The organism is Altericroceibacterium xinjiangense (assembly GCF_003958635.1).
GTDB classification, from domain to species: Bacteria; Pseudomonadota; Alphaproteobacteria; order Sphingomonadales; family Sphingomonadaceae; genus Altericroceibacterium_A; species Altericroceibacterium_A xinjiangense.
Map to the genome: position 1 here is coordinate 1 of NZ_RSEK01000002.1, position 55,189 is coordinate 55,189.

Annotated in this window: 57 protein-coding genes and 2 tRNA genes (1 of these 59 cut by a window edge); 32 read left to right on the plus strand and 27 right to left on the minus strand. The window is 64.4% G+C overall.

Annotated features, from left to right (window positions below; translation table 11 throughout):
* Positions 1–184 precede the first annotated feature (184 nt).
* Entirely contained in the window at positions 185–541 is a 357-nt protein-coding gene (locus ELY13_RS02145) for a hypothetical protein (protein ID WP_126172258.1), read from the minus strand.
* 291 nt (positions 542–832) lie between these two features.
* Here ELY13_RS02145 and ELY13_RS02155 point away from each other — a divergent pair, with 291 nt between their 5' ends.
* The 7 genes from ELY13_RS02155 (at position 833) to ELY13_RS02185 (ending at position 5,325) form a co-directional block, all read left to right on the plus strand.
* Positions 833–1,456: a S24 family peptidase gene (locus tag ELY13_RS02155; protein WP_126172260.1), complete on the plus strand. Its 624-nt coding sequence runs from the start codon at positions 833–835 to the stop codon at positions 1,454–1,456.
* Between the two features lie 48 nt (positions 1,457–1,504).
* On the plus strand, positions 1,505–2,182 hold the full coding sequence (locus tag ELY13_RS02160) for an MBL fold metallo-hydrolase (RefSeq protein WP_277600619.1): 678 nt from the start codon (positions 1,505–1,507) through the stop codon (positions 2,180–2,182).
* A gap of 143 nt (positions 2,183–2,325) precedes the next feature.
* Positions 2,326–2,505: a 50S ribosomal protein L32 gene (rpmF, locus tag ELY13_RS02165; protein ID WP_126172261.1), complete on the plus strand. Its 180-nt coding sequence runs from the start codon at positions 2,326–2,328 to the stop codon at positions 2,503–2,505.
* A 28-nt stretch (positions 2,506–2,533) separates the two neighbouring features.
* Entirely contained in the window at positions 2,534–3,583 is a 1,050-nt protein-coding gene (gene plsX, locus ELY13_RS02170; RefSeq protein ID WP_126172262.1) for a phosphate acyltransferase PlsX, read from the plus strand.
* Positions 3,580–4,545 carry a beta-ketoacyl-ACP synthase III gene (locus ELY13_RS02175; protein WP_126172263.1) on the plus strand — a complete coding sequence of 322 codons (966 nt, stop codon included), beginning with the start codon at positions 3,580–3,582 and terminating at the stop codon, positions 4,543–4,545. The genes plsX and ELY13_RS02175 overlap by 4 nt, the downstream gene beginning before the upstream one ends.
* A gap of 94 nt (positions 4,546–4,639) precedes the next feature.
* Positions 4,640–4,939, plus strand: coding sequence for an integration host factor subunit alpha (locus ELY13_RS02180; protein ID WP_126172564.1), 300 nt, complete (start codon positions 4,640–4,642; stop codon positions 4,937–4,939).
* A complete protein-coding gene (locus ELY13_RS02185) occupies positions 4,936–5,325 on the plus strand; it encodes a MerR family transcriptional regulator (RefSeq protein WP_126172264.1) in 390 nt (129 codons plus the stop codon). Before ELY13_RS02180 ends, ELY13_RS02185 begins: the two co-directional genes overlap by 4 nt.
* A gap of 75 nt (positions 5,326–5,400) precedes the next feature.
* On the opposite strand, the gene ELY13_RS02190 is transcribed toward ELY13_RS02185, so the two are convergent.
* Positions 5,401–5,928 carry a SixA phosphatase family protein gene (locus tag ELY13_RS02190; RefSeq protein WP_126172265.1) on the minus strand — a complete coding sequence of 176 codons (528 nt, stop codon included), beginning with the start codon at positions 5,926–5,928 and terminating at the stop codon, positions 5,401–5,403.
* Between the two features lie 9 nt (positions 5,929–5,937).
* Positions 5,938–8,634, minus strand: a complete 2,697-nt coding sequence (locus ELY13_RS02195; protein WP_126172266.1) for an ATP-dependent DNA helicase — start codon at positions 8,632–8,634, stop codon at positions 5,938–5,940.
* A gap of 118 nt (positions 8,635–8,752) precedes the next feature.
* On the opposite strand from ELY13_RS02195, the gene ELY13_RS02200 reads away from it, so the two are divergent.
* Positions 8,753–9,193 carry a hypothetical protein gene (locus ELY13_RS02200; protein ID WP_126172267.1) on the plus strand — a complete coding sequence of 147 codons (441 nt, stop codon included), beginning with the start codon at positions 8,753–8,755 and terminating at the stop codon, positions 9,191–9,193.
* Positions 9,194–9,236: 43 nt separating this feature from the next.
* On the opposite strand, the gene ELY13_RS02205 is transcribed toward ELY13_RS02200, so the two are convergent.
* Together ELY13_RS02205 and ELY13_RS02210 are read right to left on the minus strand one after the other, a co-directional pair.
* Positions 9,237–10,763 carry a tannase/feruloyl esterase family alpha/beta hydrolase gene (locus ELY13_RS02205; protein WP_126172268.1) on the minus strand — a complete coding sequence of 509 codons (1,527 nt, stop codon included), beginning with the start codon at positions 10,761–10,763 and terminating at the stop codon, positions 9,237–9,239.
* A gap of 109 nt (positions 10,764–10,872) precedes the next feature.
* Positions 10,873–11,769 (minus strand): mechanosensitive ion channel family protein, encoded by an 897-nt coding sequence (locus ELY13_RS02210; protein ID WP_338142318.1) that lies wholly within the window; start codon positions 11,767–11,769, stop codon positions 10,873–10,875.
* A gap of 104 nt (positions 11,770–11,873) precedes the next feature.
* On the opposite strand from ELY13_RS02210, the gene ELY13_RS02215 reads away from it, so the two are divergent.
* Positions 11,874–13,475 carry a lysine--tRNA ligase gene (locus ELY13_RS02215; protein ID WP_126172269.1) on the plus strand — a complete coding sequence of 534 codons (1,602 nt, stop codon included), beginning with the start codon at positions 11,874–11,876 and terminating at the stop codon, positions 13,473–13,475.
* A 40-nt stretch (positions 13,476–13,515) separates the two neighbouring features.
* Here ELY13_RS02215 and ELY13_RS02220 read toward each other — a convergent pair whose 3' ends face one another.
* A complete protein-coding gene (locus ELY13_RS02220; RefSeq protein ID WP_126172270.1) occupies positions 13,516–14,205 on the minus strand; it encodes a prolyl hydroxylase family protein in 690 nt (229 codons plus the stop codon).
* An 89-nt stretch (positions 14,206–14,294) separates the two neighbouring features.
* Positions 14,295–15,146, minus strand: a complete 852-nt coding sequence (locus tag ELY13_RS14930; RefSeq protein ID WP_164549681.1) for an RcnB family protein — start codon at positions 15,144–15,146, stop codon at positions 14,295–14,297.
* 236 nt (positions 15,147–15,382) lie between these two features.
* Here ELY13_RS14930 and ELY13_RS02235 point away from each other — a divergent pair, with 236 nt between their 5' ends.
* Positions 15,383–15,661, plus strand: a complete 279-nt coding sequence (locus ELY13_RS02235) for an acylphosphatase (RefSeq protein WP_206435960.1) — start codon at positions 15,383–15,385, stop codon at positions 15,659–15,661.
* On the opposite strand, the gene ettA is transcribed toward ELY13_RS02235, so the two are convergent.
* Positions 15,658–17,337, minus strand: a complete 1,680-nt coding sequence (ettA, locus tag ELY13_RS02240) for an energy-dependent translational throttle protein EttA (protein WP_126172274.1) — start codon at positions 17,335–17,337, stop codon at positions 15,658–15,660. The two genes, ELY13_RS02235 and ettA, sit on opposite strands and share 4 nt — an antisense overlap.
* 143 nt (positions 17,338–17,480) lie before the next feature.
* Between ettA and ELY13_RS02245 the strand changes: the two genes are divergently transcribed.
* Positions 17,481–18,866: a M28 family peptidase gene (locus ELY13_RS02245; protein ID WP_126172275.1), complete on the plus strand. Its 1,386-nt coding sequence runs from the start codon at positions 17,481–17,483 to the stop codon at positions 18,864–18,866.
* Between the two features lie 186 nt (positions 18,867–19,052).
* On the plus strand, positions 19,053–19,976 hold the full coding sequence (locus tag ELY13_RS02250) for a L,D-transpeptidase family protein (protein ID WP_241233506.1): 924 nt from the start codon (positions 19,053–19,055) through the stop codon (positions 19,974–19,976).
* A gap of 111 nt (positions 19,977–20,087) precedes the next feature.
* Here the strand turns inward: ELY13_RS02250 and ELY13_RS02255 are convergent, their stop codons facing one another.
* Positions 20,088–20,693 carry an outer membrane protein gene (locus tag ELY13_RS02255; protein WP_126172276.1) on the minus strand — a complete coding sequence of 202 codons (606 nt, stop codon included), beginning with the start codon at positions 20,691–20,693 and terminating at the stop codon, positions 20,088–20,090.
* A 148-nt stretch (positions 20,694–20,841) separates the two neighbouring features.
* On the opposite strand from ELY13_RS02255, the gene ELY13_RS02260 reads away from it, so the two are divergent.
* Positions 20,842–22,818: a TonB-dependent receptor plug domain-containing protein gene (locus ELY13_RS02260; RefSeq protein WP_241233507.1), complete on the plus strand. Its 1,977-nt coding sequence runs from the start codon at positions 20,842–20,844 to the stop codon at positions 22,816–22,818.
* A gap of 157 nt (positions 22,819–22,975) precedes the next feature.
* Here ELY13_RS02260 and ELY13_RS02265 read toward each other — a convergent pair whose 3' ends face one another.
* The 6 genes from ELY13_RS02265 to ELY13_RS02290 form a co-directional block, all read right to left on the minus strand.
* Complete coding sequence (locus tag ELY13_RS02265) at positions 22,976–23,446, minus strand: YaiI/YqxD family protein (RefSeq protein ID WP_126172277.1); 471 nt, start codon at positions 23,444–23,446, stop codon at positions 22,976–22,978.
* Between the two features lie 105 nt (positions 23,447–23,551).
* Positions 23,552–24,292, minus strand: coding sequence for an HPP family protein (locus ELY13_RS02270; RefSeq protein ID WP_164549683.1), 741 nt, complete (start codon positions 24,290–24,292; stop codon positions 23,552–23,554).
* Positions 24,293–24,329: 37 nt separating this feature from the next.
* Complete coding sequence (locus ELY13_RS02275; RefSeq protein ID WP_126172279.1) at positions 24,330–24,698, minus strand: TehB family protein; 369 nt, start codon at positions 24,696–24,698, stop codon at positions 24,330–24,332.
* Between the two features lie 18 nt (positions 24,699–24,716).
* On the minus strand, positions 24,717–25,124 hold the full coding sequence (locus ELY13_RS02280; RefSeq protein ID WP_126172280.1) for a group III truncated hemoglobin: 408 nt from the start codon (positions 25,122–25,124) through the stop codon (positions 24,717–24,719).
* Between the two features lies 1 nt (position 25,125).
* Entirely contained in the window at positions 25,126–25,488 is a 363-nt protein-coding gene (locus tag ELY13_RS02285; protein ID WP_126172281.1) for a response regulator, read from the minus strand.
* A 53-nt stretch (positions 25,489–25,541) separates the two neighbouring features.
* On the minus strand, positions 25,542–26,231 hold the full coding sequence (locus tag ELY13_RS02290; protein WP_126172282.1) for an alternative oxidase: 690 nt from the start codon (positions 26,229–26,231) through the stop codon (positions 25,542–25,544).
* 161 nt (positions 26,232–26,392) lie between these two features.
* Here ELY13_RS02290 and ELY13_RS02295 point away from each other — a divergent pair, with 161 nt between their 5' ends.
* The 3 genes from ELY13_RS02295 to hmpA all read left to right on the plus strand — a co-directional run bounded on the left by ELY13_RS02295 (position 26,393) and on the right by hmpA (position 29,875).
* On the plus strand, positions 26,393–27,904 hold the full coding sequence (locus ELY13_RS02295; protein WP_126172283.1) for a PAS domain S-box protein: 1,512 nt from the start codon (positions 26,393–26,395) through the stop codon (positions 27,902–27,904).
* The gene (fixJ, locus tag ELY13_RS02300; protein ID WP_126172284.1) at positions 27,894–28,517 is read left to right on the plus strand and encodes a response regulator FixJ; all 624 of its coding nucleotides are present in this window, start codon (positions 27,894–27,896) and stop codon (positions 28,515–28,517) included. Before ELY13_RS02295 ends, fixJ begins: the two co-directional genes overlap by 11 nt.
* 146 nt (positions 28,518–28,663) lie before the next feature.
* Complete coding sequence (gene hmpA, locus ELY13_RS02305; protein ID WP_126172285.1) at positions 28,664–29,875, plus strand: NO-inducible flavohemoprotein; 1,212 nt, start codon at positions 28,664–28,666, stop codon at positions 29,873–29,875.
* A 95-nt stretch (positions 29,876–29,970) separates the two neighbouring features.
* Here hmpA and ELY13_RS02310 read toward each other — a convergent pair.
* Together ELY13_RS02310 and ELY13_RS02315 are read right to left on the minus strand one after the other, a co-directional pair.
* A tRNA-Pro gene (locus ELY13_RS02310) sits at positions 29,971–30,047 on the minus strand.
* Between the two features lie 17 nt (positions 30,048–30,064).
* A tRNA-Ile gene (locus tag ELY13_RS02315) sits at positions 30,065–30,140 on the minus strand.
* Positions 30,141–30,277: 137 nt separating this feature from the next.
* Here ELY13_RS02315 and ELY13_RS02320 point away from each other — a divergent pair.
* Positions 30,278–30,796, plus strand: coding sequence for an Lrp/AsnC family transcriptional regulator (locus ELY13_RS02320; protein WP_126172286.1), 519 nt, complete (start codon positions 30,278–30,280; stop codon positions 30,794–30,796).
* 10 nt (positions 30,797–30,806) lie between these two features.
* Positions 30,807–31,415 carry a class I SAM-dependent methyltransferase gene (locus ELY13_RS02325; protein ID WP_126172287.1) on the plus strand — a complete coding sequence of 203 codons (609 nt, stop codon included), beginning with the start codon at positions 30,807–30,809 and terminating at the stop codon, positions 31,413–31,415.
* Between the two features lie 82 nt (positions 31,416–31,497).
* Here the strand turns inward: ELY13_RS02325 and accC are convergent, their stop codons facing one another.
* The 3 genes from accC to aroQ form a co-directional block, all read right to left on the minus strand.
* Positions 31,498–32,847 (minus strand): acetyl-CoA carboxylase biotin carboxylase subunit, encoded by a 1,350-nt coding sequence (gene accC / locus ELY13_RS02330; protein WP_126172288.1) that lies wholly within the window; start codon positions 32,845–32,847, stop codon positions 31,498–31,500.
* A gap of 4 nt (positions 32,848–32,851) precedes the next feature.
* Complete coding sequence (accB, locus tag ELY13_RS02335; RefSeq protein WP_241233508.1) at positions 32,852–33,343, minus strand: acetyl-CoA carboxylase biotin carboxyl carrier protein; 492 nt, start codon at positions 33,341–33,343, stop codon at positions 32,852–32,854.
* Positions 33,344–33,418: 75 nt separating this feature from the next.
* On the minus strand, positions 33,419–33,859 hold the full coding sequence (gene aroQ / locus ELY13_RS02340; protein WP_126172289.1) for a type II 3-dehydroquinate dehydratase: 441 nt from the start codon (positions 33,857–33,859) through the stop codon (positions 33,419–33,421).
* A 270-nt stretch (positions 33,860–34,129) separates the two neighbouring features.
* On the opposite strand from aroQ, the gene ELY13_RS02345 reads away from it, so the two are divergent.
* Positions 34,130–34,882 carry a class I SAM-dependent methyltransferase gene (locus tag ELY13_RS02345; protein ID WP_126172290.1) on the plus strand — a complete coding sequence of 251 codons (753 nt, stop codon included), beginning with the start codon at positions 34,130–34,132 and terminating at the stop codon, positions 34,880–34,882.
* 26 nt (positions 34,883–34,908) lie between these two features.
* Here the strand turns inward: ELY13_RS02345 and ELY13_RS02350 are convergent, their stop codons facing one another.
* Together ELY13_RS02350 and ELY13_RS02355 are read right to left on the minus strand one after the other, a co-directional pair.
* Entirely contained in the window at positions 34,909–35,322 is a 414-nt protein-coding gene (locus ELY13_RS02350; protein WP_126172291.1) for a holin family protein, read from the minus strand.
* A gap of 68 nt (positions 35,323–35,390) precedes the next feature.
* Positions 35,391–35,939, minus strand: coding sequence for a mismatch-specific DNA-glycosylase (locus ELY13_RS02355; RefSeq protein ID WP_206435961.1), 549 nt, complete (start codon positions 35,937–35,939; stop codon positions 35,391–35,393).
* A 121-nt stretch (positions 35,940–36,060) separates the two neighbouring features.
* Between ELY13_RS02355 and ELY13_RS02360 the strand changes: the two genes are divergently transcribed.
* Entirely contained in the window at positions 36,061–36,564 is a 504-nt protein-coding gene (locus ELY13_RS02360; protein WP_126172292.1) for a metallophosphoesterase family protein, read from the plus strand.
* 2 nt (positions 36,565–36,566) lie between these two features.
* Here ELY13_RS02360 and ELY13_RS02365 read toward each other — a convergent pair whose 3' ends face one another.
* Genes ELY13_RS02365 through ELY13_RS02375 form a run of 3 tightly spaced genes read right to left on the minus strand, consistent with a single transcriptional unit; the run spans position 36,567 to position 38,334 of the window.
* Positions 36,567–37,166, minus strand: coding sequence for a hypothetical protein (locus tag ELY13_RS02365; RefSeq protein ID WP_206435962.1), 600 nt, complete (start codon positions 37,164–37,166; stop codon positions 36,567–36,569).
* On the minus strand, positions 37,163–37,855 hold the full coding sequence (locus ELY13_RS02370; protein WP_126172293.1) for a HupE/UreJ family protein: 693 nt from the start codon (positions 37,853–37,855) through the stop codon (positions 37,163–37,165). Before ELY13_RS02370 ends, ELY13_RS02365 begins: the two co-directional genes overlap by 4 nt.
* Positions 37,852–38,334 (minus strand): hypothetical protein, encoded by a 483-nt coding sequence (locus ELY13_RS02375; RefSeq protein ID WP_126172294.1) that lies wholly within the window; start codon positions 38,332–38,334, stop codon positions 37,852–37,854. Before ELY13_RS02375 ends, ELY13_RS02370 begins: the two co-directional genes overlap by 4 nt.
* 166 nt (positions 38,335–38,500) lie before the next feature.
* On the opposite strand from ELY13_RS02375, the gene tatA reads away from it, so the two are divergent.
* The gene (gene tatA / locus ELY13_RS02380; protein ID WP_126172295.1) at positions 38,501–38,722 is read left to right on the plus strand and encodes a twin-arginine translocase TatA/TatE family subunit; all 222 of its coding nucleotides are present in this window, start codon (positions 38,501–38,503) and stop codon (positions 38,720–38,722) included.
* Between the two features lie 20 nt (positions 38,723–38,742).
* On the opposite strand, the gene gnd is transcribed toward tatA, so the two are convergent.
* Positions 38,743–39,735, minus strand: a complete 993-nt coding sequence (gene gnd, locus ELY13_RS02385) for a phosphogluconate dehydrogenase (NAD(+)-dependent, decarboxylating) (protein ID WP_126172296.1) — start codon at positions 39,733–39,735, stop codon at positions 38,743–38,745.
* A 240-nt stretch (positions 39,736–39,975) separates the two neighbouring features.
* Positions 39,976–42,402, minus strand: a complete 2,427-nt coding sequence (locus ELY13_RS02390; protein WP_126172297.1) for a TonB-dependent receptor — start codon at positions 42,400–42,402, stop codon at positions 39,976–39,978.
* 456 nt (positions 42,403–42,858) lie between these two features.
* Between ELY13_RS02390 and pstS the strand changes: the two genes are divergently transcribed.
* The 11 genes from pstS to ELY13_RS02445 all read left to right on the plus strand — a co-directional run.
* The gene (gene pstS, locus ELY13_RS02395) at positions 42,859–43,899 is read left to right on the plus strand and encodes a phosphate ABC transporter substrate-binding protein PstS (protein WP_126172298.1); all 1,041 of its coding nucleotides are present in this window, start codon (positions 42,859–42,861) and stop codon (positions 43,897–43,899) included.
* Between the two features lie 10 nt (positions 43,900–43,909).
* Positions 43,910–44,914: a phosphate ABC transporter permease subunit PstC gene (gene pstC / locus ELY13_RS02400; protein WP_206435963.1), complete on the plus strand. Its 1,005-nt coding sequence runs from the start codon at positions 43,910–43,912 to the stop codon at positions 44,912–44,914.
* Entirely contained in the window at positions 44,911–45,753 is an 843-nt protein-coding gene (pstA, locus tag ELY13_RS02405; RefSeq protein ID WP_126172300.1) for a phosphate ABC transporter permease PstA, read from the plus strand. Before pstC ends, pstA begins: the two co-directional genes overlap by 4 nt.
* Complete coding sequence (pstB, locus tag ELY13_RS02410) at positions 45,750–46,568, plus strand: phosphate ABC transporter ATP-binding protein PstB (protein ID WP_126172301.1); 819 nt, start codon at positions 45,750–45,752, stop codon at positions 46,566–46,568. Before pstA ends, pstB begins: the two co-directional genes overlap by 4 nt.
* 12 nt (positions 46,569–46,580) lie before the next feature.
* The gene (gene phoU, locus ELY13_RS02415) at positions 46,581–47,282 is read left to right on the plus strand and encodes a phosphate signaling complex protein PhoU (protein ID WP_126172302.1); all 702 of its coding nucleotides are present in this window, start codon (positions 46,581–46,583) and stop codon (positions 47,280–47,282) included.
* 103 nt (positions 47,283–47,385) lie between these two features.
* Complete coding sequence (locus ELY13_RS02420) at positions 47,386–48,564, plus strand: efflux RND transporter periplasmic adaptor subunit (RefSeq protein ID WP_126172303.1); 1,179 nt, start codon at positions 47,386–47,388, stop codon at positions 48,562–48,564.
* Between the two features lies 1 nt (position 48,565).
* A complete protein-coding gene (locus ELY13_RS02425) occupies positions 48,566–51,766 on the plus strand; it encodes an efflux RND transporter permease subunit (RefSeq protein ID WP_126172304.1) in 3,201 nt (1,066 codons plus the stop codon).
* Complete coding sequence (locus tag ELY13_RS02430; protein WP_126172305.1) at positions 51,763–53,196, plus strand: efflux transporter outer membrane subunit; 1,434 nt, start codon at positions 51,763–51,765, stop codon at positions 53,194–53,196. Before ELY13_RS02425 ends, ELY13_RS02430 begins: the two co-directional genes overlap by 4 nt.
* A 69-nt stretch (positions 53,197–53,265) precedes the next feature.
* On the plus strand, positions 53,266–53,781 hold the full coding sequence (locus ELY13_RS02435) for a 2Fe-2S iron-sulfur cluster-binding protein (protein ID WP_126172306.1): 516 nt from the start codon (positions 53,266–53,268) through the stop codon (positions 53,779–53,781).
* Positions 53,778–54,761: an FAD binding domain-containing protein gene (locus tag ELY13_RS02440; protein WP_126172307.1), complete on the plus strand. Its 984-nt coding sequence runs from the start codon at positions 53,778–53,780 to the stop codon at positions 54,759–54,761. Before ELY13_RS02435 ends, ELY13_RS02440 begins: the two co-directional genes overlap by 4 nt.
* 11 nt (positions 54,762–54,772) lie before the next feature.
* Positions 54,773–55,189, plus strand: partial view of a xanthine dehydrogenase family protein molybdopterin-binding subunit gene (locus ELY13_RS02445; protein ID WP_126172571.1) — the start only. The gene runs 1,770 nt beyond the window's last position; only the first 417 of its 2,187 coding nucleotides appear in the window; the start codon lies at positions 54,773–54,775; its stop codon lies off the right edge, out of view.

The following is a 55,189-nucleotide window of genomic DNA, read 5'->3' on the forward strand; positions in this document are numbered from 1 at the left end:
ACAGCGCCTCCTTGCGCCGCCTGTGAATCAAATCTGCGCTGCTTTGGGAATCCCTTTAATGGGTCCTGAGCCTAGTCTACGAATGTCCCGATCCCACGATAAGTTGGAAATTCTTTTGTTATTATCATTAGCCGCAGAAGAGCGATCCCTGTACCCTGTTGCAGCTTGATTGCCTGGTCAGATCTTATTCTTCTTCGACCAGGAGCAGTTCGATCGTAACTTCCATCCTGAGCGGCTCTACCCGGTGGTCGACAGCAACCACAGTGGCGTCGGCTACCAGATGCTTGCGCAGATCGAACTCATGTTCGGGAAGCAGCGTGACGAACACTTCTCCCGCTTCCACGGCTTCGGCCCCTTCGAACAGCAGCGTGAATTCATGCCGGCTGCCTGCGAAGGTGATGCTGGCCCAACTGCGTTCGGTATGCTGCGTGATCCGGCCCCTGCCGCCGGCCAGCGCCAGCAACGTTGAGCGGATGCGTTCCGACGGGCCGCGGAGGCGTGCACGCAGAGGGACGGGGCGAAGTGCGGGATCAATATGCATGGGTTTCCTCCCGGTACTTGTTCATGAAATATTCCACCCGTTCTTCTGTAGGAGTACGTGGTGTCCTGCCGTTACGCAGGTCGAGTACAAACCGCGGATCGCCCGTCGCGAGACGGCCGAATTTGGTCGCCGGCATCCCTGTCCGGCGAAGGAAGACTTCGATTTTTCGGATCAGCATAACCCCCCATCACTCGTGCTAGGCGATACTACGGATTGCGCACGAAATCCTACTTGTCTAGGAAAAATGCAGCATAGTAGGGCTATGTATATGAAAACACAGGAAAAATACTCATGGAGGCGCGTGAACGCTTCGCCGAGCTGGTTCGGGAAAGCGGCGCCAGCCTAGCAGCCCTCTCTAGAAAAATAGGGAGGAATCCCAGTTACTTGCATCAGTACGTAACCAAAGGCAGCCCCCGGCGACTCGAGGAACGCGATCGTCGCGTTCTGGCGGGAATCTTCGGGGTGCCGGAATCAGCGCTCGGGGGGCCTAAGGAAAATAACGTAGCCGAGGAGGAATGGTTCCAGGTGCCTCGCTTCCAATTGGAGGCTTCGGCGGGATTTGGTGCCTTGGGGGGGGAGGAGGAGCCGTTTGATGTCATGCGGTTTTCCCGCAAATGGCTGCGTGAGCAGGGCCTGCAGCCGGAAATGCTCTCGGCGATTCGGGTTGTGGGTGATTCGATGGATCCGCTGCTGAGAGACGGGGATGAAATCCTGGTCGATCAACGCCCAAATCCGTTTCGTGACGGGATTCATGTGCTGCGTGTAGGGGATTTCCTACAGGTAAAACGCGTACAGGCGGCAGCGCCTGGCAAGCTGATGCTGATCAGCGCCAACCCGGCCTATGAACCGGTAGAGGTCTCCCTCACCGACGTGAACATGATCGGCCGCGTCGTTTGGAAGGGCGGCCGCGTCTAGGATATCCCTGTCGTTGCGTTCGCGCGGCCGGTAACCCACATGCAGACGATGACCGAGCCTGCACAGGCGCCGCTGCGCGCCGCAATTCTTCCTGTCACTCCCCTGCAGCAGAACTGCTCGCTCCTCTGGTGCACCCGGACGATGCGCGGGGCCCTGATCGACCCGGGGGGTGACTTGCCTCGGCTCAAGGATGCGGTAGCCCGCGCAGGCGTGACGCTGGAAAAGATCCTCATCACGCACGGTCACATCGATCACTGCGGCCAGGCCGGAATACTCGCGAGCGAGCTTGGCTTGCCGATCGAGGGGCCGCACGAGGCAGACCGTTTCTGGATCGCCCGACTGGCCGATGATGGCCGCGACTACGGAATTGCCGGTCAGCCGTTCGAGCCGGACCGCTGGCTGGCGGACGGAGACACGGTCACGGTGGGGGAGCTGCAATTGGACGTGTTCCATTGCCCCGGACACACCCCCGGCCACATCGTCTTTTTTCACCGGGAGGCACGGTTTGCCTTCGTGGGGGATGTCCTGTTCGCCGGCTCGGTCGGACGAACCGATTTTCCGCTCGGCAACCATCAGGACTTGCTTGATTCGATCACCGGCAAACTCTGGCCGCTGGGTGATGACGTCACGTTCGTGCCAGGTCATGGGCAGCCGAGCACCTTCGGGCGCGAGCGGCAAACGAACATGTTCGTCAGCGATGCGGCGCTGGCTCGCCGCGCTGACTAGCTACGCTTGCAAGCGTGTGAAAAATCGCTATAGGCCGCGCCTTCACCGCATGGCCGCCCGTGCCGCAGCTGCGCTTGCGCGTAGGGTTGGGCTGGCTTAGGGCGGCTATCGAATAGTCGGAATTTCAAGGAACAGGTGCCGCAATGGCTGTCCCCAAAAGAAAAGTATCGCCCAGCCGTCGTGGGATGCGTCGTTCGCACGATGCACTCAAGCCCGCAGCCTATCATGAATGCTCCAACTGTGGGGAGCTGAAGCGCCCCCACAACCTGTGCACGCAGTGCGGGCACTACAACGGCCGCGAGATCGTCTCGGTCGGGCTGTAAGCCCGGTCCTGAGAGGGAATAGCTTCGCATGAACCTGCCGCGTATCGCTGTCGATGCGATGGGCGGCGACGAAGGCGTCCGGGTGATGATCTCGGGCGCCGCGCTCGCGCGTCGGCAGCACGATCGGTTCAAGTTCCTGCTGGTCGGCGATCAGGCCCGTATCGAGCGCGCGCTCGATGCTCATCCCAACATGCGCGAAGCGTCCGAAATCCTTCATTGCGAGGATGTCGTGGGCGGCGATGAAAAGCCGACCCAAGCGCTGCGGCGCGCCAAAAGCACTTCGATGGGCCTGGCGATCAACGCCGTGAAGCGCGGCGATGCCGGCGCTGCGGTGAGCGCCGGCAACACCGGGGCGCTGATGGCGATGAGCAAGCTCGCGCTCCGCACGATGCCCGGGATTGACCGACCCGCCCTTGCTGCGCTGATGCCGACGCTGGGGGAAAACGACGTGGTGGTGCTCGATCTCGGCGCCAACACGGAATGCGACGCGCGCAACCTGGTCCAGTTCGCGATCATGGGAGCAGCTTACGCCCGCATCGTCACGGGCCGCGATCTCCCCCGCGTGCGCTTGCTCAACATCGGTACCGAAGAAACCAAGGGAACCGATCAGCTCCAGCTCGCCGCGCAGAATCTTCGCCAGGCTACGGGCCTTTCCCTGCGGTTCGAAGGGTATGTGGAAGCCGACAAGATCAACCGCGGCGACGTCGACGTGGTCGTCACCGACGGGTTTTCCGGCAACATTGCCCTCAAAGCGATCGAAGGTGCGGCCCGGTTCGTCACCGATCTGCTGAAGGACGCGTTCCGCAGCTCAACCCGTTCAAAGATCGGGTTCCTGATCTCGCGACCGGCAACCGAACTGCTCCGCCATCACCTGGACCCGAACAATCACAACGGGGCCGTCTTCCTCGGACTGAATGGAGTGATCGTGAAATCTCATGGCAGCGCGAATGCCGCCGGGGTCGCGAACGCCGTGGCAGTCGCTGCCCGGCTGCTTGAGGAGGATCTGACAGACCGGATTGCCGCGGGTCTCGGGCATCTCGGGGAAGACCGGCTGCGGGAACGCGGAGGCAAGGCATGATTCGCGCGGTCGTCAAAGGTTCGGGCTCGGCGCTGCCGCGGCGTGCGGTCAGCAATGAAGAGCTGGCGCAGCAAGTCGACACCAGCGATGAATGGATCCGGGAACGGACCGGGATTTCCAATCGCTACATCGCCGGTGACGGGGAAACGACCAGCACCCTGGCGACTGCAGCTGCGCGTGCGGCTCTTGAAGCCGCGGGACTCGACGCAAGCGAAATCGAGCTGATCATCGTCGCCACCGCGACGCCCGACCGGACGTTTCCCTCCACCGCTACTCTTGTGCAGCGCGAACTTGGCGTTGCCGGCTGTGCCGCGTTCGACGTCGGGGCTGTCTGTTCCGGGTTCCTTTACGCCATTGGCACGGCGGATGCGATGATCCGCTCCGGCATGGCGCGAAGCGCGCTGGTTATCGGAGCTGAAACATTCAGCCGCATTCTCGACTGGGAAGATCGGGCTACCTGCGTCTTGTTCGGCGACGGAGCGGGCGCACTGGTGCTGAAGGCTGAGGATGTAGCCGAGGATGGGCCTGGTATTCTTTCCACTAAGCTGCACGCCGATGGAGCGCACAACGACCTGCTTTATGTCGACGGCGGACCTTCTACCACCGGGACGGTAGGCAAGCTGCGGATGAAGGGACGGGAAGTGTTCCGCCACGCCGTCGTGAACCTTGCGGAAGTGCTGGAGGAAGTGCTGGGCGCGACCGGCTATGCCGCGTCCGATCTCGACTGGGTAGTGCCGCATCAGGCGAATGCCCGAATCCTGGAGGCAACCGCAAGGAAGCTCGGTCTTGCGCGGGAAAAGGTCATCGTCACCGTCGATCGTCACGCCAACACCTCCGCGGCGTCCGTTCCGCTCGCTTTCGACGTGGCGGTGCGGGATGGGCGCATCAAACCGGGCGATCTGGTAATGCTGGAAGCGATGGGCGGCGGATTCACCTGGGGCGCCAGCTTGCTGCGAATGTGAAAAGCCTGTGTAAAGGCACTTCGCTTCATTGCATTAGTCTATCATAAGTTTATAATTCGACGGCCGAGCTTTTGGGGGCAAGCATATGGACATGATGCGATCGATTGGCACGTTGACCCGCGCCGATCTGGCCGAGACCATCAATCGCAAGATGGGTTTTTCGCGCACGGAGAGCCTTGCCTTGGTCGAGACGATTCTCGAACGGATGTGCCACGCCCTTTCCGAAGGGGAGAACGTGAAGATCTCCGGCTTCGGCAGCTTCGTGCTGCGCGACAAGAAAGAGCGTATTGGCCGCAATCCGAAAACCGGCATCGAAGTCCCGATCACTCCCCGACGGGTGATGACGTTCCGTGCCAGCCAGAAGCTCAAGGACAGAATCGCCCAAACCGGATGAGCGCGCCCGATCCGCTGCAGCTGGACGACGGCAAGGAAGCCGATGCGCTGCGTACGATCGGTGAAGTTGCCGCGGCCCTGAACATCCGCCAGCACGTGCTGCGCTACTGGGAGCAGCAGTTTCCGATGCTGCAGCCGATGAAGCGCAGCGGCGGCCGCCGATACTATCGGCCGGAGGACGTGCGGCTCATCTGGACGATCGATCGCCTGGTTAATCAGCAGGGATACACGCTGAAAGGCGCCCGTCAGGCCATCGAGAGCGGGATGACGGAGGAAAATCCCGGCACGCCGGAAGCTGTGAGCGCGCCTGCTGCCGCGAATTCCGCTGAGATTCTTCCGCAGCTTCGCGCCATTCGGGAAAGGCTTGCCGCTGCACTCGACAGTTGAGGGTGAAGTGTCGGTTTAGCCGCGCTAGCCGCGCTGCCTCAGCTGACCGGTGATACCCCTTGCAGCGGAAGCGCTCTAGTCGCCGCTGAGCGGTCCCAATTCAGGACTGAGATCGCGCGGGCGGGCAATGTGGACCAGGCGGCCGCAGCCCGGGGTGCAATCGATCCAGCGCGTAATATCCAGTTCCAGCACGGCGAAAGTGGCGGTGGGGTACTTCTCCGCGACGGTGTCAAACAGCGCCCCCTCGCGTTCTTCGCCGACCAGGCTGAAGATCAGGTCCTGCAGGCCCGGATTATGTCCCGCGACCAGCAGGGAATCGGAAGAGCCGGGTGCGGCCCTGACGATGTCGAGCAGCGTCTCCTCGTCTGCCAGATAGGCCCGCGGCTCCCACTGCGCCGCGGTTTTGAGATGGGCCAGCTCGAGCGTGCGGCGCACCCGCTCCGCAGGGCTGGCGACGAGGGTGTCCCAGGACACGCCATGTTCGCGAATATGGCGCCCCATCAGCGCTGCACCGCGCTTGCCTCGGTCGTTCAATCCACGATCGAAGTCACGCAAGGTGGTCCAGTCCGATTTCGCATGGCGGAGAAGGCCGAGCAGCTTCATGATGATGGTTCAGTCTTCAGCCGTGACAGGAAAAGCGAGCCCGGCCGCGACGCGGTCCAGCGCCTCGTCAAGCGTGCAGCGGATTACCGGTGTTCCCTTGGGAAACGCGCTCAGCAGGCGCGAGGGGAAAGCGGAAGACAGGACGACGAAGTGCCCCCTGTCCTGCTTGCTGCGGATCAGACGCCCGAAAGCCTGGGCCAGCTTGGCCCGGATGATCCGGTCGTCGTAGGCCTTGCCGCCAGCTGCCCGGCGCGCGCGGTGGAGGATCGAAGGCTTGGGCCATGGCACTTGCTCCAGCACGACGCAGCGCAGGGACTCGCCCGGAACATCCACTCCATCGCGTAAGGCATCGGTGCCGAGCAGCGAAGCGCGCGGGTCGTCACGGAAAATATCGACGAGCGTTCCGGTGTCGATCGGATCGACATGCTGGGCGTAAAGCGGCAGCCCGAGGCGGGCGAGCCGGTCGGCTACTCGTCCGTAGACTGCCCGAAGGCGGCGGATCGCGGTGAACAAGCCCAACACTCCGCCACCACTCGCCTCGATGAGCCGGGCATAGGCACCGGCAAGCGCGGCAAGATCGCCTTTGCGGATGTCGGTGACGATCAGAACTTCGGCATTGCTGGCGTAATCGAACGGACTTTGCGCGGCTGAAAGACGCGGAGAAATCTCAAGGTGCTTCGCGCCCGAACGGGCGATTGCGCTGTCCCAGTCTTCTCCGTCACGCAAGGTCGCGCTGGTGAGCATTACTCCGTGGGACGGTTCCAGCACCGTCTGCGCAAAGGGCTTCATCGGATCGAGAAACCGGCGGTGAATACCGACGTCGAACTCCCGCGCGTCGGACCGTTCGACCGAGAGCCAGTCGACGAAGTCGGGATCGGCCGGACCGCCAAGACGGCCCAGCAGGGCCTCCCACGCGGCAATCGTGTCGGCCCTCCAGGCGAGCGAGTGCCGCGCGCCTTCCACTCGTGCCCGACCTTGGGCGTCCAGCCAGTCGGGCGCGTCGGCCGCCAGGGCTTCCAGCCGGATGCCCAACTTGATCAGCGGCTGACGGATCGCAGCAAGAGCGGCCTGCGCGCATCCGGCCAGTTCCACAAAGTTGCCTTCAAGCTGCGCGGCTTCCGTTTCGATCCCATAGCCGGCCTCCTGTCCCCCGCTTTCGTCACGAACGTAGGTGAGGGTGCGGACGGCGCCGAGCAGGTCTTCGATCGGTCCCGAAGGCCGTCCGTCCGCCAGCCGCTGAAGCCACCCTTCCGACGGCAGCGCCTCTGATGCGTCCCGTACCTGCTCGATCGCCTTGCCGGCATCCTCGTCATACGAGGCGATGTCCGCCAAACGCGCGGACAAGCCCCGCCGACGCCCGCGCGATCCGCGTTCCGGACCGATCAGCCAGCGGCGCAGCTCAATGGCTTCCTGCCCGGTCAGGGCGACGGCAAACGTCGAATCCGCGGCATCGAACACGTGATGCCCTTCATCGAAGATGACGCGGGTCGGGCGCTGGGCATGATCGCGCCCGCGCGCCGCGTTGATCATCACCAGAGCATGATTGGCGATCACCAGATCGGCTTGGGCGGACGCGCGGGAGGCATGTTCAATGAAGCATTTGCGGTAATGCGGGCAGCCAGCATAGACGCATTCGCCGCGCTGGTCGGTCAGGGAGCGGATCGCGCGGTTGCGGAACAGCGTGCCGAGCCAGCCGGGCAAATCGCCCCCGATCATGTCCCCGTCCTGCGTGTAGGCAGCCCAGCGAGCCACCAGATGGGCCAGTACGCCCGCCCGTCCGCTGAAACCGCCCTGCAGCGCGTCTTCCAGGTTGAGCAGGCAGAGGTAGTTTTCGCGTCCCTTGCGCACGACCACCGGCGGGGTGCCGTCGGGCCGCACCGCAGGCCAGGCGCGGGTGCTTTCCGCCCTCAGCTGCCGCTGCAGGTTCTTGGTGAAAGTTGAAACCCAGACGGTGCCGCCCGACTTTTCCGCCCAGAGCGAAGCGGGTGCAAGATAACCCAGAGTCTTGCCGACACCGGTGCCCGCTTGCGCCAGCAGCATGTTCGGCGCCTGGCGCTGGCGAGGCGCAAAGGTGTGAGCCGCTTCCCGGGCATAGTCCTGCTGTCCGTCGCGCCGTTCGGCCCCGGTGCCGGTCAGCCGGTCGAGCCGTTCGGCCACGTCGCTGTCGTTCAGGGAAACCTGCGCAGGCTGCGGGCGTTCGGCCGTCTCCTCCCATTCCGGCAGGCGGGTGAACAGCCAGCGCTCGGCGCGTTCCGGCTTGCGTACATGTGTGCCCAGCAGATTGGCCCAAGGCCAGCGGAGCCGGGTAAGCGACTGCAGGGTCGACCACGCGCCTTCCCCCTCCGCCCAATCTTCGCGTTCGCAGCGGTGCAGCAGGACGCCGGCCGCACGCTGGAGCAGGGCGGGTATTTCGTCTTCGCTTACCGGCTCATCCAGCCCAAGCGCATGGGCGAGGCCTTTGGCAGTCGGAACGACGAACCGCGCCGGGTGAACGAACGCGAATAACTCCAGCAGGTCGAGCCCCGATAGATCCGGGTAGCCGAGCCGGGTGGCCACCAGGGGCGCGTTGAGCAGCAGCATCGGCGTATCGGCCGCTTCGGTAACCGCTTCTCCCTTCGAGACGGCACGAGTGACGCCTTGGGCGCTCCGCAGCCATGCGCCGGCGTGGCTGGCGTGAAGGGCCGGCAGGGGAAGGGGATCGGTCACGGTCGGAAAGTGGGGAATAGAAACCCGAAAGTAAACGCCGGTCCAGCCGCCCGGAAGGGTTTTGGAACGTTTTGGTTAACTAGGGGGTATTACTTACTTACAAAAGATGGAGGATGCCATGCAAATCAAGACCCTTATTGCCGCCAGCTTCGCCGCCAGCCTTGCCGCTTGCGCTGCGACGCCCGGCTATGACGCAGCCCCGGGAATGGCCGGAAGCAACTACGTTGTCGCAGAAACCGGAAATGCCGTGCCGGCAACCGCAATCGCGCCCTACAGCAACTGGGCAAACGAGTTGCGGGGCCGCACGGTACGCATTGATGCGCAAGGCGGTGTCACCAATCTCGTGAACTTCGCGCCCGATGGGACAATGCGGATTCAGGTCGTCCCCGGGCAGCCGCCCGTGCAGGGTTACTGGGGTTTGCGGAACAACATGCTCTGCGTGAACTTCGCTCCGCGCGGGGAGGAATGCTGGCCTTACCAGGGTGCCATGGTCGCGAACCAGCCGGTGCGGGTTACCAGCAACCGCGGTCAGGACCTCGTCGTGACGATGGTTCAGTAACCCTACCTCTGCATACCTCCGGAACGGGGCTTGAAGCGCTGCTTCAGGCCCCGTTTTGGTTTGCGACGCAGGTCCAGTTCTGCGGATCGTTCTGATCGCCGCTACCCCTGTACCGGGCGACTTGCGGATACCGGCAGACCAGCCGCTTCATGGCTGAATCGGCCTTGGTCGCAATCAGCACATCGGGTGCCTGCCCCGTTTCGATCCAGCGGTCGACGGCGTCGATCGTATCGACCATGTCGGCTCCTGGTCCACCGCGGCAGTGCTCGACCCCCGGCAGCATGAAGGTCCGCAAGCTCTGATCCGCTCGCGTGCCGACCGCGCGGGCAACCTTGTTCGCGTAGTCGATCGTGCCGACCGGGCTTGGCCCCGGGTCGTTCTCCCCGTGCCACAGGATCAGCTTGCCGCCGCGCCCGAAGAAGGCGGATAGGTCGGGACTGACCGCCTCATAGGCTCTGGCGAATTCGCTCGAGCGGATTCTCGGCACGTCCGTGTCGGGATTGAGCCGGGAAAAGTCGAAGGTCGGCTGCCCTAGGATCAAGGGAGTAAGGCTGGTCAGACCGCCGCCGCCGGTCGCGTCCTGCCCCGTGCCTTCCGTTCCGATGAACAGGGGCCAGCCCAGTTCGCCGCCCATGCTCAGCGGGAACATTGCCCATTCCCCGTCAGGAGTGCGAATGCCGCGGTAGAGCGTCTCGAGCGCGTTCACTTGCGCGGATGAGAGACACTGGCCGCTCTGCCCCGGACGGCACTGCAGTTCCGCCGGTTTCCAGTTGCAGGTGCGCGGGTTGGGGATCACGTCGTCGGTCACGCCGTCCTGCGCGTCGCAGGCTTTCAGCACCGCATCGTTGACCAGCTGAAGCTGGGCCTTGCTGAAACCTGCGCCAGGCTGGGCGAAGGTGTTGTTGCGCAACACGGCGCTGGTCTGCACCTGAAGGCTGTAGACCGGTGCGGCCGAGATGATCGCTTCGTAGTCGCCCGGGAAACGCTGCGCCTCCATCAGCGCCATCCGGCCACCGGTGGAGCAGCCCTGGAAATAGGACCGATCCTGCGGCCGGCCGTAATACGCCCGGGCCAACTGCTTGCCCGCCACGGTCATCTCGTGGATCGCGCGGTACTGGAAGTCGGTGACCGCCTCAGGGTTCGACGTCCAGGAAAGATCCCACACGCTCGTCCCGGAATGGCCCGCGTCCGTCTGGAGCGTGGCATAGCCTTTCTTCAGCCCTTCGGCCGCGCCCATCAAGGTGACGTTGCCGGCCCAACCGCCGCCGCCGATGCCCAGCAGCTTGCCGTTCCAGTTCGCTGGAAGGCGGTACACCACCCCGATGTTGGATCCTGCTGCGGGGGAAAGCGTGCCGGTCACCTCGCAATAAGCGGGAAGCGCGGCGTTGGCATCGGCCGCCACCCACCGTCCTTGCGCCTCGCGCGCCCCGAACAGGGTGCCCGATACCGCTGAGCAGCGGTCCATCTCACCCAAGGCAGCGATGGAGGCAGGCTGGGTGCCCTGCATCGAACACGCGGTTGCCAGCAGCGGCAGTGCGGCCACGGCGAGTGCGGCCTTCTTGTGGATCATCGGTTTTCCCCCTCCGGTCTCTTCTTGGCTTCCATCCTGCCACAGGGAAACGGGATCGCAAGCGCAGAAAACGCCCGTGAGGGGGCGGGCCGGGATGTCGGCCGTGCAATCAGGCGGCTTCGTTTTCCGGCTTCTGCAGCGGGACGGCCTGCTTGAACGTGTGGGTCACGTAAGGGAACGGAATCTCGATGCCTGCATCGTCGAGCGCCTGCTTGATTGCGAACACGACCTGGCTTTTCGTCTCCCGCAAATCGCGCGGTCGGGAGTCCGTCCACCAGCGGACGAGGAAATCGATCGAGCTGGAGTTGAACTCCTGTGCGTAAATTTCGACGGGATTTTCGTGATGGATGATGTCGAGGCTGTGCATCGCCTGCTGGATAGCCGCCTTGGCCTTGGCCAGATCGGTATCGTAGGCGACGCCGACCACAAGTTCATCCCGGCGAATACGTTCGTCGGTGAAGATCTTGACCGGGTTCTTGAACAGCATCGAATTCGGCAGGATCGTCAGTTCGTTGGAGAGCTGGCGGATATGGGTTTCGCGCAAGGTGATCTTTTCCACCTTGCCCAGGATGCCTTCGCATTCGACCACGTCGCCGATCCGCATCTTCTCCCGGATCATGATCAGCACGCCGGCCAAGAAGTTTTCAAAGATGTCCTGAAACGCGAATCCGATGGCCAGCGCGCCGACGCCGAGCCCGGCGATCAGGCTGGCCGGGGTCAGGCCGGGGATCACGATGGCGGCCGCAATCATCAGGCCTGTAATCCAGATGCCGAGCTTGACGAGCGTCTCGACCAGCTGGCGCAGGTCCTCCCGGATTTGCGTCCGCCTGACGATCCGGTCGGCGACATTGACGGTGAACCGCACCGCGACCCATGTCACCAGGATCACGAACAACGCGATCACCAGGCTGGGCAGGCGGAGAATGAGGCTGAGCCACATGCCCTCGATCTGTGTGCGGATCGCCTCGATGTAGGTCACTGTCATCCCCGTCGTGGTTGGAGCCAATGGCGGTCGCCTGCCGCGCAGCCGCTTGCCCGGCAATCGCGCCGCAGGCAAGGCGCAGAGGCTTTCCGCTTGCACGGCAGGCGGCTTTTCGCAAAAGCGCCTGCATGTTTGACAATGCGCTGATCGAAGCCGCCCGTGTGTCCAAGGCCTGGCCGCTGCAGGAGGCGCAGAAACTGGTCAAACGCTATCCCGGCGGTAAGCCGAGCGATGAGGCGATGGTGTTCGAAACCGGCTACGGCCCGTCGGGCCTGCCGCACATCGGTACCTTCCAGGAAGTCCTGCGCACCACGCTGGTGCGCCGTGCCTACGAAGTGCTGACGGACGGCGCGCCGACCCGGTTGATCGCGTTCAGCGACGACATGGACGGTCTGCGCAAGGTGCCGGACAACGTTCCGCAGCCTGAAATGCTGGCGGACAATCTCGGAAAGCCGCTCAGCCGAATTCCCGATCCTTTCGGCAAGTTCGAAAGCTTCGCCGCGCACAACAACCAGATGCTGCGGGACTTCCTTGACCGGTTCGGCTTCGATTATGAATTTGTCGCCGCGTCCGATCGCTACAATTCCGGCGCGTTCGATGCGGCGCTGGCGAACGTGCTGCGCCATTATGACGCGATCATGGACGTGATGCTTCCCACCCTGCGGGAGGAACGCCGCAAGACCTACTCGCCCGTCCTGCCGATCAGCCCCACGTCCGGCGTGGTGCTGCAGGTGCCGATCGAAATCGTCGATGCCGACGCGGGTCTGATCCGGTTCGAGGATCAGGGGGAGACGGTCGAACAGACGATCTTCGGCGGTCAGGCGAAGCTGCAGTGGAAGGTCGACTGGGCCATGCGCTGGGTCGCGCTGGGCGTCGACTACGAAATGGCGGGCAAGGACCTGACCGACAGCCTTACGCAATCGGGCCGGATCGCGAAGATCCTCGGCGGGCGAAAGCCCGAAGGAATGATCTACGAATTGTTCCTGGACGAAAAGGGGGAGAAGATCTCCAAGTCCAAGGGCAACGGCCTGACGATCGAGGAATGGCTACGCTACGGGACGGAGGAAAGCCTCGGCTTCTACCTCTTCCGCGATCCGAAGAGCGCCAAGAGCCTGCACGTCGGCGTCATCCCGCGCGCAGTGGACGAATACTGGCAGTTCCGCGCGAAGATCCCCGATCAGCCGGTCGAACAGCGGCTGGGCAACCCCGTCTGGCACTTGCTGCGCACCAATGGCTATCATGGCGGGGAAGGGGACACGCTGCCGGTGACCTACGGCTTGCTGCTGAACCTTGTCGGCGTGCTCGGCAGCCATGCGACCGAGGAGCAGGTGTGGAGCTATCTTGGCAACTACACCGATAATCTTGAGCCTGCGAACAAGGAGCGGTTGCAGGTCCTGATCGACAGCGCGCTGGCATACAACCACGATTTCATCGCCCCAACGCTGCAGCGCCGCGCTCCGCAAGCCCACGAAGCGGCAGCGCTGCGCGCGCTCGACGCAGAACTGGCGAAAGTGCCGGCGGACGCTGCGGCCGAGGATTTGCAGACCCTGGTCTACGAAATCGGCAAGCAGGACCAGTTCGGCTTCGCGTCGCTGCGCGATTGGTTCAAGGCGCTTTACGAGACGCTGCTCGGCAGCGAACAAGGACCGCGGATGGGCAGCTTCATCGCGCTCTACGGCGTGGAGGCGACCCGGACGCTCATCGCGGAAGCACTCGACTGCGCGGATTGATCAGGGCCGGGTGATCAGGCCGGGTGATCAGGCTGGGTAATCAGGGGCGGCCCCAGGGGCGCGTGCGGTACCACTTCGTGATGATGTACTTCACGCCCTTCTTCACGGGTGTACCGGCGTGCATTGTCCATTCGTTGGGCACCCCGCTTTCGTCCGCGTTGTTCCACAGCAGCAGTGCGCCGGGCTTCGGCTCGACCGACAAGCCGATCTTGGTGAAGTCGGTCGACCCGCCTTCCTCCACATCGTTGAGGAAAGCCATCGCGGTGTAGGAGCGCTGCCCGCCGTGCGTGCACTGAACCGGCCAGTAGTCGCCCTTCGGATCGAACCAGTCGTAATGCGCCTTGAACTGCTGCCCCGGCAGATAGCGCTGGCCCTGGATCGTTTCGCCCAGGGCCGAATCCAGCCCCAGCAGATCATCGATCCGCCGCTGGATCTTCCTTACGAACGGATCATGCGGATCGACATCGCCGGAATACGACGTGCGATATTCCGATTCGTACCCGAGGTCGAACGTCGCGGACGGCCTTGCCACCCGGTCCACCATCTGGATCACGCGGCGGCATTCCTCTGGCGACAGGAAATCCCCCACGGCATAGATTTCGGCCTTGTCGGTCGGGATCGTGTACACTGCCGGATTGGCGGCGAGCCGCTTGCGCACCTGATCCCCGACGCGGCGAAGGGCGTCGCGGTCCGGAACGGCATCGGCAGGAGGGGTAAGTGTCTGCGGCATGGCACCGTCTTTTCCACCGCTCGGCCCGAGACGCAAGAGCCTCCGACCCGGTGGGACGGAGGCTCTGTCTGGCGGCTGAAGCGACTATCTTACCAGAAGAAGTTGCGGATCGCGTCCACCACCTGGCCATTGTAGACGTCAACCAGCAGCGCGTCGTCGTAGTAGCGGACCCAGCGATACGGCCCGTAGGCATCCGGCAGACGATAACGCCACGGGTCGTTGATCCAGTACCGGTCCGAATAGAACAGCGAGTCCAGATGACCGCCGACGCCGAAGGGGCGATAGTAGTAGTTCTGATAGGGCGCGTAATAGGTGCCGATGCTGAAGGTCACCCGGTTGCGCGCGCGATACCGCTGCCAATCGTAGCGGTTGTTGTTGCGCCAGCGGCGGTCCCACTGCCGGTAATCCCGGCGGGCCTGGTCGTAGCGATCGCCCCGGCCGTCGTTGCGCCAGTCGCGGTATCCATCGCGGTCGCCGCGGTCATTCCGCCAGTCGCGGCTTCCGTCGCGATCCCGGCGATAGTCGTTCCGGGCATCGCGAGAGCCCCGGCGGTCGTCGTCGCGCCAGTTGGGGTCGTTCTGCGCGCGGTTGCGCTCCGTGCTCCAGCTCTGGCCGGTTCGATCGGAGTTCCGCCAATCCCGCTGCTGGCCGCGATCGGCCTGGCGGTAACGCGGCGCTTCGGCGGCACGGGCATCGCGCCCCTGCGCCTGCCGTGCTTCCGCGCGGGCGTCGTTGCGCGTCTGCCTGGGCTGGGAGCGCTGCTGACGGTGATCGATCACGCGGGCTGGTTTGCTGGCCTGCTGGTCATCCCTGGCAGCTTCGCGGACCGAACTGCCCCAACCGCGCTGGGGCTCCGCGGCTTGCGCGGGAAGGGCAATTGCGGCCAGCGCCACGGTCAGCGCGGCAAATCCGCCGCTCTTCATCAGTTCTCCGAATCGCATCGGAACGTCTCCATCGAACATGCCGCCCCGAGATGTTACGGCATCATGTAAGCTGGATAAGCCATCACCGCTGTCCGTTAACTGAACCGGGCACATACCTGAACGTTCATGTTCATCGGGGAGTTTGTGAACAGAAACGCTGCGGCCGTGGGGCGAAACCGGGGAGCGGCCATCACGCTCCCTCTCCGCATCGCCGAACGATTTCCCGGATAGCGCTCAACATGGGAATGAAGCACATGATCGCCCGCCATTTGCGAATTCACGGCCGCGTGCAGGGGGTGTTCTACCGCGCGTGGGCCATGAGGGCCGCGCGTGAAATCAGCGTATCAGGTTGGGTCCGCAACCGAAAGGACGGCACCGTGGAGGCGTTCGTGCAGGGCGACGCAGCCGCCGTGGGGCGCTTCGTCGAACAGGCGAGGGAAGGCTCACCCGCCGCGCAGGTAAGCCACATCGAGACCAGCCCGGCCGAACCGGAGGCCGGTCTCGAAGGATTCACCAAGAAGCCAACCGTTTAGCGGGTCAGCTTCTTGTATGCGAGGGCGGTCGGCCGGTCCGCGGCGTCACCCAGGCGGCGGCGCTTGTCTTCCTCGTAAGCCTCGAAGTTGCCTTCGAACCATTCGACGTGGCTGTTGCCCTCGAACGCGAGGATGTGCGTCGCCAGACGGTCGAGGAAGAAGCGATCGTGGCTGATGACCACGGCGCAGCCGGCGAAGTTCTCGATCGCGTCTTCCAGCGCGCCCAGCGTCTCGACGTCGAGGTCGTTGGTCGGTTCGTCCAGCAGCAGCACGTTGCCGCCCGTCTTGAGCATCTTGGCCATGTGCACGCGGTTACGCTCACCGCCGGAAAGCTTGCCGACGTTCTTCTGCTGGTCCTGGCCCTTGAAGTTGAACGCGCCGACGTAGGCGCGCGTGCTCATGTCGTGGCCGTTGACCTTCATGTAATCAAGCCCGTCGGAGACTTCCTCCCAGACGTTCTTCTTCGGGTCGAGGTGGTCGCGACTCTGGTCGACAAAACCGAGGCGAACCGTTCCGCCGATCTCGATCGTGCCGCTGTCCGGCTGTTCCTGCCCGGTGATGAGCTTGAACAGCGTGGACTTGCCCGCGCCGTTCGGTCCGATCACGCCGACGATCCCGCCCGGCGGCAGCATGAAGCTGAGATCTTCGAACAGCAGTTTGTCGCCAAAAGCCTTGGTGATGTTCTTCGCTTCGATCACCTTCCCGCCGAGCCGCTCCGGCACCTGGATGACGATCTGGGCCTTGCCGGGCTTCCGGTCGTTCTGCGCTTCCTGGAGCTGTTCGAACTTGCGGATGCGGGCCTTGCTCTTGGTCTGGCGCGCGGCAGGAGTCTGCCGGATCCACTCCAGTTCCTCGCGCAGGGAGCGCTGGCGGCCGCTTTCCTCCCGCTCCTCCTGCGCAAGGCGCTTGGACTTCTTTTCCAGGTAGGTGGAATAGTTGCCTTCATACGGGAAGTAGTTCCCGCGGTCGAGTTCGAGGATCCAGCCGACCACGTTGTCGAGGAAGTAGCGATCGTGGGTGATCATCAGCACCGCACCCGCGTATTCCTTGAGGTGGTTTTCCAGCCATTCAACGCTTTCGGCGTCGAGGTGGTTGGTTGGTTCGTCCAGCAGCAGGATGGATGGCTTCTGGATCAGCAGGCGCGTCAGGGCGACGCGGCGCTTCTCACCGCCGGAGAGGTTTTCGACCGAGAAATCGCCCGGCGGACAGCGCAAGGCTTCCATCGCGATCTCGAGCTGGTTGTCGAGCGTCCAGCCGTCGACCGCGTCGATCTTTTCCTGCAGTTCGCCCATCTCAGTCATCAGCGCGTCGAAATCGGCATCTTCGGGCGGATCGCCCATCAGCATCGAGATCTCATTGAACCGCTCCACCAGGTCGGCGACTTCGCGGGCGCCGTCCTTCACGTTTTCGAGCACGGTCTTGGTGGTATCGAGCTCCGGCTCCTGCTCGAGATAGCCGACGGTGATGTTCTCACCCGGCCAGGCTTCGCCGGTGTAGTCGTTGTCCACGCCGGCCATGATCTTCATCAAGGTGGACTTGCCCGCGCCGTTCGGACCAACGATGCCGATCTTGGAGCCCTGGTAGAACTGCAGGTTGATGTTGCTGAGCACCGGCTTCTGCGCGCCGGGGAAGGTCTTCGTCATGCTCTTCATGACGTATGCGTACTGGGCGGCCATCGCTCGTCCTTGCGGCTGAATCTGTTATCGGGAAAGTTGCCGCGCAGATAGGCGGTGGGGCGGCTTCGGGCAAGACACTTGGGGGGCAAGACCCCTGGCAAGACGCTTGGCTTGCCGATGATGCTCCCCTAGCAGTAGCCTCCATGAAGACGATTCCTCTCGCGCTCGCCGCGCTTTCGCTTTCCGCCGCTGCCGCCGCCCAGTCGCCGCAGAGCGTTTCGGGGCAGGGAGCTTCCGCGCTGGCCGACGAAGCGTTGCACACGGATACCCTCGCCTGGGACTTCGTCGAAGGGCTGACGACCGAAGTCGGCCCCCGCCTTGCCGGAACGGAAGCCGAAGCCCGGGGGCGCGACTGGGCGGCCGAGTGGTTGAACCGCCACGGGTTCGCCAACGTGCGGATAGAGCCGTTCACGTTGCCCGTCTGGGTCAGGGGAGAAGAACGGGCCCACGTCGTCGCGCCGTTTCCTCAGCCGCTCGTCATTTCGGCGCTGGGGGACAGCGGGGCCACTCCGGCTGAAGGCATCACCGCCGAAGTCGTGCCGTTCATGAGCTATGCGGAGCTCGAAGCGGCGCCTGCAGGCAGCCTTGCCGGCAAGATCGCCTATATCAGCCACGCAATGCGTCCGACGCAGGACGGATCGGGCTACGGCTTTGCCGGTCCGGCGCGCTGGACCGGACCTTCGCTGGCGGCGAGCAAGGGCGCGGTCGCAACGGTGATCAAGTCGATCGGCACCGATTACCACCGCAACCCGCACACCGGCGGAACCACCTTTGCCGAAGGGGTCGCGCCGATCCCCGCCGGCGCCTTGTCGCTGCCCGATGCCGAAAATCTGGAGCGGATGTTTCAACGCGCACGCGGGCGCCCGGTGACCCTGCATCTGGTGCTCACGCCCAGGATGACCGGTGAAGCCCAGTCCGGCAATGTTGTGGCGGATATAACAGGACGCGATCCCTCGCTTCCGCCCATGCTGCTTGCCTGCCATATCGACAGCTGGGATCTCGGGACCGGCGCGATGGACGATGGCGCGGGCTGCGGGATCATCGCTGCGGCCGCACGGCAAGTGGCCGCGGCCGGTCAGCCGCTCCGGACGATCCGGGTATTGATGGCGGGGGCTGAGGAAGTCGGCGTGTTCGGCGGCGAAGCTTTCGCCAGGGCGCACGCGAACGCCCCTGTTGCAGTAGCGCTGGAAAGCGACTTCGGGGCAGACCGCATCTGGCGGCTGGAAACGAACTTCGCGAAGGCCAACCCCGCGCTCCATCAGCGGCTTGCGCAAGCGGTCGCGCGCTTCGGCGTTCTTTCCGGGGAGGGGGTCGCGACCGGAGGCGCGGACATCGGGATCGCGCGGAACCAGAACGCCGGGATCATCGACCTGAGCCAGGACGGAACTCGTTACTTCGATCTGCACCACACGCCCGACGACACGCTCGACAAAGTGGATCCCGCCCAGCTGCGGCAGAATGTCGCCGTCTGGACAGAGGTCGTCGGAATACTTGCCAACCAGCCGGGAATGATCAGATCGAAGAACTGATAAAGCGAGTCTTCAGTCTCGCCGATGCTGAAACAAGCACGCCGACGAGCCGTTCAAGCAGCAAGAGTAATCTGTTCCAGCCAGTAACGCACTGACCGGGAACGGAATTGTGTCTCGTCTGTTTGGAACATGATGAAAAAATTTGTAACCTTGCTTTCCGCCGTTGCCCTCAGTGCCCCGTTGGCCATGCCAACCACGGCAAGCGCGCAACAATCCTCCTCCATGCTCAACGTGAGCCTGCCGTCGGGCGTATCGTCCGCCAATCTGGGCAAGCGCGACAAGCAGACGATCGCCGTTCAGGCGATGCTTGACCGGACTCGCCATTCCCCCGGCGTTATCGATGGCTTGATGGGCGGCAACACACGCCGCGCGATCCAGGCTTACCGCCAGGCAAATGGTCTCGGCAGTTCGGGCGCGATCGACCAGCAGCTGATCCAGTCGCTTGTCGAGAACGCTGGCCAACAGGTGTTTCAGCAGTACACGATCACATCGGACGATGTGAACGGGCCTTTCACCAACATCCCGTCGAGCTTCGAGCAGAAGGCCGAGTTGAACCGGCTGAGCTACACGTCCCCGCGTGAGCTGCTCGCCGAAAAGTTTCACATGGACCAGGACTTCCTGACCGCGCTCAACCCCGGCGTCGACTTCTCGAATGCAGGCGCGACGATCAACGTAATCGCCAAGGGCGATGGGCAGATCCCCGGTAACGTGGCCCGGATCGAAATCCGCAAGAGTGAGAACGCGGTCGTCGCCCTTTCGTCCGGCGGGCAGGTTCTCGCCAGCTTCCCGGCCACGATCGGCAGCAGCGAATTCCCGAGCCCCGATGGCACGATGACGGTGGAGGCCGTCGCGCCGGAACCGAAGTACTACTTCAGCCCCGAAGGGCGTGACTGGGGTCCGAATGAGAAGCTGACCATTGCGGCCGGGCCGAACAACCCCGTTGGCGGAACCTGGATCGATCTTTCCAAGGAAGGATACGGCATCCACGGATCGCCTGATCCGCAACTGATCGGAAAGACGAGCAGCCACGGGTGTGTCCGCCTGACGAACTGGGACGCCGAAGCGCTGGCCGAAGCCGTGGAATCGGGCGTCACTGTCGCCTTTACCTGATCGACGCGAGACGTTGTCCTCAAAAGGAGCCGGAAGCGAAAGCTTCCGGCTCCTTTTTCATGTCCATCCGCCTAGGACGATAACGGCGCGGTCAGAAAGGCGCGATCCGCCTCAGAACCGCATCCCGAGGCCAGCGACTACCTGGTCGGTCGTCGCATCGCCGTACGTCCCATCGTTCAAGTCCTTGTAGCGGGAGCGGCGGTACTCCACCCTCGCTTCCAGCGGTCCCGGCAGTTGCACCTGCAGTCCGCCGCCGAAGCGGATGCCGCCTGCGTTCCCTTCAAGCTCATCAAGTGAACCGGAAGAGGTGAACGCAGCGGTGTCGAGCGAGGTATAGCCGAACTTGCCGTAGGCAGCGATGCCGGGCGTCAGCGCCATCCCGGCGCGTGCACCGACGTAGTACTGCCCGTTGGCCTCAAGGCCGTCGCGCGCGCCTGCGAAGCTGTCGGGGAACGTCGCCGATCCTCCGCTGGTCGAATACTCACCCTCCACGCCGACGAAAGCGTTGCCGAGACTGAGATCGTAGCCCCCGTTGATTCCATAAACAGCGGAATCGGCGTTGGCTGTAACCGACCCGTCTGCGGATTCGACGTCGAGACCCTGGAAGCCGCCTATCGCCCCGACAAAAAGTCCCCCGGGCGCGCCGCTCTGCTGCGCAAGGGCCGGGGTGGCCACAAGACCAGTCGCAACCGCGATCAGTGCGAGAGTTTTCCTCATTCTTGGTTCCTTTCACGTGAAAGCCAGTACGCGTCGCCTCGTCTACCCTCACGGCTTGCGCGGGCCTGAACCGAGCGCCCGTTGCGCAGGGGGGAAAGCCGAGGCATGGCGGCCAAGCTCCTTTCCCATCAGTGAGATCAGGCCACACGTGCGCTTTTCTTCCCGTCACCTGCTCCTTTTCCCGATCATGGCCTTCGCTGCCTCGTGGCCGTCCCTTTCCTGTGCGCAGGAGGTGGAGGAAGTAGAGGCCGCGGAGGAGGAAGAGGGCGAGGAGATCATCGTTCAGGCAACCCGCACCGGACGCAGAGTGCAGGACGAACCCGTTCGCGTCGAAGTGATCAACCGGGAGGAAATCGAAGAAAAGATCCTGATGCGGCCCGGCAACATCGCCATGATCCTGAGCGAAACCGGCGGCTTGCGGGTCCAGGTCACGTCCCCCGCGCTCGGCGCAGCGAACATCCGGGTGCAGGGGATGGAGGGGCGCTATACTCAGCTTCTGGCTGATGGGCTGCCGCTTTATGGCGGGCAGGCCTCATCGCTCGGGCTGTTGCAGATACCGCCAACCGATCTCGGCCAGGTGGAAGTGATCAAGGGCGCAGCTTCCGCGCTTTACGGTCCTTCGGCTCTCGGCGGGGTGATCAACCTCGTCTCCCGCCGCCCGGGCGCGGAACCCGAGGGCGAAGTCCTGCTGAACGCGACGACGCGCGATGGGCAGGACGCGACCGCCTATGTCGCCGCTCCCCTGACCGGCACCGTGAGCGGGTCCGTAACCGGCGGCTATCACCAGCAGAGCCGCCAGGACATCGACGATGATGGTTGGGCCGACATTCCCGCCTACGACCGCTGGACCGTGCGTCCCCGTCTGTTCTGGGAAGGACCGGACGGAGCTTCCGCCTTCATGACAGTCGGCGCCATGTCGGAAGAACGAGTAGGCGGCACTTTGCCCGGCCGCACGACGCCGGCCGGCGAATCTTTCGTCCAGGCACAGGAAACGGACCGGCTGGATGCGGGACTCGTGGCTCAAAAGCCGGTCGGAACCATCGGCACTGCCCACTTCCGCGCCTCTGCCATGACGCAGGATCATCTCCATCGCTTCGGCAGCGTGGTCGAGGATGACCAGCACGGCACACTGTTCGCCGAAGCCTCGCTGGCGGGAGCCGCGGGAAGCACTTCATGGGTCGGCGGCGTTGCCTATCAGGTGGACAGCTTTCGTTCCGAGACCTTCCCCTTGTTCGACTATACGTACCGGGTGCCGGGTGTCTTCGGGCAACTGGAGCAGGAATTGGGGATCGACCTGACGCTGGCAGGCAGCGCGCGGGTGGATTTTCACAGCGCGTACGGGACGCAATTCAGCCCGCGTCTCTCGCTGCTCTACCGTCCCGGGTTCTGGACGATCCGCGCTTCCGGAGGGCGCGGATTCTACGCGCCGACTCCGTTCGTGGAAGAGATCGAGGCCGCAGGCTTGTCGCGGCTGGAGCCTTTGGGTGAACTGAGAGCCGAAACGGCCCGAACGGCTGCGCTCGACGTCGGCTATGCGCGCGGGCCGATCGAGGCGAATGTCACGCTGTTCGCATCGAACGTGACAAATTCGGTCCGGCTCGATCCCATTCGGGCGGAGCGTGTGCAGCTGGTCAACGTCCCGGGTGAAACGCGCATCCGGGGATCGGAACTGCTGCTGCGTTACCGCTGGGATGCCTTCGTCGTGACCGGGAGCTACGTCTATGTCGATGCTTCGGAACCCGATCCGGGCAGCAGCGGCCGCCGGACGGTCCCACTTACGCCGAAGCACACCGCCGGCCTGGTGGCGATGTGGGAAGACCACGACAAGGGACGGATCGGGCTGGAAGTATACTACACGGGCGAACAGTCGCTCGACGACAATCCCTACCGCACACGAAGCCCGTCCTACTTCGAGCTCGGGTTCCTGGGAGAAATTGCTGTCCGGGAGAATCTCCGGTTGTTCGTGAACGCGGAAAACATCCTCGGCATCCGGCAAACCGAATACGATCCGCTCATCCGGCCCGCTCGCGCTCCCGATGGGAGGTGGACCGTCGACGTATGGGCTCCGACAGACGGCTTCGTGCTCAACGGTGGCGTCCGCCTGCGTTTCGGCGGAGGGCATTAGGGAGGACGCGAGCCGGAGCACGAATGCCGGCAGCGCGGAATCTTCGGCTTTGCGCTGGAAAGCTTGCGACGGCTCGCTCGGCTCTTTCAATTTCGACCACACCGGGATCACCAGCGGCGCGAGGATCCTCCTGCGGCCCGACGGAGGAGACCTGCGTTCAGCGACCTCCTGCTCTTGCAAGGCGGACGATTGCAGTATCCAGCGCTTGCAGGAAGCGGGAGCGGTCCGCCTTCGCAAAGGGGGGCGGGCCGCCGATCTGATCGCCGCCGCCGGCGCGCAAATCGGCCATGATGGCCCGTGTGGCAATGGCTCCGCCGATTGATCCGGGAGTGAACGGTTTTCCGGTCGGCGCGAGAACGGTCGCGCCCTTCTTCAGGCAGCGGTCCGCCAGCAGGATGTCGGCCGTGATGACGAAGCTTCGATCGCTCGCCGCTTCTGCAATCCAGTCGTCCGCTGCGTCGAAGCCGTCACTCACCACCACGCGGCTGACCAGCGGATCGTCCGGTACCCGGAGGTGGCTGTTGCTGACGATCGTCACGGGAATGCGGTACCGCGCCGCGACGCGGTAGATTTCTTCCTTCACCGGACAGGCGTCGGCGTCGACAAGTATGCAGAGAGCTTGGGTCATTAGGATGCAGGAGCCGCTCCAGGCGTCTTGGGCAAGTCCGAATACTCACTCACTGTCGCAGCAAGGCCAGCGGATCGGCGGCGGCTGTCGAAGCGAAACTCTCGGCTACGCGTCGCGCCGCTCAAGCCGCGAGGAAGGACTCATTCCGCCAGGTGGGCGCTGGCGCCGCTTTTCCTCTTTCCGGGCGACAAGCTCCAGATAGAGGCTCTCGAGATCCTTGCGCGTGATATCGAGCGCTTCGCCGTAGCCGGTAAGAACAGCATCGAAGTCCTCGTCGGCCAGCGCGTGGCGCGCATGCGGCACATCGCCTTCTAGATGCTCATGCGCCCGGTGCGGGTAGGAGCGGCCAGTCAGCCGATTGTATACGAGGGCGGCGCCCGCCAGCAAAGCGGAGTTGAGGAAGACCGGCACCAGGGCAAACAGGTAGCCAAGCTGCGCGACCTCCGAACCGCCCAGAACCACCGTCAGGGCGACAGCGCCGCCGGGCGGGTGAAGGCAGCGCAGCAACGACATCGCGGCGATGGCCGCGCCGACGGCCAATCCCGCGGCCAGCACGGGTGACGCTATCGCTTGCAGTACGGTGATGCCTACCAGCGCAGAGACGAAATTGCCGCCAAGGATCGCCCACGGCTGCGCCAGTGGACTGGCAGGCACGGCAAACAGCAGGACGGCCGATGCACCGATCGGCGCCACCAGGACGAACACGCTTGCGGAACTGCCCGCAAAAAGGGCCGCAACCGCACCGGTCGCGACAATGCCGAATGCCGCGCCGACTGCACTGCGCAGCCAGTCCGCAGCGATGATGCGACCAAACGTGGAAGGAATGAACTGCACCGGATGATTCATGCGCCGCCCTTTGCAGTCCCCCACGTGAAAAGAAACATCACGGTTTCGCGCGACTGCGCTTCTCCTGCTCGGCAAGCTCCTCTGGCTGGCGCAAGAACTCGACGTGGAAGCGTACGACCCCGAGCGGCTCCACATGGTGGAGGATCGTCGGCTCCACCACTCCCGGTGCACTGTCGGGGTTGAGTTCGCGTTCCGCGGCGACGCGCCGGGGATCGGTCACGCGATAGCGAAGCGCGCCCTCTTCCACCCGGATCAGGCCCCAGCTTCCCGCCTTCGTCGAATGATCGCGGCGCAGGGCGGCCGGGACCGTTTCCTCCGTGAACGTCGGGGTGCGGCTATAGCTTTCGAGTCCATGGGGTACGCAGTCGGCGGGTGGCACTCGATCCGTCTGGTTCGGCTCGGACATGGTGGATATCCCTCTGGTTCAGATCGCCTGGGCCGCGACCGGACCGGTGTTTTCCCGGCGTTCGCGATCGTAGCGAATGCCGAGCGCGAGGCTTTCCGCAATGCGAGCGGCTTTCTCCTGCATAGCCGCCGCAGCCTCGGGCGTGAGCATTGCGTCCGTCGTCTCGCCCCACAATTCCAGCCAGCGAGCGAAAGCGGCCGGGGTAATCTGCGCCGCGTGGCGGATGTGCGCGGGCATCGGTTGTCCCTTGTAGCGCCCGCTGGCCAGCATGACGGATGACCAGAACGCCTGCAGCTTCTGCAGGTGGTGCGGCCAGTCCCCGATCGCGCTGTTGAAGATCGGACCCAGCATCGGATCGCGGCGAACCTGCGCGTAGAACGCCGGCACGACCCGGGCGATCTCGGCTTCTGTGATCGGAGACGTCATGTCAGGCAGCCTTGTTTTGTTGGATCAGGGTGCGGATCGCGCGGGTCAGCTCGTCGCACAGCAGCGGCTTCTCGATCAGGAGGGCACCAGCGGCAGCAATCTGGTTGCGGAGCTCCCGGCTTGGATTGGTCGACAGGAGAATGGCCGGCGCGCTGCATCCGTTCGCCCGCAACTGCGCCAGCAAACCTAGCCCGTCGCCCGAACCAAGGCGGTGTTCGATGATCAGGCAGGCGGCGCCCCGAGGGTCTGCGTCCCCGGCCGCTCCGTCGGCCACCGCGAACCCTTGAAGCGCCAGCGCGAAATCAAGGGAAGCGAGAACCGATCGATCGCGTTCATAGACGAAAATGCAAGGCGGGTGGGCCATGGCGGGAGTCTCGAAACGATGTGGCCGGCAGTTTCCCGCCGGCCACCGTTGCATCAGGCCGCCTGCTTCCAGGTGGGTTCCAGAGCGGCGTGCGGCGGGCACGGGGCGACCTCGCCTGTGGGAAGTCCGCCAAGTTCGTTGGCGTAGCCGTGGTTCACGTCACGGTGATGGGCCTCATCCGCCCGCACCACCAGCACCACGTCGCGCAGCGTTGCCTCGCTCGGCAGACCCCAGTAATCCTTGGCGATCTGCGGTGCGGGAACGTTGGGGCTGCGCCCTTCGTCGATCTCGGCCAGATAGTGCGTGTAGCTGATCACCGCCTCTTCCTCGAAATAGCCGACCACGCGGTGGGCCGTTTTCGAGCTGATCAGGTAAAGAGCGAAGAAGAACAGGTAGAACACCCACTGCACGCCAATGATCACCGCGCGTTCGAACAAGGTCGGCTTGGAGATCTCGATGAACGTCATCAGGTGCATGCGCTCATTCTCGGCTTCGTCCATGAGCGTCTTGATCCACCCCTTGTCGTCGCACATCCGGCGCAGGCAGGCGAGGTGATTGATCGTCGCGCCGACCATGCCCGGTACGGCGGCGACGGTTTCCAGTACAACGGCGCGATGGCCATAGCGCTCGGCGAAGAACGTATCGGCGCACCAGCGCAGCGCCTTGGTGAAGGCGAACGCCACGTTATCGGACAGCCCGCGGGGCTTGTGATGAACGCCAAGGTCGATGAAAGGGGCTTGCATGGCTACTCTGGTCCTTTTGCCGGCGCGTTCACGCGAACGCCGCTGTCGAAAGGCGATTTAGGCTTGCCGCGGGAGCTGGAACACTTGGATCTTGTCCCTATCATCCATCCCCTAAGGGCTGTCCCGGAGGTAGCCGCACGGGCGAGGGGGAGGCCTGTAGAGTGAGCGCGCACGAAACCGCCGAAGCGGGCCGCGCGGCGCTGCCCCGGCTTGGCCTCGCCGGCTCGCTGGCGCTTGCTGCGCTGGTGATCGGCCTGGGCGCGGCGGTCCGCCTCGGCTTCGCGGAGCAGCTGGGCCAGCGCGCGACCTTCATCTTCTTCGTACCCGGCGTCGTCGTCGCCGGCGCTTTCTCGGGACTGCGGGCCGGCTTCCTGGCAAGCATCGCAGGCGCGGGCGCGGGGCTTCTGTGCGACTGGCTGGCAGGGCCGATCGTCTCGGGCAGCGTGATCGCCGCGCTGGCCTTCATCGCGATCGGGTTCGCCATCGCCCTTGGCGGGGAGTGGTTCCAGCGCGCCCGGGCCGAGGCAGAGCGAGTGAACGCCGGGCTGGCCCAGCGCGAGGCGCATCTGCGCTCGATCCTGGAAACCGTGCCGGACGCGATGGTGGTGATCGACGAGAAGGGGCTGATGCACGATTTCAGCCCGGCGGCAGAGCGCTTGTTCGGCTGGAGCGCGGCCGAAGTGCAGGGGCAGAACGTCGCAATGCTGATGCCGTCCCCCTACCGCGAGGCGCACGATTCCTACCTCGATCGCTACTACCGCACCGGGGAGCGGCGGATCATCGGCACCGGGCGCGTCGTAGTCGGGCAGCGGCGCGACGGCTCGACCTTCCCGATGGAACTGGCGGTGGGCGAGATGCGGATGGGCGGCATCCGCTACTTCACCGGCTTCATTCGCGACCTGACCGAACGGCAGCAGACGGAAGCGCGCCTGCAGGAACTGCAAGGGGACCTGGTACACGTCTCCCGGCTCACCGCGCTGGGGGAAATGGCCTCGGCTCTGGCGCATGAGCTTAACCAGCCGCTTTCCGCCATCGCCAATTACCTGAAAGGTAGCCGCATCCTGCTGGAGCGCGACGAGGTGCCGCATGCCAAGGTGGCCGAGGCGGTGGAGCGTGCCGGAAAGGAAGCCTTGCGCGCCGGAGACATCATCCGCCGCCTGCGCGATTTCGTGGCGCGGGGCGAGACCGAGCGTGCCGTGGAAAGCCTGCCGAAGATCATCGAGGAAGCCAGTGCGCTTGCTCTGGTGGGGGCAAGGGAGCACGGGATAAACGTGCAATATGCCCTCAGCCCCGAAGTCGATCTGGTGCTGGTGGACAAGGTGCAGATCCAGCAGGTGGTGGTGAACCTCGTCCGCAATGCGGTCGATGCGATGACCGCCGCGGACATCCCCCGGCGCGAGCTTTGGATCCGGATCGATCCGGTGGAAGGTGACATGGCGCAAGTCACTGTCGCCGACAGCGGCCCGGGCATCAGCCCGGATGTGGCCGAACAGCTGTTCCAGCCGTTCATCACCACCAAGCGCACCGGCATGGGGGTCGGCCTGTCGATATCCCGCACCATAGTGGAAGCGCACGGCGGCCGCATTCGGGCCGAAGCGAACGAAGGCGGGGGAGCGCTGTTCGCCTTCACCGTGCAGCGCCTGGGGAAAGAGGAGTTGTTTGATGGCGAGTAACGATGCGGATGAACCGATCGTCTATGTAATCGACGACGATGAGGGCGCGCGTCATTCGCTGGAGTTCCTGATCGACTGCGCCGGGCTGCGCGTGCGCAGTTTTGCTTCCGCCGATGCGTTCCTGAAAGCCGACCCGCCACTGGAAAATGGCTGCGTGGTCACCGATGTGCGAATGCCCGGCATGAACGGCATCGAGCTGGCCGATGAACTGAAGCGCCGCGGCGCGGGGGTGCCGGTGATCGTGATCACCGGTCACGCCGATGTGCCGCTGGCGGTTCAGGCGATGCATGCCGGAGTTTCCGACTTCATCGAAAAACCTTTCGGCGACGATACGATGCTGGTCGCCATCCGCGCGGCGCTGGCCCGGCATGCAGACCGGGACGAGCTTCAGGTCGAACGCGACCGCGCCAACCAGCGGATTGCAACGCTTTCCACGCGCGAGCGGGAAGTGATGGACGGGCTGGTTTCCGGGGAAGCGAACAAGGCGATAGCCTATGATCTTGGGATCAGTGCCCGCACGGTGGAAGTCTACCGCGCAAACGTCATGCTGAAGATGCAGGCAAAGACTCTTTCCGAACTGGTGCGGATGGTAACCATCGCCCGGTTGGGCTGACACTCCGACGGCGTGGCCGGGCCAGTCGGCTCGTCGGCGCAGCCTCCGGCACGGCCCGTAGGGACATGACCCGAATTCATCCCGTCCGTGCCCGACCTTAGGTGGTTTGAAACGTCCCGCACGTCTCAAATCACCAGGAGAAGCGCATGTCCCGCCCCCTCAGTCCGCAGACCATTGCCACGGTCAAAGCCACCGTTCCCGCGCTGGAAGCGCACGGGCTGGAAATCACCCGCACGATGTACGCGCGCATGTTCCAGAATCCCATGATCCGCGACTTGTTCAACCAGTCGCATCACGGCGAGACCGGATCCCAGCCGAAAGCCCTGGCCGCCGCAGTGCTCGCCTATGCGCAGAACATCGACAATCCCGGCGTGCTGGGTGAGGCGGTGGAGCGGATCGCGCAAAAGCATGTCGGCTTGCAGATCCTGCCCGAACACTATCCCTACGTTGCCGACGCTCTGCTCGCCGCGATAAAGGACGTGCTGGGCGATGCTGCAACCGACGAGATTCTGCAGGCTTGGGGGGACGCCTACTGGTTCCTGGCCGACATCCTGATCGGCCGCGAGGCCCAGTTGTATGACACTTTGGCTGACCAGCCGGGCGGCTGGCGCGGCTGGCGTGATTTCCAAGTGGTGGAAAAGCGCCAGGAGAGCGAAGTCATCACCTCGTTCGTGTTCCGGCCCGCAGATGGCGGCGCGGTGGTCCGCCACCGGCCCGGCCAGTACCTGACCTTGTGGTTGGAAATGCCGGATGGGCACACGCTCAAGCGCAACTACTCCATCTCCAGCGCCCCCAATGGAAAGACCTACCGGATCAGCGTCAAGCGCGAACCGAACGGCGCGGCGTCCAACTGGCTGCATGACGCGGTCGAAACCGGCTCCGCGATCAAGCTCTCGGTGCCTGCCGGCGAGTTCTTCCTGCCGGACCAACCGGAACGCGCCGTCGTGCTGCTGAGCGGCGGAGTGGGGCTGACCCCGATGGTCAGCATGCTGGAAACCCTGGCCGAAGAAGGCGCGCCAGTACCCGTCCACTACGTCCACGGCACGCTTGATGGATCCACCCACGCCATGCGGGAGCATGTCCGGACGCTGAAGGAAAAAGCGGGCGGGATCGAAGCCGTCACCTTCTACCAGCAACCGCGGCCGGGCGATGTCCAGGGGCGCGATTTCGATCAGGCGGGCTTGATTAGCGGAGAATGGCTGCGGCAAAACACGCCGGTGATGAACGCCGATTTCTACCTGTGCGGGCCCAAGCCGTTCCTGCGGGCCTTGATTGGTGAGCTATCGCTCGCAGGCGTGCCGCAGGACCGGCTCCACTACGAGTTCTTCGGCCCGGCCGACGAACTGATCGCGGCCTGACCGGCTGCCGCTTCCGCTCGCAAGAAAAAGGGGGGCAGACGTCCACGGCACCGGTCGGCGAAGATCGATCGTGATTCGGCTGGGTAAGAAACCAATGGTCGGGGAGACAGGATTCGAACCTGCGACCCTCTGCTCCCAAAGCAGATGCGCTACCAGGCTGCGCTACTCCCCGACCGGGGCTTGCATGGGTGGTGGGCCCGGCAGGATTCGAACCCGCGACCTAGCCGTTATGAGCGGCCAGCTCTAACCGCTGAGCTACAGGCCCCGCCACATGATGCAGCTGCGGACCTAGCCCGCGCCCGCGCCGCTTGCAAGCGACTGTGCGTCAGCCACGGGCCACTCTCACTCTGCGTTGCAAATGACGGCGATTGCGTCCAAGGGAAACAATGTGTCGGGCAGCATGTGGTACCTGTTACCAAGTTGCGGCAGACGTTTTTCTATGATGGGATATGGGCGATGGAAGCGCTCGACAGGATTGACCGCCGTTTGCTTGCAGAACTCCAGGCCGAAGGCCGGGTGACGAACGTGGAGCTGGCGCAACGCGTCGGCCTGACGGCACCGCCATGTCTCAGGCGAGTGCGCGCGCTTGAGGAAGCAGGCGTGATCCGAGGCTATCATGCCGACATCGATCCCTCCAAGCTCGGTTTCGCAATCACCGTCTTCGCGATGGTGAGCCTGAAAAGCCAGGCGGAAGCCGACTTGCGCGCGTTTGAGGATCACATGAAGACGCTGCCAGAAGTGCGCGAGTGTCACATGCTGAACGGCGAGATCGACTTCGTTCTCAAGATCGTCAGCCGCGATCTGCAGAGTTTCCAGGAGTTTCTCACCAGCAAGCTGACCCCGGCGCCCAACGTGGCCAGCGTCAAGACTTCCCTGACCATTCGCACGGCCAAGCAGGAACCCGGCGTCCCGCTGGAATAGCCGGTGCCCGGTGGGGTCCGGTGCCATCATCGCGGCGTATGAGCAGGCAGCCACTCCCGCCAGGATCGCCGCGTGGGAGGGCATCGACAGCAACACGCTGCTGATGCCGATCCTTAGCTTCCTGCCACCGAACGGCGCCCGGCTTCTCGACGTGGGGGCGGGGACCGGGCGGGACGCTGCCTGGCTGGCGGCAAAGGGTCATAGGATAACCGCCGTCGAACCGGCAGCAGCCTTGCGTAAAGCAGGCGAGCGGCTTCACGCCCGCACAGGCATTGAGTGGATCGACGACAGATTGCCGCAGCTGCCCTCTCTCGAACAGCGCCGTTTCGACGCTATCCTGAGCGTGGCGGTTTGGCAGCACCTCGATCGTAATGGCCGGGCCGAGGCGACGACTCGCCTGGCGCACCTGCTTGAGCCGGACGGCGTTCTCCTGCTGTCCTTGCGGCATGGACCCGGCGCATCGGATCGTCCGGTGTTCCCTTGCGATCCTTTGGAAACGATCGGGGACGCGGCCCGCACGGGCCTCCGACTTCTGAAACGGACCGAAGCGGAATCGCTCCAGCCGGGTAACCGGGCAACGGGCGTTTCCCGGACCTGGCTGGCGTTCGCCCGAACCTGAAGCAGCCTGTCCGACTACATCAGACCGGCCGCTCCGGGCCATCCCAACGCTGTTTCCGCGTCGGCCGGTGTTCGAAATCGCTTTAGCTGGCCTGCTTCGCCAGCCAGTCCTCAAGCCATTTGATCGAATAGTCGCCGTTAAGCACGTCGGGCTCCTGCATCAGCGCGCAGTGGAGGGGGATCGACGTCTTGACGCCGTCGATGACCATTTCTTCCAGCGCGCGGCGCAGGCGCATGATGCATCCTTCGCGCGTGCGGCCGTAGACGATCAGCTTGGCGATCATCGAATCGTAGTACGGCGGAATCTTGTAGCCGGCGTATAGCCCGCTATCGACCCGAACGTGCATTCCGCCTGCCGCGTGGTAGGCGGTGACGAGGCCGGGTGAGGGCGCGAAGGTCCAGGGGTCCTCGGCGTTGATGCGGCATTCGATTGCATGGCCGGTGAACTGGATCTCGTCCTGCGTGAAGGAGAGCGGCTTTCCGTCCGCGACCCGGATCTGCTCGCGCACCAGGTCGACGCCGGTGATCATCTCGGTCACCGGGTGTTCCACCTGCAGGCGGGTGTTCATCTCGATGAAGTAGAACTCGCCGTTTTCCCACAGGAACTCGATCGTCCCTGCGCCCCGGTACCCCATGTCGGCCATTGCCTTGGCAACGATCCCGCCCATCCGCGCGCGATCTTCCGCCGTGATGACGGGAGAAGGCGCTTCTTCCAGCACCTTCTGGTGCCGGCGCTGAAGCGAACAATCGCGTTCTCCGAGATGGACCGCGTTGCCGTTGCCGTCGCCGAAGATCTGGAATTCGATGTGGCGCGGGTTACCAAGGTACTTCTCAAGGTAGACGGTGTCGTCGCCGAACGCGGCTTTCGCTTCGCTGCCGGCCTGCTTGATCAGCGTATCCAGCTGGTCCGGGCTATTGCACACCTTCATCCCGCGCCCGCCGCCGCCGGAAGCGGCCTTGATGATCACCGGGTAGCCGATCTTCTCAGCGATGCGTGCCGCTTCTTCAACGCTCTCGATCGCGCCGTCGCTGCCGGGGACGAGCGGCAGGCCGAGCGCGCCGGCCGTCCGCTTGGCTTCGACCTTGTCGCCCATCGTGCGGATATGCTCGGGCTTGGGCCCGATCCAGACGATGTCGTGCGCCTCCACGATTTCGGCGAACTGGGCGTTCTCGGACAGGAAGCCGTAGCCGGGATGGATTGCGTCCGCGCCGGAAATTTCGGCGGCGGAGATGATGTTGGCGGTGTTGAGATAGCTTTCGCTGGCCGCGGGCGGGCCGATGCAGATGGCGTGGTTGGCCAGCCGGACGTGCATGGCATCGGCATCGGCAGTCGAATGGACCGCCACCGTCTCGATGCCCATTTCATGCGCGGCACGGTGAATGCGCAGCGCGATTTCACCCCGGTTGGCGATAAGCAGACGAGAGACCGGCATGGCTTCAGGCGACCACGATCAGCGGCTGGTCGAATTCGACCGGCTGCGCATTTTCAACCATGACTTTTTGCACGGTGCCAGCCGAAGGCGCCACAATCGGGTTCATCACTTTCATCGCTTCCACGATCAGCAACGTATCCCCCGCATTGACCTTGTCACCCACCTTCACGAACGGATCGGAAGAGGGATCCGGCGAGATATAGGCAGTACCCACCATCGGCGAGCGAACAGCGTTGGCCAGATCGGCAGCCGGCGCGCCCTGAGGTGCAGCGGCAAGTTCGCCCGAAACCGCGGGCGCTGCGGAAACCATCGTCGGCGCGTGCGTCGCATGGGTCATGACTGTGCCGCCGCGGGCCACGCGAATCCGGCGGTCGCCGTCTTCCACCTCGATTTCGCTCAGGCCGGTTTCGGCCAGCATCTCGGCAAGTTCGCGCACAAGATCGGTGTCGACCTTCATGCCGGGCTTGCGTCCGGGCGTCCCCTTGTTTTCGACCATGTCATCCCCGCGAGTGCTGAATTTCGGTGAGGCGCTATGCGTTTTGCGGCGGCGGATGGCAAGGGGAGGGTGCGGTTACGGTTCGAAAGAGGCTGCCGCATCAAGCGCAAGCTCGTACCCGAGCGCGCCGAAGCCCGCGATCGTGCCGACCGCGGCCATCCCCACGAAGCTTTTGTGGCGAAAGGCTTCGCGCGTGTGCGGGTTGGACAAGTGGACCTCGATCACCGGCGTGCGGATCGCCCGGATCGTATCGTAAAGCGCGATGCTGGTATGAGTCAGCGCCCCCGCGTTGAGGATGACGGCCCGTGCGTTGTCGGCCTGCGCCTCGTGCATCCAGTCGACCAGGTGCCCTTCGTGGTTCGACTGGCGCATCTCGATCTCGAGACCAAGGCCCTGCGCCTTGTCCTCCAGCCGCCCGGCAATGTCGTCCAGCGTGTCCGACCCGTAGATTTCCGGCTCTCTCATGCCGAGCAGGTTTAGATTCGGCCCGTTGAGAACGAAGACGGTGTTGGACATGATTTTCCCCTGCGATGCTTCCCCGGCATAGCGTCTGGCGGGGGAGAGTTAAAGCAGGGCGCGAGATGCCGCCCTCCTGTCGCGGAGTCCCACCCTTTGTCGTTTTGCTCACGGTGCTTCCCCGGCCGTGCCTGGTGAACGGAAAGCCGCTCCTGCGTGCGCGGCCTCTTGCAAATTCCGCTGCATTGGTTCTTTGCGCGAAAAGCTGCGGCGCTGCTGGTAAAGGCGGGGCGTCTTCCGGCGTTTCGTCCCCCAGTCCAGGACATTTGCGTGACCACAAAGAACACCACCGGCCTGCTTTCGCTGAAGCCGTTCGAGCCTTCACGAGAGCAAACCCACTTGCGCGAACGCTTGTTTTCGCTGGCGTTCGGTGCGGTCCAGTGGCCTTGGCTCCTGAAGAGCCTCTACGGCGGATCGAAGGCCAGCAAGGATGCCCTGCTCAGGCGACTCGAGCTTCCGCTGGATGCGCTGCCGCACCTTGGCAGCTGGAAGGCCGATACGTTCTTCCTGCACCGGCTGGTCGACATCATCGAACAGAACCGGCCTGCAAACGTCGTGGAGCTTGGATGCGGAGCGAGTTCGCTGGTTGCGGCGCGCGCGCTCCAGCTGCACGGCGGGGGGCAGCTGACGGGGTATGACCAGCACGCTCCGTTCGCGGAAGCGACCAGCCTCTGGCTTGGAGAGCACGGCGTCTCGGCTTCCCTGCGCCATGCGCCGCTGACGGTCCGGTCACCGGAATGGCCGGGCTCCTGGTACAGCCTGTTCGACATTCCCGAACAGATCGACCTGCTGGTCATCGACGGGCCGCCGTGGACCGTTCATCCCTATGTACGCGGAATGGCCGAATGCCTGTTCGATCGCATTCCCGTTGGCGGCATCGTCCTGCTTGACGATGCCGCACGGCCGGGGGAGCGAGTCGTCGCGCGGCGGTGGCGGGCGCTCTGGCCGGATTTCGCGTTCCGGCTGGACAAACGCGGGGCCAAGGGAACGCTCATCGGCATCCGAATGCCCGCGCCGGTCTGACGGGAAGCGTTCCGGGAAGCGGCCTCCTACTTCTCCACTCCCTTGGCCTTGCCCCACTGACGGGCCGCGGTGTAGCCGAGGTATCCTGTGCCGAAGAGGGCGTAGAGCGGCTCCGGCAAACCATTCAGGTACGCGTTCATCCCCGCGGCGATGTCGCTGGCTGCTTCCGGTCGAAAGGCGGCGAGGATGCCCATCGGCAGGGAAGCCAGCAGCATGATATAGATCACGTAGAGGAAGCTGGGCCGGGCGCGGCTGGTCCACGGGTCGCTGGAATTCGCTTCCGCGACGATGGCGGACATGCGCGCCTCGATGGCCTGCAGGTCCTGCGTGCCCTGCAGCTTGATAAGTTCGAGCTTCGCCCGTTCGCGCGCTTCCTTGTCGGGAATGACCTTGTCGATGATCGATGTGATGGGACCGATGAGGGTTTCAAGAAGGGCCATGAGGTGCTCCTGAGGCTGAAAATCCACTCAAGGGATGGACCTTCCCGATTCCGGTAGGAAAGAGCAAACTACTCTTTTTTCACCAATTCGGTTAGTTGCCGGAACCAGTGGAGCTTCTCCTCCAGGGTCATGCGCACCAGCCCGCTGGGGGACGGAACCACGAAGTCGCACGCGGGCGGGGCAATCGTGTCCGGCTGCAAACCCCAGGGAGCATGGGCCCGGCCGATCGCCGCAAGGTAGACGCCCTTCCCGGTATAGGCGACGACCTGCGGCCGGTAGCGGCCGACCAGATCGCGCATTCTGGGCGCTCCGGCGCGCAGTTCCGCCTTGCTCAGTTCCGCCGCGGTGCGAGTCGGACGAGAGACCAGATTGGTCGAACCGAGGCCGAACTCGGGCAGCAGCGTGCATTCGTCGGGCCTCAGCCGCCTCGGGGTGAGGCCTGATTCGTGCAGCAGGCGCCAGAACTGGTTTCCAGGTCCCGCATAGTGGTGGCCCGTCTCCCCGGAGCGGGGGCTGGGATTGAACCCCACGAACAGGATCTTCAGGTCCGGTGCCAGGATGTCCTTCATCGCGCCGATATAGGAAGCTCTCCGCGCGGCTTGAACGGAACGCGGCATTTGCGACGGCGTTGACCCTGCATGGCAGGCAGAACACCGACTGCGGACGGCATCCCGCCGCTCGATCCCGTTCGATCGTTTCGCCTGTGGCCGGACGTCGTGAAAGGCTGAGCTACCGCGCATGGCCCTGTTCTTCACCGGCGACACCCATTTCGGCGATCACCGCACGATCAACATCCACCATCGTCCGTTCCCAAGCGTTCCCGACATGGACGCAGCGCTGATCGAGCGGTGGAACGGCACGATCGACCCCGATGACGAGGTCTGGCACCTTGGCGACTTCGCCCGCACCCTTGCCCATGCCGAACGCGTGCTGCCCGGCCTCAACGGGCGCAAGCATCTGGTGCGCGGCAACAACGATCCCGATCCGGTCACGGCGCTTTCCGGATGGGAAAGCGTGCAGGACTATGCCGAGCTTGAAGCCGAAGGACGCCGGCTGGTCCTGTGCCACTACCCGTTCCGCAGCTGGAGGGATCAGCACCGCAAGGCCATCAATCTTCACGGACACAGCCACGGGCGGCTGAAACCGATGCTCCGCCAGATCGACGTGGGCGTGGACGCGTGGGACTTCCGCCCGGTGCCGCTGGAGCAGGTGCTGGAGCGCGCCGGGCGAGCGCGCGCCTGACGCTACCGGGTCGGGGTCAGCGCCCGGGGATGCTCACCCGCCGTGTCGATAGTAGCCGATGCGGTGAACGCGCCGGTCGCTCGCACGGTGAGGGTGACGGGGTCGAGCGTCCGGTTCTGCCAGTACCAGCCGTGGATTCCAGTGAACGGCGCGATGTAGAGCCCCTTCATCGCGGGCGCTGCCGCTACGCCGTAGCTCTCGGTCAGGTCCTCGCCCCCCTCAAAGGGGTGGGCATGCATGTCGTAGTTGAGCGGGGCAGGGGCTGACCACGAAAACAGCAGCGGCGCGCCCTCGGCCATCGTGTACTTCAGTTCGATCGCTTCATAGGGCAGCAGTTCAACCTGGAAGCTGTCGCTGTTGATTGGCTGGCTGACCGGCGTCAGCACCCCTTCGCGCTTCTGCCCGCGCGCCAGCTCGGGATTGCTGCCTTCGGACAATCCGCTGAGGCCCGCGGCCTTGCCGAACCCGGTGGGGTCGATGCCGAATTCGGCGGGCAGGACGAACAGGATCAGGAACAGCGCCGCAACCACCAGCGCGACAGCCCCGCTGATGACGATCTGCCGACGCGAAGGCGACACCGATCGGTTTTGCGCGTTTCTCATGATCCCAGATATCCTCCAATATGGTACCCCGTCAGGTACAGCCCGCCCCCGATCAGCGCGACATTGGCGATCATCGCGCCGCGGCCGAAACCGGGCGAACGCCGCCAGAGATTGAGCACCGCGACCACCAGCGTCAGCACCACGACTTGCCCAAGCTCAACGCCGAGGTTGAAGCCGATCAGGTTCACCAGCAATCCGCTTTGGGAAGCCATCAGGTCCATCAGCTTGGTTGCAAGGCCCAGCCCGTGGAAGAGGCCGAATACCAGCACTGCGACGCGGGTATCGAACGCGATCCCCAGCCGGCGAAACCCGCCAAGATTCTCAAAACCCTTGTACACGACCGACAAGCCGATGATCGCATCGACGATGAAGGAATTGACGCCCGCTCCCAGCAACACGCCGCCCAGCAGCGTCAGCGAATGTCCCAGGGTGAACACGGACACGTACAGCAGCACGTCCTTTACCCGGAACAGGTAGAACACCACCCCGATCAGGAACAGGACATGATCGTACCCCGTCACCATGTGCTTGGCGCCAAGATACAGGAACGGGATGAAGGCAGGCCCGTCGATCCCGGCAACGAAGGCCTTGTCGGCCTGCGATACATCGTGCGCGAAGGCGGCAACCGGGATCAGCGCCAGAATGGCCGCCGCAAGGGCCCGCGACCAACCTCCGCGCGTCAGAGTCATGACGCTTGTTCGGCGCCTGCGGCCGGGGGCACGTCTTCGGAGATATAGACCTGATGGCAAGCGGTGCAGACGTTGTACATCGTGCCGCCGATCTCGAACACCGCGTCGACATCCTGGTTCGCCGCCGCTTGTTCCGCCCGCTGAGCGATCTCGACCAGTGATTGGGAAAACTGCATCCAGTCTTCTCCCCGCCCATCGGCATAAGTCGGCGTCATCAGCAGCCTGGCCGAGTCAGCGATATTGGCGGCGGCCTGGCGCGTTCTTTCCCAGCCTTCGTCGGTAGTCGGAGCCAGATCGTGCTCGCCCGTCTCGTCGATAATCGTCCCGGCCGAGTTCCAGAATATTTCGGCTTGCGGCTGGACCGTCTGTTCCATCAGCCTCTGGACGGCGGCTTCATCCGGCACGGCTTGTTCGGCTTCGGAGCCGTTGCAGGCGCCCAGCAGGATTGCCGCCCCGGCAATCATCGTAAATCGTACCATCGGCTGTTCTCTCCCAGCGTGCCGGGCTTCCTGTCACGATTTTGTCCCGATAGGCAATCCCTGCGCCACCCTCGACCATCGATGCGACGAACCGTTGCCACGGACGCAGGACGTCGTTGTCAGCCGCCCCGGGCACCTGCTAACCGGCAGGAAAGGAGTGCACGCGATGGGATCTTTTTCGCTGGTTCACTGGCTCGTTGTGGGAGGGGTCGCGCTCGTTCTGTTCGGCAAAGGCCGCATCTCGGAAACGATGGGCGATTTCGGCAAGGGCATCCGCAGCTTTCGGCACGGTCTGGCCGAGGATGAACCGCGCAAGCCGGAGATAGCGCCCAAGGATGCCCAGCAGGTCACCGAAGGCACGACCGCGGATCGCCCGACAGAAAGCTGACCTCGGGCCGAAGGCAGCCGTTATTCTTCGAGATGCATCTTTGGCATTTCGCTGTGCCCGCCGAAGCCGAACCGCATCGCGGACAGCAGTCGCTCACCATAGGTGTTGGAGCTCCGGCTGCGGAAGCGGGCGAACAGGGCGGCCGAAAGCACGTTGACCGGAACGGATTGCTCGATCGCCGCCTCCAGAGTCCAGCGCCCTTCGCCCGAATCCGGCACCTGGCCCGAGAATCCTTCGAGGGATTCGTTCGCCGTCAGCGCCTCGGCGCACAAATCGAGCAGCCATGACGAAACGACGCTGCCCCGGCGCCAGACCTCGGCAATTTCGGACAAGTCGAACTCATAACGTTCGTCTTCGGGCAAATGCTCGGACGCCCGGGTCTTGAGCAGGTCGAACCCTTCGGCATAGGCCTGCATCAGGCCGTACTCGATCCCGTTGTGGACCATCTTGACGAAGTGGCCGGCTCCTGCCGGACCGGCATGAATGTAGCCGTTTTCGGAAGAAGAATACTCCCCCGTCCGGCCGGCCGTGCGCGGACCCATCTCGTATCCAGGGGCGAGCGCGGCAAAGATAGGGTCGAGCCGATGCACCGCATCGTCCGGTCCGCCCACCATCAGGCAGAAACCCCGTTCCAGGCCGAAAATCCCGCCGGAAGTACCGACATCGACATACTGGATGCCAGTCGGCGCAAGCTCTCGGGCGCGCCGGACGTCGTCTTTGTAGCAAGTATTGCCGCCATCGATCAGCACGTCACCCGGTGAAAGGATGTCGCGCAACTCGGCGATAACGCTCTCCGTCACCTCTCCTGCGGGCAACATCACCCAGACGGCAGCCGGGCTTTCCAGTTGCGATCGCAGGTCGGAAAGGGAGGAGGCGCCTTTCCCGCCCGCATCGGTCAGGTCGGTGACAGCCGACTGCTTGGTGTCGTAGCCGACGATCTCGTGCCCCCGGTGCAAAAGCCTCTGGGCCATGTTGAGGCCCATCCGGCCCAGTCCAATCATTCCGAGCTGCACGTCTCGCTCCTCCGTTGCGTCCGCAGGTTCAGGCCTGACGCGACTCAGCCGCCAAAGCCCGTTCCGGTCTCCCGTGAACGATCCCAAGGCGGTAACGGTCCCGATGGCCGGGGGTGCAGGAGTGGGTGGGAGGCAGAGGGGCGGGCGCACCCGTCAGGGCAGCGCTTGTCCTTGCAGGACACGTCGCCTCAGCCCCAAAAAAGGGCGGCAGGTTTTTGCCTGCCGCCCTTTGGTCTTGTGTCAGAAGTTGCGGGTTACGCTGATGGACCATTCGCGGGGCCGGCCGGGGTTGCCGGTGACGACGCCGAAGCTGCCGATGTTTTCGGCCACGCCGGTGTAGTAGAACTTGTCCGTCAGGTTGGTTACGGCCGCGCTGAGCGACCAGTCGCGATCAGGGCTGTCGTAGGTCAGCCGGGCGTTGAACAAGCTGTACCCGTCGATCCGGTTGAAGGGATTGTTGATCGAGTTGTAGTAGAAGTCGGAACGGTACGACCAGTCAAGCCGCGGGGTGATGGCCGCGCCGCTGCCCATCTCGACGACATACTGGACGCCGGCAGAGGTCTGCCACTTGCTGATGAACGGCGCGATCATGTCCAGCGTGACCAGCGTCGCCGGGTTGGTGATCTCGGTGTAGTCGAAGTCGAGATAGCCCAGCGATCCATCAATTTGCAGGTTGTCGATCGGCTCGGCGAAGGTCTCGAGCTCGAAGCCGAAGATCTCCGCATTACCGGCGTTCGACGGCACCGAGCAGTTGCTGACCGCGCTGTCCGGGCACTGGTAACGGACCAACTGGATGTCCTGGTAGTCGTTGAGGAACACCGCCCCGTTCAGGCGCACCCGCCGGTCAAACAGCTGCGCCTTGGCGCCTGCTTCGTACGTGGTGAGGATTTCCGGCCCGAAGGTCAGTACCTGGTCGACCGCGGAAGGGCGCGGGTTGATGCCGCCGCCCTTGAAGCCGGTCGCGACCTGGGCATAGACCATCACGTCGTCAGTCAGGTCATAGTTGGCACCGATGCGGTAATCGATCCGGTCGCCCTCGAAGGTGCCTTCAAGCCCGTTGAGGCCGATCAGCAGGAAGTTCACTCCCGGGGGATTGCGCGGAGGCGGAGGGGCCGGCACCGTCCGGTCGATGTTGAGGCGCGTGTATTCGTAGGTCTTCTTGTCGTCGGTGTAGCGCAGGCCGCCGATCAGATCGAGCCGGTCGGTCAGGTGTACTTCCAAGTGCGCGAAGGCCGAGATGCTCCGGTTGGAGACATCGTCGTCCTGAATGAAGTCGAACAACAGCGTCGGGATCGCGCTGCGGCCGTAGATTCGGTCGCTCGCGTCGTAATAGAACCCGCCGACCGTGGTATCGATCAGTCCGTCGCCGAACTGGCCGGACAAGCGCACTTCCTGCGTGAATTGCTCGTGCACATAGGTGAACTCCTGCAGCAGCAGCGCCAGCGGCGAGCCGTCGACGTCGATCCCGCTGGTGCCCTCGGCGCTCCGGTAGCCGGTGATCGAGGTCAGGCTGAGATTGGGGGAAAGCTCATATTCGACCGTGGCGGCAACGCCCCAGCTTTCGGCGGTTGACCTGGGCGCGGTCGAGAAGCCGCCCGGCATGACCTGGTAGGGAAAGCCGAAGACGGACGTGTAGTTGCCGCCGGTCGAGTAATCGGCGTACGTGGTGTAGCTTTCCGGTCCGGTGATGAAGCGGCTGTCGAACGGGACGCCCGCGGTCGGATTGCCCGGGACATAGCTGCGGATGGCCGGATTGTCGGCATAGATCAGCTTGGTGGCGACGGTCTCCGAACTGTCGTCGGCGTAGTCGGCGCGCAAGTTGATTTCGAGCGGCACCTCGATCGGCGCATAGCGCAGCGCAAGGCGCACTGCCTGCATGTCGCGTCCGCCTTCGGTGCCAAGGACGCAGTCCTCGTTAGCTGCGCCGGTCTGGGGAATGCCCGAGTCCGGATTGACGCAGCCGTAGTCGAGCCGCTTCATGAACCCGTCGGAGGACTTGGACGTGCCGGAGATCCGGGCGAAGAGATCGTCGGTGATCGCAAATCCGGCGCTGGCGCGAAGGTCGATCCGGTCAAAGCTGCCGTAAGTTGCCTGGACGAAGCCTTCGGCAGCGCCGTTGGGCTCCTTGGTGTAGAGCTTGATCGATCCGCCGACCGAGTTCTTGCCCGACAGCGTGCCTTGCGGGCCGCGCAGGACTTCCACTCGCTGCAGATCGGTCAGGTCCATCACGGCGCCAAAGGTGGTGCCGTAGTAGATATCGTCGATGTAGAAGCCGACGCCCGGCTCGAGCGCGAAGCTGGCATCGGCCTGGCCGATGCCGCGGATGAACGCAGCCACCGAATTTCCCTGGATGCCGGTTGCTGGCTCGATCTTCACGTTGGGCGCAAAGTCGCCCAGATCCGTGACGTCGGTCTGGCTACGCGCATTCAGGGTTGCCGCGTCGACCGCGGTGATCGCGATCGGGGTGTCCTGCAGGTTCTGCTCGCGGAACTGAGCCGTGACGATGATCTCGCCGCCGTAGATCGGCGCGTTGTTCGCCGCGTCGGCCGCCGGCGGAGCATCCGGCGCAACCTGCGCCAAGGCGGGACTGGCAAGGCCAAGCGCCAGAACGCTTACCGCAGCCAGCATGGAACGATTGAATGCGCGTGCGCGTGCACCCTGCGTCATGGCTATCCTCATTATTATCGATCGTTAAAGTCGGCGCCCCTACGCCCACGTCAAACGCCCTTCAACCCAGAACCGTAACGGACGTTAGAATAATCAGGGACTGGTGCGGAACTGCCACTGTGCCGGAGGAGGGAGGGTCAGTCGCGCTCACGCCTGAGGCAATTTCGGTGGAATCCAGGCCGCACCGGGCTTGCTGCCGTGGCAGTTCATGCCGCGGCGCAGCGCTATCATCCGAAACCGGTGGAAAAGCGGACGCTCCTCGTTGCGTATCCCGGCGGATGCTTCTCTGGGAGGGGGGGGCAGGGGTCAAGCCGCGCCACGGTGAGTTGTGACAGAAAAATGTCACCGTGGACTCCGAATTGTCATTCTTGATGAGCGATTGTCATAAAAGCGCAATCGAGTGGACCCATTGGCAGCCCATGCCGGCGATGAGTCGGCAGGACTCAGGAGACCGACGTGAGACTTTCCTTCTTTGCGCTTCCGCTTGCCTTCGCGCTTGCCGCATGCGGCAGCGACAACACCGCCGAGACCGCGCAGGGTGTTACCGCTGGCGGCGAAGTCACGGGTGCGGGATCGACCTTCGTCTATCCGGTCCTTTCCGCGTGGGCGTCGGACTACAGCAACAGCGGCGGGGCAAACGTCAATTACCAGTCGATCGGCTCGGGCGGCGGCATTGCCCAGGTCAAGGCTGGCACGGTCACGTTCGGCGCCACCGACAAGCCGCTCGATTCGCAGGAACTGACCGAAGCGGGCCTCGCGCAGTTCCCGATCGTGATCGGCGGCGTGGTTCCGGTGGTGAACGTCACCGGTGTGGAGCCAGGTCAGCTGCGCCTGACGGGGCCGGTGCTCGCGGATATCTATGCGGGCAACATCAAGAACTGGAACGATCCGGCAATCGTGCGCCTCAACCCGGGCGTGAACCTGCCGGATGCGCAGATCACGCCGGTTCACCGGTCCGATGGATCAGGCACCACCTTCAACTTCACCCACTACCTGAGCCAGGTCAGCCCGAGCTGGAAATCGAAGTACGGCGAAGGCACCACGGTCAACTGGACCGGCGGCGTGGGCGGCAAGGGCAACGAAGGCGTGGCCGGGTACGTCAAGCAGATCCCCAACTCGATCGGCTACGTCGAATACGCCTACGTCAGCCAGAACGGGATGAATTACGCCGCGCTCCAGAACGCCGCAGGCAACTTCGTCACGCCTAGCGCCGAAAGCTTCCAGGCGGCGGCATCCACAGCAGACTGGGCCAACGCGCAGGATTTCAACCTGGTGATGACGAACGCTCCGGGGGCGGACGCCTATCCGATCACGGCCTCCACCTTTATCCTGATGGACCGGCAGCCGGAGAATCCGGCCGCATCGAAGGCGGCACTGGACTTCTTCCGCTGGGCTCTAGAGAACGGCCGCCAGCAAGCCCAGAACCTGGACTACGTCCCCTTGCCCGCAGAGCTGGTGAAGCAAGTTGAGGAATATGCCAATACCACGATCCAGTAACGATCGACCCGTGGGATTCCTGGCAGCGGCCCGCGCCTTTACCGTAAGGCGCGGGCCGCCCGACGTGTCGGCTCCGGGCCGCGCGGGCGGGGGATGGAAGGACGCGCTGTTCGAACACGGCACCGCCGCGGCAACGTGGCTGGTGCTGTTCCTGCTCATCGGCATCGCGGCGTCGATGGCGTGGGGCGGGCGGCTTGCGTTCCAGACCTTCGGCTTCGATTTTCTCACCAGTGCCGAATGGGATCCGGTCGCCGGAAACTTCGGCGCGCTGGTTCCGATCTATGGCACGTTGGTGACTTCGGTCATCGCGCTGATCATCGCGGTGCCGGTAAGCATCGGGATCGCCCTGTTTCTGACCGACATCGCCCCGCAGTGGATGCGGGGGCCGATCGGCGTGGCGGTTGAGCTGCTCGCGGCGATCCCCAGCATCATCTACGGCATGTGGGGCTTGTTCGTGTTCGCTCCATTCCTGGCCGAACATGTGGAGCCCTGGCTTAACGAGACTATCGGCACCTGGCCGCTGATCGGGCCGCTGTTCAGCGGACCCCCGATCGGTATCGGCATGCTGCCGGCCGGCATCGTGCTGGGGGTGATGATCATCCCGTTCATCGCCGCCGTCGCGCGCGACGTGTTCAACGCCGTGCCTTCCGGGATTCGCGAAGCCGCGATCGCACTGGGCGCCACCCGGTGGGAAATGCTGAGCCGCGTCACGCTGCCCTACACCCGCTCGGCAATCGTCGGGGCCATCTTCCTGGGGCTTGGCCGCGCGCTTGGGGAAACCATGGCCGTGACGTTCGTCATCGGCAACTCGCATGAGCTTTCGCCGTCGCTGCTGATGCCGGGCAACTCGATCGCGGCGGCGATTGCGAACGAGTTCACCGAAGCCGACACGGAGCTTTACCGTTCCTCCCTGATCGCGCTCGCGTTCCTGCTGTTCGTGATCACGTTCATCATCCTGTCCATCGCCAAGCTGATGCTCCGCCGGATGGAGCGCCTGTCGGGGAAGACCCAATGAACACCGTGCTCCTCCGCCGCCGGATCATCGACATCCTGACGCTGGTGTTCGCAATGGCGGCCACCGCCTTCGGGCTGTTCTGGCTGGTGTGGATCCTGTTCACCACGTTTGTGCAGGGCCTCCAGGCGCTCAACCTTGACTTGTTTACCGAAATGACTCCGCCGCCCGGCGGTGAAGGCGGGCTGCTCAACGCGTTCTACGGCAGCGCGATGATGATTCTGCTGGCCGTGCTGATCGGAACCCCGATCGGAATCGCGGCCGGGACGTACCTGGCCGAGCATGGCCGCAACACCAAGCTGGCGTCGACGGTGCGCTTCATCAACGACATCCTGCTCAGCGCCCCTTCGATCGTGATCGGCTTGTTCGTGTATGAGCTGGCGGTGCGCACCATCGGGCATTTTTCGGGCTATGCCGGCGCGCTGGCGCTGGCGATCATCCTGATCCCGATCATCGTGCGGACGAGCGAGGAGTCCTTGCGGCTCGTGCCGAACCAGATGCGCGAGGCTGGGTTTGCGCTGGGCCTGCCGCGCTGGAAACTCACCTCGCAAATCATCTACAAGTCGGCCATGAGCGGGCTTGTCACCGGCATCCTGCTGGGACTGGCGCGAATCAGCGGCGAAACCGCGCCGCTGCTGTTCACCGCGCTCAACAACCAGTTCTGGAATCCAGACCTTAGCGGGCCTATGGCGAACGTACCGGTGGTTATCTTCCAGTACGCCATGAGCCCTTATGACAGCTGGCACGCGCTCGCCTGGGCCGGAGCGCTGGTGCTGACCGTTTTCGTGCTGACCCTTGGTCTGCTCGTGCGATTCCTAGCCCGCAAGAGGTCGAGCAGGTGACAGAGATTCCCGTCCAGTCCGCAGTCGAGACGACGCCGTTCACCGGCACCGCATCGGGCCAGCCGATCAAGATCGATATCCGCAACCTCGATTTCTACTATGGCAAGACCCGCGCGCTGAAGAGCGTGAACCTGCCGATTGCGGCCGGTCAGGTGACCGCCATCATCGGACCGTCCGGGTGCGGCAAGTCGACGCTGCTGCGCACGCTGAACCGCATTTACGAACTCTACCCGGAACAGCGGGCCGAAGGCGAAGTGCTGGTTGACGGGGACAACATCCTCGACCGCAACTACAGCCTCACGCGTCTCCGCCGCCGGGTCGGGATGGTGTTCCAGAAACCGACCCCGTTCGCGAGCTCGATCCGCAACAATGTCGGTTTCGCGCTCAACTTCTTCGAACGGATGAGCCGCAGCGAAGCGGAAGACCGGATCGAGAACGCGCTGCGCCAGGCCGCGCTGTGGGATGAAGTGAAGGATAAGCTGAACGCCAGCGCCCTGTCGCTTTCCGGCGGTCAGCAGCAGCGCCTGTGCATCGCGCGGACGATTGCGATCCGGCCCGAGATTATCCTGCTGGATGAGCCGACATCCGCGCTCGATCCGATCGCCACCGCAAAGATCGAGGAGCTGATCCACGAGCTGTCGCAGAGCTTCACGATCGTGATCGTCACCCACAACATGCAGCAGGCAGGACGGGTTTCGGAACAGACGGCCTTCTTCCACCTCGGGGAGCTGGTGGAGTTCGGGCAAACGTCCAGTATCTTCACCAACCCGACCGAGACGCGGACCAAGGACTACATTACCGGCCGCTACGGCTGAGGAGACACGCACATGCCGATGCACACGCTGAAGGCGTTCGACGACGAACTGGAAGAGCTGCGCGCCAGCATCTGCGAAATGGGCGGACTGGCTGAAACGGCGATCCGGGACTCGATGGAGGCGCTCGTCCGCCACGACACCGATCTTGCCGCCGACGTGGTTGCGCGGGATGCCCGGATCGATGCGCTGGAAGCTGACGTGGAGCGCCGGGCGATCGAGATCATGGCCCTGCGTGCGCCGCTCGCCGACGATCTGCGCGATGTGGTCGCCGCCCTCAAGATTTCCGGCGTCGTCGAACGGATCGGGGATTACGCCAAGAACATTGCCCGGCGCGTGGACAGTGTCGAGGATTCGCGGATCGAGGCTTTTTCCCTGCTCCCGGAAATGGCCCGGATCGCCAGCGAGATGGTTGCCAACGCGCTTGATGCCTTCGCGGCGCGCGATGGCCAGAAGGCGGTGCAGGTGTGCGAGCGCGACCAGGCGGTGGACGATTTCTACAACAGCATCTTCCGCGCGCTGCTGACGTTCATGATGGAAAATCCGCACAACATTACCCCGGCGACGCACCTGCTGTTCATCGCCAAGCACCTTGAGCGGATCGGCGATCACGCGACCAACGTGGCCGAAATGGTCTATTTCGCCGACACTGGTGAGCACTTGCCGGACCGGCCGAAGGCGTCCGGCAAGCGGGCTTCCGCCGCGTCCCGCACCTGACGCACCGACATTGTCGCAAATTGTCGCAAGGCCAAAGCAGGGCTTGCGATCCGGGTCTGCTTCGCGGAAGGAAACCTCGCCGAACCACTGGGGACGTCCTGACATGTTGAACCCGCGCCGGGTCGTCCTTTCCGGTTGCCTTGGGATGATCCTGCCATTCCTGTCCGCGTGTTCGGATGGTGAAGCGGCGGGGGCGGATCGGCCCGCGCCCGAAGTCGGCTTCGTCGTCGTCCAGCCACAGGCGGTGCCGGTATCGACTACGCTCGGCGGCCGCACGGTGGCCTATGAAACGAGCGAGGTCCGCCCGCAGATCAACGGACTTATCGAGCGCCGGATGTTCACCGAAGGCAGCTATGTCCGCGCCGGGCAGCCGCTCTATCAGATCGATTCGAGGCTCTACCGCGCCGCGGTAAATCAGGCGGAGGCGAACCTCCAAAGCGCGCAGGCCAGCGCCGAAGCATCAATCGCGCGGGCGGAACGGCTCCGGCCGCTCGCCGAAATGGAAGCAGTCGCCAAGCAGGATTACACCGATGCCGTGGCGCAGGCGCGAGTCGCGCAAGCGGGCATCGAGCAGAACCGTGCGGCGCTGGAAACTGCGCGGATCAACTTGCGCTTCGCCACGATCACCGCGCCGATCAGCGGGCGGATCGGCCGTTCGCTCTCGACAGTCGGCGCGCTGGTCAGCACCAACCAGCAGGATCCGCTTGCCGTGATCCAGCGGCTCGATCCGATCTTCGTCGACATGCAGCAATCGAGCGCGGAACTCACCGCGCTGCGCCGGTCGCTGCAAAGCGGAAGCGTTGACCCGGGCAGCACACGGGTTCGCCTGATCCTGGAGGACGGCAGCGAGTACGGCTACACCGGCACGGTCCAGTTCTCGGACATCGGAGTGGACGCGAACACCGGCACGGTGACCTTGCGCGCGCGGTTCCCGAACCCGGAAGGGCTGTTGCTCCCGGGGATGTTCGTCACGGCGATGTTCGACCAGTCCGTGCTTCCGTCTGCCTTCCTGGTGCCGCAGACGGCGGTCCAGCGCGATTTCGATGGCTCCGCGTTCGTCTACATCGTCGGAACCGGCAACAAGGCCATGCGCCGCAAGGTCGCCGCTGACCGGACCTACGGCACCAACTGGGTGGTGACGAGCGGGCTCGGCCCCGGCGACCGGGTGATTACGCAAGGCCTTGGCAACGTGAAGCAGGCCGATGACGTGCGGCCGGTGCCGGAAAGCGCGCCGCAGCGCGTCGGTCCGCCACCAGGCGCCGGCGCCGGCGCGCCAGACTGATATGTCTCGGATCTTCATCGACCGCCCGATCTTCGCGTGGGTGCTCGCAATTGTCGTGATGCTGGCCGGCGTGGGCGCGTTGATGACGCTGCCGATCGAACAGTACCCCGACATTGCGCCGACACAGGTGAACATCCGGGCCAGCTATCCCGGCGCATCGGCGCAGACGGTGGAGAACAGCGTCACCCAGGTGCTGGAACAGCAACTGACCGGCATCGACGGACTGCTCTATTTCAGCTCGCAATCCACCTCGCGCGGACAGGCGAACATCACCGCCATCTTCCGCAAGGGCACCGATCCGGACATTGCCCAGGTCCAGGTGCAGAACCGGATCGAATCGGCCGTCGCGCGCCTGCCGCAGGACGTGCAGGCCCAGGGCGTGCGGGTGACCAAGTCCAATTCGGACACCCTCCTGCTGGTCGCGGTGTACGACACGACCGACACGCGGTCCTATCAGGACGTTTCCGATTACCTGACCTCCAACATCCAGGATCCGCTTTCCCGGGTGGAAGGGGTAGGGGATGTGAACGTGTTCGGTTCGCCCCACGCAATGCGCATCTGGCTCAATCCCCAGCGCCTCGCCGCGTTCTCCCTTATGCCGGCCGATGTGATCGCGGCGATTTCCAGCCAGAACGCCGACGTGGCCGCAGGCGACGTCGGCGGCTTGCCGTCGCCCGAAGGCCAGCAGCTCAACGCCACCGTCACTGCCCAGTCGCGCCTGCAAACGCCCGAGCAGTTCGGCAACATCGTCCTCAAGACCCTGAGCAACGGCTCCAGCGTGCGGATCAAGGACGTTGCCCGGGTGGAGATCGGGGCGGAAAGCTACAACATCATCCTGCGGATGAGCGGCCACCCCGGGGCCGGCATGGCGATCTCCCTGTCTCCCGGATCCGACGCATTGCGGACCGCCGAACTGGTCAAGGCCCGGATGGCCGAGCTGTCGAGCGGAATGCCGGACGGCCTCGATTACGCGTACGCCAACGATACCACTGCCTTCATCCGCTTGTCGGTCAGCGAGGTACAGAAAGCCTTGTTCGAAGCGATCGTGCTGGTCGTGATCGTGATGTTCGTGTTCCTGCAGAGCTGGCGCGCCACGCTGGTTCCGGCGATCGCCGTGCCGGTCGTCCTGCTCGGCACCCTGGCGGTGTTTTCCCTCGCCGGCTTCACCATCAACACGCTGACCATGTTCGGCCTCGTGCTGGCGATCGGCCTGCTGGTCGATGATGCCATCGTTGTGGTGGAGAACGTGGAGCGCCTGATGGAGGAAAACCCCGGCATGACCGCCCGGCAGGCGACGGTGCAGTCGATGAAGGAACTGCAGGTCGCGCTGATCGCGATCGCGCTGGTCCTCTCCGCCGTGTTCCTGCCGATGGCGTTATTTGGCGGATCGACCGGGGTGATCTACCGCCAGTTTTCGCTGACGATCATATCGGCAATGGTCCTTTCGGTCCTTGTGGCGCTGATCCTCAGCCCGGCGCTGACCAGCACGCTGCTGAAGCCGAAGCGGCGGGAGGGAGACGAAGGGCAGGAGCCGTGGCTCAGCCGGCGCGCACCGATCGTGTGGAACGGTCTTCATCGCGGGCAGGACTGGTTCAACCGCTCCTTCGACCGGATGATCGATGGCTACGCCGGGGCGGTGCGCACGGTGATCGATCGCAAGTGGCTGTTCCTGGCGATTTATGCCGGGTTGCTCGCGCTGCTGGCCGTCCTGTTCTTCCGCTTGCCGGGTGGCTTCCTTCCCAATGAGGACCAGGGCCGCGTCATGGTGCAGTTCCGCCTCCCGGCCGGTGCTACCCAGACGCGGACGCTGGAAGTGCGCGACACGGTTGAGCGCTACCTGATGACAGAGGAAGAGCGGAACATCGATTCGATCTTCCTCGTGGCGGGCGGCGGCGGGGGAGCCTCCGGCCAGAACACCGGGCAGGGCTTCATCAACCTGAAGGACTGGGACGATCGTCCGGGTCAGAAAAACACCGCGGAAGCGATTGCGGACCGGGCGACGGCAGCCTTTCGCGGCTTGCGCGATGCGCAGGTGTTCACGCTGGTGCCCGGTGCAGTGCGCGGGCTGGGGAACACCTCCGGCTTCAACTTGCAGTTCCTGAACACCAGCGGGATGAGCCCGGAACGATTTGCCGCGGCACGGGACGAGCTGATCGGCCTCGCCAGCGAAAATGCGAAGCTGAGCCAGGTCCGGCCCAGCGACTTGCCCGACGTCGCGTCGCTGAAGATCGATCTCGATACCCAGCGGCTCAGCGCCTACGGCCTTTCGGTCAACGATGTGAACTCGACGCTCGCGACCGCATGGGGTGGGCGATACGTCAACGATTTCATCGAAAAGGGACGGGTCAAGCGTGTCTACGTGCAGGGCGATGCGCCCTACCGCGCGAGGCCGGAAGACCTTGGCCAGTGGTTCGTCCGTTCCCGCGACGGAGGAATGGCTCCGTTCTCCGCCTTCGCTCGCACTGACTGGGTGACCACGCCCAGCAGCAGCAGCCGTTTCCAGGGCGTTCCGGCGTTCGAGATCTCCGGCGAGGCGGGGCCGGGCACCAGTTCCGGCGAAGCAATGGACGAAATCGAGCAACTCGCCGCGCAGATTCCCGGCACCGGCGTCGCCTGGTCCGGATCCTCGTACGAGGAACGCGTGTCCTCGGGCCAGGCGCCGCTGCTCTACGGACTTTCGCTGCTGGTCGTGTTCCTGTGCCTTGCCGCGCTGTACGAAAGCTGGTCGATCCCGGTGGCGGTTCTGCTGGTCATCCCGCTGGGGCTGGTTGGCGCAGTCTTCGCGGTTACGCTGCGGGGGCTGGAGAACGACGTATTCCTCCAGATCGGCTTGCTGACGACGATGGGCCTGACCGCCAAGAATGCCATCCTGATGATCGAATTCGCCGAACAGGAGGAAAAGAAGGGCAAGCGCGTAATCGATGCCGCGATGGCCGCGGCCCGCCTGCGCCTGCGCCCGATCCTGATGACCAGCTTTGCGTTCATCTTCGGCGTGCTGCCGCTGGCGCTGGCAACCGGGCCGGGGGCGAACAGCCGGATAGCCATCGGCACTTCGGTGATCGGCGGAATGCTGACGGCTACCCTGCTGGCGATTTTCTACATCCCGCTGTTCTTCGTGATCGTGCGCCGGGGCACCCGCGATGCGCTGCAGGCCGTGCGTGAGCGGTTTCGGCAGCGTCCTGACAGCGAGGCTTCGGCGTGAGCGGGCAAGCGCGTCGGCGCTTTCCGGCCCTGCTGTCCGTGCTGGCGCTGTCCGCCTGTACCTCGCTTGCACCCGAATACGTGCAGCCGGCCGCACCGGTCCCCGTCTCGTGGCCAGCGGGGGATGCCTACCTGCTGCAGAGCGAGCAGGCGCTGCCGGTCGTGTCCTACCGCGACATCTTCCAAGATCCCGGGCTGCAGCAACTGATCGAGCAGGCGCTGGCGAACAATCGCGACCTGGCGATTGCCGCCGCAAATGTCGCGGCGGCCCGGGCGCAGGTGCAGGTAATCCGCTCCAACCAGTTTCCGGTTGGCGGGGTTTCCTCTTCTAACAATGCCGGGGTGAGCGGATCGGGCGGCGCCCAGGCGTCGGCCTTCGGCGTGCAAGGGGGCGTCTCCAGCTTCGAGCTCGACTTGTTTGGGCGGCTGGCCAACGCGACCGCCGCCCAGCAGGCGCAGGCGCTGGCGACGGAAGCCGCTGCCCGCACCGTGCGCCTCGCCCTGATCGCCGACCTCGCGACCGCCTGGGCGGCGTATGGCGCGGACCGGGACTTGCTGCTGATCGCGCAGGACACGGCCGCCGATGCGCGCCGCGCGGTGGAGCTTACCCGCTTGCGGCTGGAGGGAGGGATCGCGCCGGGCAGCGACCTGACCCAGGCGCAACAGGTTCTCGCGACCGCCGAAGGCGATATCGCGCAGCTGCGGACGGCTCTGGCGCAGGATGAAAACCTGATCCGCCTGCTGGCGGGGGCCGTGTTCGATCCCGCCGTGCTGCCGCGCGGGATGGAGGAAGTATCGGACGCAGTGGCCACGCTGCCCGCCGGGACCAATTCCGCCGTCCTGCTGCGCCGTCCCGATGTGATCGAGGCGGAATACCTCCTGCGCGCTGCGAATGCCGACATCGGGGTGGCCCGCGCCGAACTGTTCCCCCGGATTTCGCTCACCGGGTTGCTGGGCCTTGCCAGCAGCGCGCTGACCTCTCTGTTTACCGGCGGGGCCTTCGCTGCAAGCACGGGGGTGGGGGTAAGCCAGACGATCTTCGACGCAGGCGGGCGGCGCGCCGCCGTAGCCGTCACACAGGCGCAGCGCGAAGCGGCGCTCGCTGCCTACGAACGGGCGATTCAGACCGCCTTTCGCGAAGTGGCCGATGCCCTGGCGGTGCAGGGCACGATTTCCGAGCAGTTGCAGGCAGCCGAAGCCAACACGCAGGCAGCGGAAGAAACCGCCCGGCTGGCGGAGGCGCGCTACCGCTTCGGGATCGAGAACTTCCTGGCCAATCTCGACGCGCGGAGAAGCCGGTACGTGGCGCGCCGGGCCGAAGTGGCGATCGAACTGGCGGCGGTCGTCAACCGGATCGATCTCTATCGGCGTCTCGCCGCCGACAGCGCGGCCGCCGTGCCGCCGGACACCGGATCCGCGCCCGCAGATTGACCGGAGGCCACCTTCGAAGGACCGTTCCGCGCGCTTGTGCGTTGGGAGGGCTTACAAAGGGAGGCGGCCTTGCCCCAAACGAATCGATCCCTCACGATCAATGGCGACACGTACGAATTTTCCGGTGACCCGCGCACCAGCCTGCTCGATTTCCTGCGCCGCGACTGCGGCCTGACCGGAACCAAGAAAGGCTGCGACCACGGCCAGTGCGGAAGCTGCACGGTGATCGTCAACGGACAGCGGATCAATTCCTGCCTCTCGCTCGCCGTGATGCACGATGGCGACGCCATCACCACGATCGAAGGGCTGGGCACGCCGGACGACCTCAGCCCCCTTCAGGCCGCATTCGTGAAGCACGACGCCTACCAGTGCGGCTATTGCACCCCCGGACAGATCTGCTCCGCGCAAGCGATGCTGGAGGAGGCGAAGGCCGGCTGGCCCAGCTTCGTCAGCGACGACCTCGACGGCGAGGTAAAGCTGACGCGGGAAGAGATTTCCGAGCGGATGAGCGGCAACATCTGCCGCTGCGCCGCCTATTCCAACATCGTCGAAGCCATCCTTGAAACGATGGAGGCAGGCGAATGAAGCCGTTCGATTACATCCGGCCCGAAAGCCTGGAATATGCCGCCCAGCAGCAGCAGCGCGATGGCGGCCGCTTCATAGCGGGCGGCACCAACCTGCTCGACCTGATGAAGCTGGAAGTCGAAACGCCCGAGCGCTTGTTCGATCTGAACCGCATGCCGATGGCGCAGATCGAGCCGGAAGGCGAAGGGCTGCGGATCGGTGCGCTCGTATCCAACAACGCCTGCGCCGCCGACCCGCGGGTGCGGCGCGATTACCCGGTGCTTTCCCGCGCGATCCTGGCCGGGGCGACCTTTCAGCTCCGCAACCGCGCGACCACCGCGGGCAATCTGTGCCAGCGCACCCGCTGCTACTACTTCTACAACACTGCGATGCCGTGCAACAAGCGGGAGCCGGGCACCGGCTGCTCCGCGCTGAACGGGATCAACCGCATCCACGCGATCCTCGGCGCCAGCGATCAATGCATCGCGACCTATCCCGGCGACATGGCCGTCGCGCTTTATGCCCTCGATGCCACGGTCGAGATCCTGCAGGCGAGTGGCGGCCGGCGGCATGTGCCGGTGCGCGATTTCCATCGCCTGCCCGGGGATGAGCCGGAGAAGGACAACGTGCTAGAGCCTGGCGACGTGATTACGGGCGTGGTTCTGCCGCCGCCGCCGCAAGGTGTTCAGCTTTACCGCAAGGTGCGGGAGCGCTCCTCCTATGCCTTCGCCCTCGTGTCGGTCGCGGCGGTCGTCCGCATGGACGGGGAGCGGATCGCGGAGGCGAGCCTTGCCTTCGGGGCGCTGGCCCACAAGCCGTGGCACGATCCGCGGATCGAGACGCTGCTGGCGGGGGAAGTCCCGTCCGATGCCGTGTTCGACAAGGCGGCTGACCTGCTGCTCGAAGGAGCGGAAGATTACGGGCACAACGGTTACAAGATCCCGCTGGCCCGGCGAACGCTGAAAGAAGTCCTACGGAACGCAACGGGAGGCGGCCAGTGACGACGCGCAGCATGGACGCACCCGATACCCGCAACCTGCTCGATCACACGGCGCAAGGCGTGATCGGCAAGCCACTCGACCGGCCGGACGGGCCCGCGAAAGTCACTGGCCGCGCAACGTATGCCGCCGAGCACGACATCCCGAACTGCGCCGAAGGCGTGCTGGTTCTCGCCAGCATTTCCAAGGGCGAAGTGCTGGGCTTCGATGAGGAGGAGGTGCTCGCCCTTCCCGGAGTGATCGCGGTCATTTCCGATGAACGGATGATCGCGCGCTCGGCACAGGGCGGGGCGAACGAGGCTCCGGTCCAGAAGGTGCGCAACGTCGAATACTTCGGCCAGCCGATCGCGCTGGTGGTCGCCGAAACCGGTCCGCAGGCGCAGCACGCCGCCGAACGGCTGAAGGTCCGCTACCGGGTAGAGGACCGGGAC

Excerpts from the sequence above, each read along its gene's own strand:
- ELY13_RS02145 (WP_126172258.1), bottom strand. The coding sequence starts at position 541 with ATGCATATTGATCCCGCACTTCGCCCCGTCCCTCTGCGTGCACGCCTC.
- ELY13_RS02155 (WP_126172260.1), top strand. The coding sequence starts at position 833 with ATGGAGGCGCGTGAACGCTTCGCCGAGCTGGTTCGGGAAAGCGGCGCC.
- ELY13_RS02160 (WP_277600619.1), top strand. The coding sequence starts at position 1,505 with ATGACCGAGCCTGCACAGGCGCCGCTGCGCGCCGCAATTCTTCCTGTC.
- rpmF (WP_126172261.1), top strand. The coding sequence starts at position 2,326 with ATGGCTGTCCCCAAAAGAAAAGTATCGCCCAGCCGTCGTGGGATGCGT.
- plsX (WP_126172262.1), top strand. The coding sequence starts at position 2,534 with ATGAACCTGCCGCGTATCGCTGTCGATGCGATGGGCGGCGACGAAGGC.
- ELY13_RS02175 (WP_126172263.1), top strand. The coding sequence starts at position 3,580 with ATGATTCGCGCGGTCGTCAAAGGTTCGGGCTCGGCGCTGCCGCGGCGT.
- ELY13_RS02180 (WP_126172564.1), top strand. The coding sequence starts at position 4,640 with ATGCGATCGATTGGCACGTTGACCCGCGCCGATCTGGCCGAGACCATC.
- ELY13_RS02185 (WP_126172264.1), top strand. The coding sequence starts at position 4,936 with ATGAGCGCGCCCGATCCGCTGCAGCTGGACGACGGCAAGGAAGCCGAT.
- ELY13_RS02190 (WP_126172265.1), bottom strand. The coding sequence starts at position 5,928 with ATGAAGCTGCTCGGCCTTCTCCGCCATGCGAAATCGGACTGGACCACC.
- ELY13_RS02200 (WP_126172267.1), top strand. The coding sequence starts at position 8,753 with ATGCAAATCAAGACCCTTATTGCCGCCAGCTTCGCCGCCAGCCTTGCC.
- ELY13_RS02205 (WP_126172268.1), bottom strand. The coding sequence starts at position 10,763 with ATGATCCACAAGAAGGCCGCACTCGCCGTGGCCGCACTGCCGCTGCTG.
- ELY13_RS02215 (WP_126172269.1), top strand. The coding sequence starts at position 11,874 with ATGTTTGACAATGCGCTGATCGAAGCCGCCCGTGTGTCCAAGGCCTGG.
- ELY13_RS02220 (WP_126172270.1), bottom strand. The coding sequence starts at position 14,205 with ATGCCGCAGACACTTACCCCTCCTGCCGATGCCGTTCCGGACCGCGAC.
- ELY13_RS14930 (WP_164549681.1), bottom strand. The coding sequence starts at position 15,146 with ATGCGATTCGGAGAACTGATGAAGAGCGGCGGATTTGCCGCGCTGACC.
- ELY13_RS02235 (WP_206435960.1), top strand. The coding sequence starts at position 15,383 with ATGATCGCCCGCCATTTGCGAATTCACGGCCGCGTGCAGGGGGTGTTC.
- ettA (WP_126172274.1), bottom strand. The coding sequence starts at position 17,337 with ATGGCCGCCCAGTACGCATACGTCATGAAGAGCATGACGAAGACCTTC.
- ELY13_RS02245 (WP_126172275.1), top strand. The coding sequence starts at position 17,481 with ATGAAGACGATTCCTCTCGCGCTCGCCGCGCTTTCGCTTTCCGCCGCT.
- ELY13_RS02250 (WP_241233506.1), top strand. The coding sequence starts at position 19,053 with ATGCCAACCACGGCAAGCGCGCAACAATCCTCCTCCATGCTCAACGTG.
- ELY13_RS02255 (WP_126172276.1), bottom strand. The coding sequence starts at position 20,693 with ATGAGGAAAACTCTCGCACTGATCGCGGTTGCGACTGGTCTTGTGGCC.
- ELY13_RS02265 (WP_126172277.1), bottom strand. The coding sequence starts at position 23,446 with ATGACCCAAGCTCTCTGCATACTTGTCGACGCCGACGCCTGTCCGGTG.
- ELY13_RS02270 (WP_164549683.1), bottom strand. The coding sequence starts at position 24,292 with ATGAATCATCCGGTGCAGTTCATTCCTTCCACGTTTGGTCGCATCATC.
- ELY13_RS02275 (WP_126172279.1), bottom strand. The coding sequence starts at position 24,698 with ATGTCCGAGCCGAACCAGACGGATCGAGTGCCACCCGCCGACTGCGTA.
- ELY13_RS02280 (WP_126172280.1), bottom strand. The coding sequence starts at position 25,124 with ATGACGTCTCCGATCACAGAAGCCGAGATCGCCCGGGTCGTGCCGGCG.
- ELY13_RS02285 (WP_126172281.1), bottom strand. The coding sequence starts at position 25,488 with ATGGCCCACCCGCCTTGCATTTTCGTCTATGAACGCGATCGATCGGTT.
- ELY13_RS02290 (WP_126172282.1), bottom strand. The coding sequence starts at position 26,231 with ATGCAAGCCCCTTTCATCGACCTTGGCGTTCATCACAAGCCCCGCGGG.
- fixJ (WP_126172284.1), top strand. The coding sequence starts at position 27,894 with ATGGCGAGTAACGATGCGGATGAACCGATCGTCTATGTAATCGACGAC.
- hmpA (WP_126172285.1), top strand. The coding sequence starts at position 28,664 with ATGTCCCGCCCCCTCAGTCCGCAGACCATTGCCACGGTCAAAGCCACC.
- accC (WP_126172288.1), bottom strand. The coding sequence starts at position 32,847 with ATGCCGGTCTCTCGTCTGCTTATCGCCAACCGGGGTGAAATCGCGCTG.
- accB (WP_241233508.1), bottom strand. The coding sequence starts at position 33,343 with ATGGTCGAAAACAAGGGGACGCCCGGACGCAAGCCCGGCATGAAGGTC.
- aroQ (WP_126172289.1), bottom strand. The coding sequence starts at position 33,859 with ATGTCCAACACCGTCTTCGTTCTCAACGGGCCGAATCTAAACCTGCTC.
- ELY13_RS02350 (WP_126172291.1), bottom strand. The coding sequence starts at position 35,322 with ATGGCCCTTCTTGAAACCCTCATCGGTCCCATCACATCGATCATCGAC.
- ELY13_RS02355 (WP_206435961.1), bottom strand. The coding sequence starts at position 35,939 with ATGCCGCGTTCCGTTCAAGCCGCGCGGAGAGCTTCCTATATCGGCGCG.
- ELY13_RS02360 (WP_126172292.1), top strand. The coding sequence starts at position 36,061 with ATGGCCCTGTTCTTCACCGGCGACACCCATTTCGGCGATCACCGCACG.
- ELY13_RS02365 (WP_206435962.1), bottom strand. The coding sequence starts at position 37,166 with ATGAGAAACGCGCAAAACCGATCGGTGTCGCCTTCGCGTCGGCAGATC.
- ELY13_RS02370 (WP_126172293.1), bottom strand. The coding sequence starts at position 37,855 with ATGACTCTGACGCGCGGAGGTTGGTCGCGGGCCCTTGCGGCGGCCATT.
- ELY13_RS02375 (WP_126172294.1), bottom strand. The coding sequence starts at position 38,334 with ATGGTACGATTTACGATGATTGCCGGGGCGGCAATCCTGCTGGGCGCC.
- tatA (WP_126172295.1), top strand. The coding sequence starts at position 38,501 with ATGGGATCTTTTTCGCTGGTTCACTGGCTCGTTGTGGGAGGGGTCGCG.
- ELY13_RS02390 (WP_126172297.1), bottom strand. The coding sequence starts at position 42,402 with ATGACGCAGGGTGCACGCGCACGCGCATTCAATCGTTCCATGCTGGCT.
- pstA (WP_126172300.1), top strand. The coding sequence starts at position 44,911 with ATGAACACCGTGCTCCTCCGCCGCCGGATCATCGACATCCTGACGCTG.
- phoU (WP_126172302.1), top strand. The coding sequence starts at position 46,581 with ATGCCGATGCACACGCTGAAGGCGTTCGACGACGAACTGGAAGAGCTG.
- ELY13_RS02420 (WP_126172303.1), top strand. The coding sequence starts at position 47,386 with ATGTTGAACCCGCGCCGGGTCGTCCTTTCCGGTTGCCTTGGGATGATC.
- ELY13_RS02425 (WP_126172304.1), top strand. The coding sequence starts at position 48,566 with ATGTCTCGGATCTTCATCGACCGCCCGATCTTCGCGTGGGTGCTCGCA.
- ELY13_RS02440 (WP_126172307.1), top strand. The coding sequence starts at position 53,778 with ATGAAGCCGTTCGATTACATCCGGCCCGAAAGCCTGGAATATGCCGCC.